We start from the raw sequence: 57,671 nt of genomic DNA, 5'->3' as shown, positions 1-57,671 counted from the left end.
GCGTTCGAGGAGGTGCCACCGGAGGAGGTGGCCAACGCTCTCGTGCACGCGCTGGAGGGCGTACCGGGCATGGACGAGGAGCGGCTGCTGCGCGCCGGCCTGGAGCGGCTCGGCTACCGCCGACGCACCGAAAAGATCGACAAGCTACTCCGGTACGGGTTGCAGGTCGCCGTGACCAGCGGTCGCCTCCGCGTCGACCAGGACGGCCGCCTCACCAGCGCCTGACGGTCCGGCTGACGTCAGCTTGCGAACAGCATCCTTGTCGGGAACTCGCCGCTGGACCGCCAAGCCTTCACGATCTTTGCCGTGATAGCACCGGCGGCGGAATCGACATCGCCATCATCGATCTGGGTGCCGAGGGTGCGTGGATCGATTGTCAGGATCCGGTCGAACTTGCCGCCCAAACCGAACTCGTATCGGATCTCGTCCGCAGCCGCCTCGACACGTCGCGCGGTCACCATCATTCCCATGTCCGCATCCTCCGATGGTTGCCCCACCAACGCGACATCATTGACTGCCGGGGTCACTCGATTCCGGAAAACCGGCTGAGTAGGTCGCGTTGACCAGCTCCTGAAGATGCTGGATGACGGCGATCTTGTGCTCGGTTTCCGGCAGTTGTCGCTCGCCAGCCGTCACGAGTCCGTTGCGCAGGTGGCTGACGATCTCCTGCTGCGCTGCAGCGGGTAACTCGTCGATCCACAATGAGCCGAGATTGTTGTCGACGATCTCCTGCAGGTGGTTGGCGGTCTGCCGGTCCGAGAGGCGGGAGATCACGAACTCGAGCGTCCAGTCGAACAGTCCTCCGGTCGCGGTCCAGTCGACACCGGGTTTCAGCACAATGAGGCCAGCCATTATTTCCCTACGATGAATACTCGTGGACCGAGGTTCCGGTCCGTAATGAACTGCTCGATACGGGCTACCTGTTCCGGGTTGAACTGCACGACGTCCACCGGCACCAGGTCTGCTTTGTCTAGATGTCGCTCAATCTGATACTGCAGTTGCGGCCACTGGCGGTCAAAGAACTGGGCCGGAAAGTTGCCCACCGCATCGTAGGTCCGCCCGGCGTCATCGACCCAGTCGGCAGAGGAGTCCGCCGGAGCGCGCTGCAGCCGCACGCCCACTTCCTGCTCCAACCGGGCCGCCGTCTCCGCCTCGCCCGGACGAAATCTCCCGGTGGCCGGATCCATGCCGAGATCGTGGACTCGTTGCTGCTCCGTAACCGTATGGCCTGGGGTCTCGCGAGGTGGCTCAGGTTCTGGCGCGTGCCGGCTCGGCGGCGACTCACCTTGCTGGAGTCGCCCCAACGCCTGCTTGAGTTTCTCGATGAGGTCGCCGAGCCGGCGCATCTCCGGAATGAGCCGCCGCAGGCTGGCCAGCAGCCCGCGCAGCAGCCGCGCGATCCGCGCCCCCCACGACGCGACCAACGTCGTCACCTGCTCCACCACCAGCGGCGCGGCCAGTCCACCGGTGATGACGAGTTCGCCCGCGTACACGATGAGGCGGGACACGCAGGTGGCGATGGCGTCGCGGACCAGGAGCCGGACGGCGGCCACCAGGCCGGCGGCGCCTTCGGTGATCGCGGCCATGGTGTCGGCGCCCTGGGCGAGGCCGGTGACGGCCTGTTGTTGTTCGGCGGCCCAGCCCCGGTAGGCGGGGCCGGCACTTCCGCCCCAGCCGGCGACGTCGGTGCGGACGGTGCGGGCCAGTTCGGCGGCTTCGTCGCGGAGGGAGGCGGCGACGTTGCGCCAGGTCTGGGCGTGTGCGGTGATCTGCGCGGGGTCGCCGGCGAGCCAGTCCAGTGCCTCGCTGAGGGGCTTGACGTGTTCGATGAGCCAGGCAATCCCGTACTGGAGCAGGGCGCCGACCGGGTCGGAGACGAAGGCGAGGGCGTCCAGGCTCGCGCTCACGATGCCGAGGCTGCCGTCTACCCAACTGCCGTTGCGGACGCCCTGCGCGATGAGTTCGATGTCCTCGCAGATCCACACCCCCGCCCAGGCGCTGGGTGGGGTGTCCGCAGCGGCGGCGACGAGTGGATTGGACGTCACCGCTGCTGCCGCACCCCGTCGAGCAGTTGCCTGGCGTGGGCGTCCGAGTGTCGGTAGCGGTCCGCGCTGGTCCGCAGCCTCCCGGCGGTGTCCCGCACGGACCCGGCGGCGGAGCCGATGCCGTCGACCAGGGTGCGCTGCAGGCCGTCGAGCAGCACCGGCATCATCGCGCAGAGCTGCCCGTAGGCGTCGGTGCCCAACCGGACGTGCTGGCCGGCCTGCTGGGCGGTGTCGAGGCTGCTGGCACAGCGATCGAGACGTGCGGCGTGGGCGGTGAGGTCGTCCGGGTCGACCTCGATGCCGTCACCGGCGGGCATCGTCTGATCCCTGGTCGGGGAGGAGCCGGCTGCGGTACGAGTCGATGATCGCCCGGGTGCTCGCGTCGTCGCCCAGTGACTCCGTGGCTGCGTCGCTGACCTGTCGGAGCAGGTCGGCGCGCGCGGCGGTGGTGGTCTCCAGGATCTGCCGAGCGGTGCGCGCCGCGGGTTGCTGCCGGCTGAGCTCGTCGAGCCGCAGGTCGATGAGCAGGCCGGTCGAGTCGACGGTGACGTGGACAGTGCGATCGGCGTTGCGGGCGGTGCCGGTCAGCTCCCGCATCGTCGCCGACAGGGTCCTGGCTCGTTCCGCCCGCGCGGCGAGCGATGATTCCCACTCGTCAAGTCGGCCTTCGGCCGTGTCGAGCGCGGCGTCGTCCACCCACATGTCGACCCTCCCCAGGAACCGGCGACATCACCGGCACGCTACCAACCGGTGGCGCTGCGTGCGTGCCCCTCAGGGTGGTCGACGAGGACGGGCCGCCCTCCGTGCAAGATCGACGCAACAGGCACGGCGTACGCGAATCCGAACCGCGTGCCGATCAGCTCGACAAGGATTGTCCCCGTGACGAGCAGCAGACCACTGCGGGGGTGGAGCAGCCGGACCGCCTGGGAGGGGAGGTTCAACGCTCCGCTGCGCGCGTTCCTGCGTACCGAGACCGGCGGTGCCCGCGTGGTGCTGGTCGCCGCGGTGGTGGCTCTCGCGTGGGCCAACCTGCACGTCCGGTCGTACGAGTCGGTCTGGGGCACGTCGTTCTCGGTCCAGCTTGGCGACTGGCCGGTGTCGCACGACCTGCGGACCTGGGTCAACAGCGGCCTGATGACCTTCTTCTTCCTGGTGGCCGGGTTGGAGTTGCGCCGCGAGTTCGACATTGGCGAGCTGCGGGAGCGCCGTCGCCTGGCGTTGCCGATGCTGGCCGGCTTCGGCGGCATGCTCCTGCCGATCGCGATCTATCTCGCGATCAACGCCGGACGTGGCACCGCCGCGGGTTGGGGTGTGGTGATGGCCACGGACACGGCGCTCGCGCTCGGTGCGCTGGCCGTCTTCGGGCCGCGTTTCTCCGATCGGCTGCGGGGTTTCCTGCTGACCGTCTCCGTCGTCGACGACCTGCTGGCGATCGCGGTGTTGGCGATCGCCTACCCGAAGCATCCGTCGCCGATGGCGCTGCTGGTCGCGGTGGGAATCTTCGCCCTCGTCCTGCTGGTGCGGGGCTGCGGTGTGCGACTCGGGCCGGTCTACGCGCTGCTGGGGGTGGCGGCCTGGGTCGCCGTCTCGAAATCCGGTGTCGACCCGGTCGCGGTGGGTCTGGTGATGGGGTTGCTGACCTACGCCTACGTCCCCGGTCGCGACGACCTGCAGCGGGCGAGCGACCAGTTCCGTCTCTTCCGGGAACAGCCCACCCCGCAGCTCGCCCGGATGGCCCGGGCCGGGCTCACCTCGGCGGTGTCGCCGAACGATCGGCTGCAAACTCTCTACCATCCGTGGGCGAGTTACGTGGTCGTGCCGCTCTTCGCACTGGCGAACGCCGGAATCGTCGTCGACGGTGAGCTGCTGGCCCGGGCCGTGACCTCGCCGGTCACGCTCGGCGTCGTGGTCGCGTACGTCGTCGGCAAGCCGGCCGGGATCGTGGCCACCTCGTGGCTGGTGGCCCGGCTGACCGGCAACCGGTTCCGGCCGCCGGTGGGCTGGCTCGCCGTCGCGGGGGTCGGCACGGTCTCCGGCATCGGGTTCACCGTTGCCCTCCTGATCGCCACCCACGCCCTCAGCGGCCCCGCCCTGGACGAGGCGAAACTCGGCATCCTCGTCGCGACCCTCGGCGCGTCCCTCGTCACCTGGCTGGTGTTCCGCTCGGCCGGGCGGATGTCGCCGGCACGGCGTACCCGGGCGCTGCTGGGCGTCACCGAGGGGATCGTCGACCTGATGCTGCCGGTCGACGAGCGGCGCGACCACATGCGCGGGCCGGTCGAGGCACCGGTGACGGTCGTGGAGTACGGCGACTTCGAGTGTCCCTACTGCGGTCAGGCCGAGCCGGTGGTCCGGGAACTGCTCGCCGACTTCGCCAACGTCCGGTACGTCTGGCGGCACCTGCCGCTCACCGACGTCCACTCCCATGCCCAACTCGCCGCGGAGGCCGCCGAGGCGGCGGGGGCGCAGGGCGCGTTCTGGGAGATGCACGACCTGCTGCTCGCACACCAGGACGCCCTCGACCCCACCGAGGTGCTCGGCTACGCCGAACAGTTGGGCCTGGACCTCGATGAGTTCCGGGAGCACATGGTGAAGCGGATGGGCGTCGACCGGGTCGCCGAGGACGTGGACTCCGCCGACCTCAGCGGTGTCACCGGCACCCCGACGTTCTTCATCAACGGCCGGCGGCACCACGGCGCGTACGACATGGCGGCGCTCTCGGCGGCGGTCAAGGGGGCGTTCGCCAGTGCGAAGCTCCGTCCCGAATACCACCCTCGGGATCCCGGGCGTCGGGAGAGCGGCCCGGCGACCTGACCGCACGGCCGCGGGGTCGTTGTCGTCTCCGGGTCAGAACACGATGATCGGCCACCGCCAGCGAGCCCGGCGTATATCCCACCCGCCGGTTCAGGAAGCGGACGCCACGACGTCAACGCGGAACGTCTGATCGCCCTCGCCTGTGCACGGCTCCTGCACGAGTTCGGCACCACTGACCGTCTCGCCGCCACGAATGCCGAGACAGAGCTCGCTGTGCACGGGCCGGAGCCGGTAACCCTCCAGCGGAGCGGCGACCGACTCGACCCGGAACAATTGCGTTGGCCCACCGGCTGCGCAGTCATTCCAGGGTTCGAGCATGCCCGCCGCGGAGCCGCTGGCCAGCACGGTCAGGCAACCCACTCCGTGCTGCGGGTGGCTCCACTTGATCTGGAAGCGATCTCCGTCGACCGGCACGAGTAGCGTCCTGGGCGGCTCGGCGTCCTCGCACGATCGTTGCACCGCGACGGCCCCGTCGTAGCGTCCGGTGTGCTCCCGCCCCTCGGTCAGGCAGAGCGCCGGTGTCCGCGCGGGGTGGATGCGGACGACACTGCCACCGGCGGGCAGCGCCAGCCGGCTCTTGGGCGCCGGGCCAGCTTCCCGGGCACGCGGCGACTCTCCGGTGTCGCGGACCAACAGCCAACCGCCCACTGCGAGCAGCGCCGCCACGGTCACACCTGCGGCGGCCCTGACCAAAGTACGCCAGAGGACGGCGCGGGCCCGCTCGGGAGCATGCTGATCGGTGACCTGAGCCGATTGCCCGGGCGGTGCCTCATTCCCGTTCGCCGCGTCGGCTTCGTTGACCAACCGATTGAGGGTGGCCAACCAGGCGGCAACCTGGTTGTCGTCCCCCGTGCACGCACGAACAAAGGCCGCCAGCAATTCCGCGCGAGGCAGGCCCGGCCGACCCAACATGTCCGCTACGGTGCTGCGGGCCAGAACCTCGCCGTGGCTTGCCGCCCGGTGCTCGAGCTGCCGGAACGTGTACCCCGACTGATCTTTCATCAGCCGCAGGAGCTGCACGAACTCGGCCTTGTCACGAACTGCGTCCGGCCGAACACTTTCCGCATCCATGGGTCTCCATACTGCCCGAGGTGACCACCGAGATCAATCTGCGTTAGCGGCACCGTCCGGACGGGCAGGCCGGACAAGCTCCTGGCCTGCCCGGACAGTGCTCCGCCTGTCCGGGACTGGAGCGACCCATTGCCGGACGTGATCGTCCAGGTAAGCCTTGATCGCACAGACAACCTTCCGGAAAGGGCACTGATGAAAGCGACGCGGCGAAGACTTTGGACGGTCCTGACGGAGGAGGGGCGCGGCTCCCACGGGATCGGCGTCTGCCTCAAGGTCCGCACCAGCGATGCCCACACCCACCGCGCATGCGGCTACCGGTTCTGAACCGGCCACCATCACCCGTTGGACACTTCATACAGGAGACATCCGTGAGAAAAGCAATTCGTGCGGCACTGGTTGCCGCAGTCGCGGCGGCGTCCGCCACGTTCATTGGCACGGGCACGGCTTACGCCGCCGGTGACACCCAGCTCGGCATCGACGTGGGCAACATCGCCTGGGAGCAGTACACCTCCACCAGCTCAACGGTTTCGGTCCGCCGATCGGAGGCCGGCAACGCAAACTGCAACTACTACACCGGGTTCTGGACCGACGCGGACAACGACCGCAGGACCAGCCACGCTTCGGCCGCCTGCAGCCCCGCCAAGACCACCTCGGGCACCATGTACAGCGATGGTGTCAAGCAATCAATGCCGGTGAGCTGGCGTTCCCGGGCCTGGTGCGCGGACTTCGCGAAGTACGCCTTCTACTGGGGCACGGCCGAATACTCGGGGATCACGCCGCACTCATCAAGTTTCATCACCTATGGCAACAACAATGGCACCTGGCACTCCAGGGGTAGCGGCTATATCCCCCGCAAGGGCGACGCTGTGGTTATCAACTATGACGGCGGCGAGACGGATCACGTTGCCATCGTCACCTCGTACTACCCAGACACGGTGGACAAGGGCTACTTCTACGTTGTCGGTGGGAACCAATCCGATGGCGTCACCCACGTGAAGTGGTACCCGTCGAACACCAGCATTGTCGGCTACGCCTCGCCGAAGGCGAAGTAGGCAGCAGGTCAGCCGGGGGCGGGCCGTCCGGCTCGCCCCCGGCAGGCTCCCGGCGGATTGCCCCGGCCCTGTTCACGGGGTGTTCCGGCGGGCGTCATGTCGGACAGTTGGGATCAGGAAAGCACGGCAACACCGTCTGCCTTCCGGAAGGTATCCCTCCATGTCGCACTCACCCCGGACGCTGCCGCGTCGTCACTTCCTCGCCCTCGGAGGTGTCGCCGCCGGCGCGACGCTCCTCGCGGCCGAGCCCGCCTCGGCGAGCAGCGGCGCGTCGAGCGACCACGTCAGCCTGCCCGGCTACGCGTTCACCCTCGGTGTCGCGTCCGGCGACCCGTCGCCCGACGGCGTCGTGCTCTGGACCCGTCTGGCACCGGACCCGCTCGCCCTCGACGGGTTCGGCGGCATGCCCGACCGCGCCGTGCAGGTGCGGTGGGAGGTGGCCGAGGACGAGCGGTTCCGCCGGGTGGTGCGCCACGGCGTGGAGCGTGCCACCGGCGACTGGGCGCACTCGGTGCACGCCGAGGTGCACGGCCTGCGGCCGGACCGCGGGTACTGGTACCGGTTCCGCGTCGCGGGCCAGGTCAGCCCGGTCGGGCGCACGCGTACGGCCCCGCGGCCGGGGGCCGGCCTGCAGTCGATGACGTTCGCGTTCGCGAGCTGCCAGGCGTACACGGACGGTTTCTTCACCGCGTACGAGCACCTGGCCCGGGAGGACCTGGACCTGGTGGTCCACCTCGGTGACTACATCTACGAGGGAGCCGGCGCCGGCACGATCGGTCGCCCGCACGTCCCGGCGGCGGAGACGTTCGCGCTGACCGACTACCGGATCCGCTACTCGCAGTACAAACTCGACCCGGCACTCCAGGCGGCGCACCGGGCCGCACCCTGGGTGGTCGCCCCGGACGACCACGACGTGGAGAACAACTGGTCCGGTGACCACTCGCAGCCGGACACCGAGCCGGACCAGGACCCGGCGGTGTTCCGGCTGCGCCGGGCCGCCGCCTACCAGGCGTACTACGAGAATCTGCCGCTGCGCCGCTCGTCCATGCCCAAGGGTCCGGAGATGCAGGTCTACCGCCGCCTGACGTTCGGTGACCTGCTCCAGCTCGACGTGCTCGACACCCGGCGGTTCCGCGACCAGCAGCTCACCGACCAGTCGCTGCGCTGGGACCCGAACCGGCAGATCCTCGGCGCCAAGCAGGAGGCCTGGCTGTTGGCCGGCCTCGGCGCGTCGCGCGCACGCTGGAACGTCCTCGGCAACCAGGTCTTCGCGATGGAGGCCGACCACACCGACGGCCCGACGGAGACGTTCGGTATGGACACCTGGGACGGGTACGCGGCGGCCCGGCAGCGGCTCTTCGACGGTCTGGCGAAGCGCAACGTCGAGAACTTCCTCGTCGTCACCGGCGACGCGCACCGCAGCGTTGCCGCCGACCTCAAGCTGAACTTCGCCGACCCGGCCTCCCGCACGATCGGTACCGAGTTCCTCGGCACCTCGATCAGCTCGGGCGGCAACGGCACGGACACGGACGCGCTCGGGGTGACCTGGCTGGCCGAGAACCCGCACATGAAGTTCCACAACTCCCAGCGTGGATACCAGGTGGTGCACCTCGGCCGTCGCGAGATGCGCACCGACTACCGCGTCGTGCCGTACGTCGACGTGCCCGGCGCCCCGGTCGCGACGCGGGCCAGCGTCTACGTGCAGAGCGGCCGGCCCGGGGTGGCGCACGTGTCGGCGTAGCGGGACGACCGCCTGGCGGTTGGCCACCGGGCCGGGTCTCCGGTGCCGGCGACCAACCGCCGGGCGGGTGCCACCCGATGCGGGCGTTTCGGGCCGTTACCGCACCTGCGCCACGATCACGACCCATGCTGGACGCGGGGACCGGAGCCGCGGCGGGGAGAGTGCGGGACTCGGCGGCCCGCACGCAGGGGTCCGAGCCCGGGGGGACTGATCATGTCCGAGGCCAGCCGCGCCGACGGCGCAGTGGCGCGGTCCGCGTCCGGCGCGGTGCGTGTCGCGTTCGCCTTCTGGATCACGCTCGTGGGCACCACCGTGCCGACTCCGCTCTATCCGCTCTACGAGCTGGAGTTCGGCTTCTCGTCGTTGACCGTGACAGTGGTCTACGCGCTGTACGCGCTGGGCGTGGTCGTCGGGTTGCTGGTTTTCGGTCGGCTCTCCGACCAGATCGGCCGCCGCCCGGTCATCCTCGTCGCGCTGCTGCTCTCTGTCGCCGCGGACGCCGTCTTCCTGGCTGCCGTGGACCTGGCGATGATCATCGTGGGTCGGATCCTCGCCGGCTTCTCCGCCGCGCTGATCATCGGTGCGGCGACCGCGGCGTTGGCAGAGTTGATCAGCCCACGGCATCCGAAGCGGGCCGCCACCGTGTCGATCTTCGCGAACCTGGGCGGCCTCGCCACCGGCACCCTGCTGTCCGGGATCGTGTCGGACGTGGCACCCGACCCGCTCCGGCTGCCCTGGCTGATCGTGCTGGTCCTGGCGGTGGCCGCGATCATCGCCCTGCGCGGCGTACCGGAGACGGTGCGGGAGCGCTCGCCGGTGACGCTGCGGGTGCAACGGTTGCGCATCCCGGCGAACATCCGTGGCGCCTTCGTCCGCTCGGCGATCACCGCTGGGGCCGGCTTCGCCGCGCTCGGCGTACTCACGTCGGTGACCGGGCTGTTCCTCGGCATGGTCCTGCACGAGACCTCGCACACCCTGGCCGCGCTCGTGGTCTTCGTGGCGTTCGCCGGTGCCGCGTTCGGTCAGCTGTTGACCCGTGTGCTGTCCTCGCGCGCCGCGCTGGCCAGCGCCTGCGTCGGTCTGATCGTGGGGTCTGGTCTGCTCGCGGTCAGCATGTGGATGGCCCTGCTGGCGACGCTGCTCGTCAGCTCGGCGATCATCGGGGTGGCGTCCGGGGTGGCGGTCGGCGACGGCATCGCGACGATCACGACGAAGACCGAACCGCAGCATCGGGCCGAGGCGGTGTCCACCTTCTTCGCCATCCTGTTCGCCATGCTCGGCGTGCCCGCCGTCGGGGTCGGTCTGCTGATCCAGGGCATCGGTCTGCGTCCCGCCGGCGAGATCTTCGGCGCGGTGGTGGCGGTGCTCGCCCTGGTCGTCCTGCTCAGTCTCGTCCGAGGCGGCCGGGCCCGGCCCGCGCACTGAGCACCGGCCGGCAGGTCTTGCGTTCGCACCGCGGCTGCGAGTGAGGTGTCCTCATGACGTTCACCACCCGACCCACGTTGCGGGGCACCTTCGGCATGGTCTCCTCCACGCACTGGCTCGCCAGCCAGTCGGCCATGGGCATCCTGGAACGCGGAGGCAACGCCTTCGACGCGGCGGTCACCGCCGGGTTCGTCCTGCACGTCGTCGAGCCGCACCTCAACGGGCCGGGCGGCGAGGTGCCGGCCATCGTGGCCACCGCGGCGGACCCCAGGCCGACGGTGCTGTGCGGGCAGGGGCCCGCACCGGCCGGCGCCACCATCGCGCACTTCCGGTCCCTCGGGATGGATCTCATCCCGGGTGCCGGGCCGCTCGCGGCCGCCGTACCCGGTGCCGTGGACGCCTGGCTCCTGCTGCTGCGCGAGCACGGCACACGCACCCTCGCCGAGGTGCTGGAGCCGGCCATCGGCTACGCCGGCGCCGGCCATCCCGTGGTGGGTCAGGTCGGTGCCACCGTGGCGGCCGTCCGGTCGCTGTTCGAGGACCACTGGCCGACCTCCGCCGCCCTCTGGCTGCGCGGCGGCCGGCCACCGGCGCCGGGGGAGCTGGTCACCAACCCGGCGTACGCGGACACCCTGCGCCGGCTGGTCGAGGCGGGCCGGGCGGCCGGCGCCGACCGGGAGGCGCAGATCGAGGCCGCGCGCCGCGCCTGGAGTACGGGGTTCGTGGCCGAGGCGATCGACACGTTCAGCCGGCAGCCGTTCCAGGACTCCAGCGGACGGCCACATGCCGGGCTGGTCACCGGCGACGACCTGGCGGCGTACTCGGCGACCTGGGAGGCGCCCGCCACCCTCGACTGGCACGGCTACTCGGTGGCGAAGACCGGCTTCTGGGGCCAGGGCCCGGTGCTGCTGGAGTCGTTGGCGACCCTGGACGCGCTCGACGATCCCGGCGCCTACGACCCGGACACCGCGGCCGGAGTGCACGCCCAGGTCGAGGCGCTCAAGCTCGCCTTCGCCGACCGGGAGGCCTGGTACGGCGACGGCCACGACGTGCCGGGCGAAGCGCTGCTCTCCCGGGAGTACGCGCGCCAGCGGGCGGCCCTGATCGGCGATCGCGCGTCGGCGCAGGTGCGGCCGGGGCGCCCCGACGGGCTGCGGCCCCGCCTGCCGGCCCAGGCCCGACCCGACGCCGCGCGACGTACGCACGCGACGGACCCGACGACGGGGGAGCCGACCGTACGCGCGGACGGGGTGACCCGTGGCGACACCTGCCACGTGGACGTGGTCGACCGCTGGGGCAACATGATCTCCGCGACGCCCAGCGGTGGCTGGTTGCAGAGTTCGCCGACCATTGCCGACCTCGGCTTCCCGCTGGGCAGCAGGTTGCAGATGTGCTGGCTTCAGGAGGGGCTCGCCTCGTCGTTGGCGCCGGGCCGTCGGCCGCGTACGACGCTGAGCCCGACGATGGTGCACCGCGACGGGGAGCCGGTGCTGGCCTGCGGGACACCCGGCGGCGACCAGCAGGACCAGTGGCAGCTGCCGTTCCTGCTGCGGCATCTCGTCGCCGGTCAGCCACTGCAGGAGGCGATCGACGCGCCGGCCTGGCACACGCTCAGCCTGCCGGGGTCGTTCTATCCACGCGAGATGGAGCCCGGCGTCCTGGTGGTGGAGGACCGGCTCGACGAGGGCGTGCGGGCGGCCCTGCGGGCGTACGGGCACGAGGTGCGGGTCACCGACGGATGGAGCCTGGGCCGGCTGTGCGCGGTGACCCGTGATCCGTCGACGGGCGTGCTGGCCGCCGGTGCCAACCCCCGGGGCATGCAGGGCTACGCGTGCGGCCGTTAGACGCCGCGCGCGAACAGGGCGAGGCGTACCCGGTTGGGGCTGTCGGTCTTGGTCATCAGGCTGGTGATGTGGGTCTTCACCGTGGTGACACCGATGTGCAGCCGGTCGCCGATCTCGGTGTTGGACAGGCCCTCGGCGACCAGGTCCAGGACGTCGCGTTCGCGGGCGGTCAGACCCTGCACCAGCCGTGGTGTCTCGGGTCGGGCGTGCACCGCGCGCTGGACGAGACGCCGCAGCACCTCCGGGCTGAACGGGCTGTCACCGACGGCGGCCCGGCGGATGCCGTCGAGCAGCTCGGTCGGCGGCGCGTCCTTGAGGAGGAACCCGCAGGCGCCGGCGGTCAGGGCGGGGTAGAGGTGGTCGTCGTCGCCGAACGTGGTCAGCACCAGGATGCGGGTGGTGGGGCGGTCGGCGAGGATCCGGCTGGTCGCGGTGATCCCGTCGACTCCGGGCATGCGCAGGTCCATGACGACGACGTCGGGCAGGAGCCGCCCGGCCAGCGGGATCGCCTCGCGGCCGTTGTCGGCCTCGCCGACGACCTCGATGTCAGGTTGGGCGTCGCAGAGCATGCGCAGCCCGGCTCGGATGAGGTGCTGGTCGTCGACCAGCAGCACCCGGATCACGCCGGCTCCGGCGCGGGCGAACCGGCGGGGGCCGTGCGGTCGCGGGGCACCGGGCGGGCGGGCGGCTCGGCGGGGGCCGGGAGCACGGTGCGCACCCGCCACCCCGTCGGTGTCGGGCCGGCCTCCAGTCGACCGCCGAGAACCTCGACGCGCTCGCGCATCCCGGTGATGCCGTGCCCGCCACCGGTCGGCGCGCCCACCGGCACCCCACCGTGTCCGTTGTCGGCGACCTCCCAGTGCACGGCATCGTCGCGGACGGCGACCACGAGGTGGGCGAACGCGGACGTCCCCGCGTGTTTGGCCACGTTGGTCAGCGCCTCCTGGGTCAGTCGCAGCACCGCCATGCCGCGGACCGCGTCGAGCGAACCGATCGCCGGATCGAGGTCGGCCTCCACTGTGACACCGGCCTGGCGGGCCCGGTCGACGGACGCGCCGATCGCCGCCGGCAGCGCCGAGGGTTCGATCGCGGTCAGCGCCGCGTCACCGCGTACCCCGTCGGGGTCGCGCAGCACCGCGACCAGCCGGCGCAGCTCCGCCAGCGCCGCGGTGCCGGTGCCGTGCACGTCGTCGAACACCTCGCCCACCCGGGGGTCCAGGTCGGTGAGCACGTGCCGGGCCACGCCGACCCGCAGGACCATCGACGCCACGTGGTGCGCGACGACGTCGTGCAGCTCGCGGGCGATGGCGGCGCGTTCGTCGGCGCGCGCCGCGCGGTGCTCCGACTGGTGCTGGCGCTGCTCGGCCACGGCCCGCTCGACGGCCTGCCGACTCAACTCCCGGTTGGTGCGGATGACCAGGCCGAGCAGCACCGGCACGCCGACCTCCAGGGCCAGCCCGACGACCCCGGAGGCGACCTGGTTGGCCGGGGCGCCGATCGAGTCGATCAGGTCGACCACGACCAGCAACGCGGCGGACAGCCAGATGACCCGGGGGCGGTGTGCCCGCATGGTGACCTCGAGCAGCGCCCAACTGGCACCGACCTGGTTGATCGTGAAGTCGTCGACCAGGCCGATCGCGACCACCAGCAGGGCGGCCTGGGTCAGCAGGCTGACCACCGGCCAACGGTGTGTCGCGAGCGCCACCACGAACGCGAGCACCGCGAGGGTCCACTGTGTCCCGTTCGGTGTCCTGGTGGAGTGGGGGACGAAGATCAGGTAGCAGATCCCGCTGAGGTCGAGCAGCACCATCCGCACGAGCGTGTCCCGCATGTCGAACAGTCGCCCCGGCCATCCCACGGTGGTCAGCCTAGGTGCTGCGCGCCGGTGGCGGCAGCCGACGGTCGCCGCCACCGGGGCCGGACCGCGAGGTACGCGGCCAGGCCCAGCGGTCCGAGCAGGATGGTCAGCAGCAGCACCGGGGCCATCACCAGCGCCGGCACCCCCCGTTCCCTGCTGTCCAACCAGGCCCAGCGCCCGACGAACAGATCGAACGCGATCATGTGCGCCCAGCCCGCCGCCGCTCCGGTGGAGGTGCCGAGCAGGTCACGCACCCCGTCCACGGTCGGTGACCGCACGGCCGTCAGCACGTCGCCGAACGCCGGGATCACCAGCAGGGCGTAGATCACCACGACCGGCAGCACGATCAGCGGCGAGGAGATGATCCGGGCGGTCCACGACCAGCGCGGCAGCAGGATCATCAGCGCCCAGAACGGCGCGGCCACCGTGAACGTCAGGGAGAAGAGCGTCTCGGTCACGCGGCCAACGCCAGTTCCGGGCGGCGTCGGCGGGCCAGCACCAGCCCGCTGGCGGCCGCCGTCGCGACCACCAGGGCCGCGACCGCGGCCAGCGTGCCGGCGTCCGGGCGCAGCAGCGGCTGCCCGCGCAGCGCCTGCCAGGTCAACAACACGATGAGTACGCCGTACGCGCTGCCCGCGACGACCAGCAGGCGGACGCGGGTACGCGCGTCCAGCCGGGTGGCGAACCGGGTCAGCAGGATCGCCAGGATCGGCAGCGCCTGGAGGGCGTGCAACCCCACGAAGTGCCCGATCCGCAGGTCACCACCCGTGGTGCTCCAGCCGACGATCGGCAAACCCGGCCCGCCGTCGGGCACACCGACGCTGTGCGCCCCGCTGATCCCCTCGATCCCCGGGTCCTGCGTCGGCAGCACCATCGGCACCGCCGCGAGCATGCCCAGCAGGGACAGGCCGAGGCCCCACCCGACGGCGGTCGCGGCGACCCGGTCGGGAATCCGCTGGATCAGGACCACGATCCCGATGACGAGGTGCGCGAAGAACAGGAACATGATCGCCAGGCCCGTCGACGCGGTCAACACGATGTTCAGGGGGGTGGAGATGTTGTAGTGGCTGGTCTCCCCGCGGAGCATCTGACCGACGATCCACGCGTTCTCGACGACCGCCACCGCGACGATGATAACGACCGCCCTCTCGACGGCCCGGCTGCGGCGGGGCAGCAGGGAGAGCATCCAGGCGAGCGTCGCGCCGTACAGCACGAAGGACACCCCGAACTTGAACGGCTTGAGCCAGATCGGCGCCCCGGTGAGGACGCGCGAGTCGGCGAAGACGCCAACCGCGGCGATGACGGTGAGCACCGCCATCACGGAGACCAGGACCATCAGTGGGCGGTTCCAGTGCGTCGCCCGACGCAGCACGGTAGTCATGCCTGTAGATGCTCGTGGCCGGTCGGTTCGAAAGCGTCCGACCGCGAGCCCCGGTTGCGGCCGGCGGTCGGAGCGGGCCTCCTCCCTGGGTAGGAGGCGAAAGCCGGCCTCGGACCTCCCCGCGCCGCGCCCCAGATCCGCGAAACGGCAGCGATGCCGTCGCCATCCGAGACCGTCAGGGCCGCAGCTTGCCGTGATCGTCGAGAACAACTCTTGCCAGCCGCTCGGGGAACATGCGGCGCACACTGGCGGAGTATTCGCTTCCGTCGCCGGGCTGCGTTACGCGATCGCCGTCCACTCGCACCGGCACGGAGACGCTCCAGCCGCCCTCGGCCCCCGGGGCTGCATCGCAGTGTGCCCACGCAAACGAGGAAGAGCCGTCGCGCCCGAGCAGTCGGACCTTGCAGGTGCCTGGTCCGCCCAGCAACTCGCTGGGCAGGAGCGTCACGAGCCGTTCCTCCTCAGCCTGAACGTCAGCCGAGTTTCGGTCCGGCAGCGGGTACGCCGCCTCGGAGCAGCCGGCGAGTAGCGCGATCGCCAGCCCGAGCCGGACGGCGTGTCGGCGAATCACCGGTGCAGCATCCCATCCGGTGGCCCTTGCGCGCCATCACCGTCCGCTTTGCGATATGCCATCCGGGCGCGTACGTCTGCTCATTCGACACAACGGTACAAAATTACCGCTTTAGGGTAAGAGTACCCATCACGACTACATCCTCCGATAGCTTTCGAAGCAGAGGAAAACTCGTATTCCTCCCTTCGTGGGCGTAAAGGAGTCAGTGATGAAGCGCAGCGTTGCGCTCGCGGCAGCCCTCCTGGCGGGTCTGACCAGCGTCGGTTCGGTCCCCGGAACGGCTCTCGCCGACGGTGGCGGCCCCGGTTACCACGACGACCGCAAGGGGGGTGACAACCACCACGGCGACGACGAGGGCGCGGTCTTCGTCCAGACCAACAAGGCCGAGGGCAACACCATCAAGGTGTACGACCGCGACGAGGACGGCCGTCTCACCAAGGCGGGTGAGTACGAGACGGGCGGGCTGGGCGGCTTCACCATCGGCGCGCCGCTCGACGCGCTCGCCTCGCAGGGCTCCCTGATCTACCACAAGGGGTTGCTCTTCGCCGTCAACGCCGGCAGCAACACCGTGACCGTCTTCGGTGTCGAGGGCACCAAGCTGCACAAGCTCCAGGTCATCTGGTCCGGGGGCCTGCTGCCGGTCAGCATCGCGGCCCGTGGCGATCTCGTCTACGTCCTCAACGCCGGTGGCGAAGGCTCGGTACAGGGCTTCGAGGTGCGCAAGGGCCACCTGTCGCGGATCGAGGACGCCAACCGGTCGCTCGGGCTGCACAACGGCAACCCGCCCGCGTTCGGCACCGCCCCGGCGCAGGTCAAGATCGACCCGGACAGCGAGTTCGTCCTGGTGTCGACAAAGGGCGCCAACGTGATGTTCAGCTACGAGATCGGTCGCCACGGCGAGCTGGCCTCGAACCCCGTCATCAGCGACGCGGGGAACACCCCGTTCGGCTTCACCTTCGACAGCGAGGACTCGCTGCTGGTCACCGAGTCGGGCGCCAACGCGGTCAGCCGGTTCGAGCTGGAGGACGACGGCACGCTCGACCAGGTCGGCGAGTCGGTGCCCAACGGTCAGCTGGCGCCGTGCTGGATCCAACGCGTCGGCGACTACTTCTTCGTCGCCAACGCCGGCAGCTCCACCATCAGCTCCTACCTGGTCAACGACGACGGCAAGCTCGAGATCGTCAAGAACGTCGCCGCCGACACCAACGGCGGGTCGATCGACATGACCACCGAAGACGGCTTCCTGTACGTGCAGAACGCCACCGCCGGCAACGTGCAGGGCTACGAGGTGAACAAGGACGGCTCGCTGAGGCTCGTCACCACCGTGGAGGGCCTGCCGAAGTTCGAGAACGGTATCGGCATGGAGGGCATCGCCGCCTCCTGACAGGCGTCACCCGCTGGTCCCGGTCGCTCGCCGACCGGGACCAGTTCCCTGCCCGCCCCCGAGGGCCGCGCCCTGCCGATGCCCTGATCCCGACGCTAGGAACCGTCGGCCCGTCGGAGCGCGGCAGCCAACTCCGCTGAGCTGTGGTCGGCGTCGACTCCCTCGACGATGATCAACTCGCCCGCGAGGTGCCTCGTCCGCAGGGGCTTGATCTCCTGGTACGCGGGCGAGTGGTACCAGGATCGGGCACTGGCCGAATCGGGAAACTCGACGATGACCAGGTCGCCCGACCAACTACCTTCCAGCGCCTCGACCGGCCCACCGTGGACGATGAACCGGCCACCGAAGGGCACCAGAGTGGCATCGATGAGCTCCAGGTATTCCAGCACCTCGGCATGGACCGGTGCCCGGCGCAGATGAGCGAGCGCGTACGCGGTCATGGTTCTCCTTCGTTGCGGACGGGTCGTGGCCTTGCCGGAAATGATCGCGAGTGCCGGCGCTCGCTGTCGATTACGTCGCAGGTAATAGGGCGTACCCCGTTGTGGTCACTAGGGTCAGGGAGTGACGACCAGGACCAGGCCGGGCCGGGCGGTGGGGGAACTGCTGCGCGACTGGCGTCGAGCCCGTGGGTTGAGTCAGCTCGACCTGTCGATCGGGGCCGGGATGTCGGCCCGGCATCTGAGCTTCGTGGAAACCGGACGGTCCCGGCCGAGCCCGGACCTGATCCTGCGGCTGGCGGAGCAGCTCGACATGCCACTGGCGGAGCGCAACACGGTGCTGCTCGCCGGCGGATACGCCCCCGCCTATCCCAGTCAGGAGCTGAGCGACCCGGAACTCGCCCCGCTACGGACCGCCGTACGGCAGATGCTCGACGGGCACAGCCCGTACCCCGCGGTACTCGTCGACCAGCACTGGCAGCTCGTCGAGGCCAACCCCGCCGTCGCCCTGTTCACCGCCGGCGCGGAACCTCACCTGCTGACCCCACCGATCAACGTGCTGCGGCTCAGCCTGCACCCCGACGGCATGGCGTCGCGAATCATCAACCTGCCCGACTGGCGGGCCCACCTGCTCGCACGCCTGCGTCAGCAGGCCGCGACGACCACCGACCCGGTCCTGTCCGACCTGCTCGAAGAACTTCGCGGCTATCCCAGTGGCGACGACGTCGTGGCGCCCACCAGCGACGACCGGTCGCGTGTCGTCATCCCACTGCGGTACCGCCACGGCGAGCGAGAGCTGTCCTTCATCAGCACCACCACCCTCTTCGGCACCCCGCTGGACGTCACAGTCGCCGGGCTGGCCGTCGAGGCATTCTTCCCCGCCGATCCGGTGACCGCCGCCGCGCTGCACGCCCTCGGCACGCCCGGAGCCGGCACGCGATGACCTCGGCGCCCATCGGGGCGCCCTGTCGGCACACCTCGGCCGAGGCAACTCCTCCCGCGTCCACCGTGCCAGCCGTGCCGCCAGCGTTTCAGAATGAACCTATCGGTCATATTTTCCGTGTTCCCGGTGAGGGCACCCACCAGAGTCGCGGAGGCACGATGTCAACGGTTCGAACCGGTCCGGTCCTCGGACTGCTCGTGCAGATCGCGGTGCTGGCGGTGCTCGCCGGGACCGTCGGTCTCGGCACCGCGGGGTGGCTGGCCGGCCTGGCGTACGGCGTTGGCCTGTGCGTCCTGCTCGGCCGGGGGCTGTCCCGGTCGGGTGCGCGGGGCCTGAGCCCGGCCGACCGGGTGACCCTGAGCCGGGCGATCCTCGTCGGCGGCGTGACGGCCCTGGCCGCGGACGCACTCACCCGGCCGGCGCCGATCGCGGTCATGGTCGCCCTGACCGCCGTGGCGTTGGCCCTCGACGCGGTGGACGGGTACACGGCCCGACGCACCGGGACCACCAGTGAGCTGGGCGCGCGCTTCGACATGGAGATCGACTCCTTCCTGGTGTTGGTGCTCTGCCTGCACGTCGCCCCGGCGGTGGGTGGCTGGGTGCTCGCGATCGGCGCGATGCGCTACGTCTTCGTCGCCGCGAGCTGGGTGCTGGGCTGGATGCGCGGTTCCCTGCCGCCGCGCTACTGGCGCAAGGTCGTCGCGGCGATCCAGGGCGTGGTGCTGATGGTGGCCATGGGAGACGCGCTACCCGGGCCGCTGACGACCCTTGTGCTGGTGGCGTCACTGGCGCTGCTGATCGAGTCGTTCGGCCGCGATGTCACGTGGCTGTGGCAGACCCGGCACCGCCGCCACACCCCGCTCCACGGCACCCCGGCCGTACCGGCCACGATGGTCCACCTGACCAGCCACCGCCCGACGGGCGCCGTGGCCCGCGGCGGGGTCGCCCGTGTCTGAGCCGCCGGTCCGCCGCACGCCGCAGTGACCATGGAAGGATGCCCGGGTTGTCGCTCTTGACGCGAGTACGTGAGCTGCCGAGCCAGAGGCGAGAGGCGATGAGGGACGGACCACCGGGTGGTACCGCCGACGACGGCACCGCAGGCGCGGGCCGCGCGAGGCGCGCCATCGTCGCCCGGCTGACGGCCGTGCTGGCCGCACTACTCGTGTTGTTCGTCCTCACCATGCCGTACGATTTCGGCCGCCTCACCCCGGCGGCGTTCGTGCGGATCCCCCTGGAGGCGCTGCTGGTCGTGGCCCTCCTGCTCGCCCTGCCGTCGCGGTGGAGCCGGCTGGTGGCCACCCTCGCCGGCGTGGCCCTCGGCCTGCTCGGCCTGCTGAAGCTGCTCGACCTGGGGTTCTCCGCCTCGCTCAGCCGGGCGTTCGACCCGGTGCTCGACTGGGCGTTGCTCGACGAGGGGTTCGCCTTCCTCAGCGAGTCCTACGGTCGGCCCGCCGCCATCGGCGCCGCGAGTGCCCTGGCGGTGGTGGTCGTGGGCCTGCCCATCCTGGTCACGTTGTCGGTGCGACGACTGCGGCGGCTGGCGATCCGGCACCGCACCGCGACGAAGCGGCTCGTGGCCGCGCTGGTGGTCCTCTGGGTGGCCTGCGCCGCGTTCAACGTGCGGGTGTCGGGTCTTCCGGTCGCCGACACGTCCGCGACCACCCTGGCCAACGGCCACGGCTTCCAGGTGCGTCTGCGCCTCGACGACCGGGAGACGTTCGGCGCCCTGATCGAGGACGACCGGTTCGGCGACACACCGGGTGACCAGTTGTTGACCGCGCTGCGCGGCAAGAACGTGGTCGTCGCCTTCGTGGAGAGCTACGGCCGGGACGCCGTCGAGGACCCGGAGTTCGCGCCGCAGGTCGGTGCGGTCCTCGACGGCGGCACCAGCCGGCTGGCCGCGGCGGGGTTCGCCGCGCAGAGCGGCTTCCTCACCTCGCCGACGTTCGGTGGTGGCAGTTGGCTCGCGCACGACACCCTGCTCTCCGGCCTCTGGATCGACAACGACCAGCGGCACCGCACCCTGCTGGCGAGTGACCGGATGACCCTCAACGGCGCCTTCCGGCGGGCGAACTGGCAGACCGTGGGTGTCATGCCCGCCGTCACCCGGGCGTGGCCAGAGGGCTCCTTCTTCGGCTACGACCGGTTCTACAACGCCAAGACGCTCGCGTACCGTGGCCCGAAGTTCAGCTTCGGCACCCCGCCCGACCAGTACACCCTGGCCAGCTGGCGGCGGCTGGAGCAGGCCAGGCACGACGGCACCCCGGTGATGACGGAGTTGGCGCTGGTGTCGAGTCACGCGCCCTGGACGCCCGTCCCGCCGTTCGTCGACTGGGCCACGGTGGGCGACGGATCGGTCTTCCGTGCCGCCGGTGGGGCGTCGGACGAGCGGCGACGAAGCACCACCCAGATCCGGGCGGACTACCGGCACTCCATCGAGTACACGATGGGCTCGCTCATCTCCTACGTGCAGACCTACGGCGACGACGATCTCGTGTTCATCGTGCTCGGTGACCACCAGCCCGCCGCGGTCGTCACCGGCGAGAACGCCAGCCGCGACGTCCCGATCTCGATCATCACGCGGGACCGGGCCGTCTTGGACCGGATCTCCGGGTGGGGCTGGCAGGACGGGCTGAAGCCCGGGCCGCAGGCACCGGTCTGGCGGATGGACGCCTTCCGCGACCGCTTCCTGACCGCCTTCGGACCGTAACACCGGCCACCTCTCTCACGGACTGGACCCACACAGATGACGGCTACCACCGACACCAGGATCGCCGCGCTCCGGACCGATCCGGTGATGTCCCCACTGCACCGGTCGCTGGACGTCTACTACGGCGACGCCGACCGCGACGCGCGGATGGACGCCTTCTACGCCCGGTTCGTCACGAGTGGGGATCTCGTCTTCGACATCGGCTCCCATGTGGGCGACCACATTGGCAGTTTCCGTCGCCTCGGAGCCCGGGTCGTCGCCGTGGAGCCGCAGCCGCTGTGTCTGCGCGCCCTGCGGGCGATCTACGCCGACGACGACCAGGTCACTCTCGTCGAAGCGGCGTGTGGCGCGCGCACCGGGCGCACCCGGTTGCACGTCAACTCCACGAACCCCACCGTGTCGACCGCCTCGCCCGACTTCGTGCGGGCGGCGAAGGGTGCCGGCGGGTGGGAGGGCGAGGTGTGGGATGCCGACATCGAGGTGCCGGTGGTCACCGTCGACGCGCTGATCGACGAGTACGGCGTGCCGACCTTCGCCAAGATCGACGTGGAGGGCTTCGAGGACGAGGTGCTGGCCGGCCTGAGCCGGTCGCTGCCGGCGCTCTCCTTCGAGTTCACCACCATCGCGCGCCCGGTTGCCGGTCGGTGTCTCGATCGGCTGACCACGCTCGGTTTCGACGGCTTCGACGTCGCGCTGGGCGACGACAAGTCGATGACTTTCGAGCGGTGGCTGCCCGCCAGTGACATGGCGGCACACCTGCGCGACCTGCCGCACCGGGCGAATTCCGGCGACGTGTACTGCGTGACCGGTCGGCACCAGCCGGGAGCCGTGGCGAGCACCGCCGCCGTCTGAGCATCCAACCCGGCGGGATCCGACGGGGGGACTACCGCGCCAGCGGCGAGTTGCCCGGTCAGCGACGGCAGCAGGTGCTGGGCTGACCCCCTCGTACCGCATCCTTATCCTTTGCTCTGCACCCGCCGGTGCACCACGCACGGTCCGTAACTGGTGCGTCGGCGGGTGCAGAGCAAAGGATGTGTGGGCACCCCGGGCACCCGGAGCAGCGGCACCCTTCGGCGCACCGGATCGCACACCCTCCGTGGGCCACACTCGATGCTCGGCGCCTGCTGGTGTCGTGGCGGCACTCGCTATCTTGTAGCCATGAGAATGGATCCGGCTTCGGCGTACGTGGTCCGGCGGAGCCGGCTCCGGACCGGGCTGACGTTGGCGCTGTACAGCCTGTTACCGGTCACGGCCATCGTGATCGGCCTACAGGACCTGTCCGTCCGCTATCTGTTCTTCATCCTCGGGGTGCTGTTCGAGGTCATCTTCCTCGCCAGCGGACGTCGTCGCGTGCTGAGCGCGATGCGGCGGGAGGTGCTCTTCGCGATTGACGAGCAGGGCGTCTACCTGGGCCCGGATGACTTTGGTCGGCCGGCGAAGCGCGAACCCTGGTCCAATATCGACGCCATCGTCTACTTCCACGGTCGAGTGTGGACGACGAGCAACATCCCCGCTACCAACCGTAACGTGGGTATCGTCCAAGGCAACCGGATCGTTCACTCCCGGGGGATGGGCGGCTGGTGGTTGAACGTCCGGCGAGCCTCCGCGGCCGCCGCCCGGTTCGGTGGGGGAACGCCGGTGCTCAAGGCGCCATTTTACGGCCAGATTTCGCGCGAGTGGTTCCACACCATCCCCTTGCCGCCGAACTGGCTCGCTGAGCGCGCCAGACCCGGGACAAGGCACTGACCAGCGGACGACCGGCGCCCGCGCGACGTTGTCAGGACCTCAGTCGAGCACTCCGGCCTGGTGGGCGAGGATCGCCGCCTGGACCCGGTTGGTCAGGCCCAGCTTGGCCAGGATCCGGCTGATGTGGGTCTTCACCGTCGCCTCGCTCAGGTAGAGCGAGGCCGCGATCGCGGTGTTGGACAGGCCGCCGCCGACGGCGACCAGGACTTCCCGTTCCCTCTCGGTGAGCACCGCGAGGCGCTGTTCGGCGTTGCTGCGCCGATCGGAGGTCGGACCGGAGAACTGCCGAAGCAGTCTGCGGGTGACCCGCGGGGAGATCATCGCGTCGCCGCGCGCCGCGCTTCGCACCGCGTTGAGCATGTCCTCGGCGGGGGCGTCCTTCAGCAGGAAGCCGACGGCGCCGTACCGCAGCGCCGTGTGCACGTACTCGTCGAGGTCGAAGGTGGTGAGCACGACGACGTGTGGCGGACGGTCCAGCCGGGCGATCCGCTCGGTCGCCGTCAGCCCGTCGATCCGTGGCATGCGGATGTCCATGAGGACGACATCGGGTCGGAGCGTCCGCGCGAGGTCGACCGCCTCGGCGCCGTCGGACGCCTCTCCGACCACCGTGATGTCCGGGGCCGCATCGAGGATGGTGCGCAGCGTCGAGCGCACCAGCCACTCGTCGTCGACGATCAACGTCCTAGTCGGTGCCGTCATTGTCCTTCCCGGGTGCGATCGGTACCTCGACGAGCAGGCGGAATCCCCCGTCCTCGGTCGGGCCAGAGGTGAGCTCCCCGCCGATCAGGTGGACGCGTTCGGCGAGGCCGAGGAGCCCGTGGCCGCCGACCGGCAGCGGCGGGGCCGTGGCGGGCCGTCCGCGACCGTTGCTGATTGTCACCCGAAGCGACTGCCGCGTCTGCCGGACGCGTATCCGGGTCCGGGCGCCCGGCGCGTGCTTGTGCACGTTGGTCAGGGACTCCTGCACGATGCGGTAGACCGCGTGCTCGACGAGCAGCGGTAGGCGTACCCCGGTGTCGTTCTCCACGTCCAGGGTGACCGGGACGCCGAGCCGACGGGAATCCTCGACCAGCGCGTCCAGCTCCGCCAGGCCGGGCTGCGGGGCGAGCGGCACGTCGTCATCGCCGCGCAGGATTCCGACCAGGGCGCGCAGTTCGGCGAGTGCCTCACGCCCGATCGCTGCGATCTGCCGCCCCCGGCTCACCGCGTCCCCGCCCCTGGCCGACTCCAGGGCGGTGGCCTGCAGCACGATCAGCGCCACCCGGTGGGCGACGACGTCGTGCATGTCGCGGGCGATGTGGGCCCGTTCGTCGCTGCGGGCCTGGGCCACCCGCTGGTGCTGTTCGCGTTCGAGCCGCTCGGCCCGCTCCCGCATCCGTTCGACCAGCTCGCGCCGGGTGCCGACGTAGAGGCCGAGGAGCGCCGGGGCAACGCACACCGCGACGGTGACCGGGATCGCTCCGTCGGCGCCGGCGTACCACCAGATCGGCGTGCCGACCAGGACCACCGAGACCAGGAGGCTGACGGTGACCTTCGGCCACGCCGTGCTGCGCTCGGCCAGCGTGTAGAGCGCGAGCATGACCGTCAGCTGGGCCGACACGAGAACGCTTGCCGCCAGCGACCCGGCCAGCAGGACGGCCGGGGCCCGTCGCCGCCGCCAGGTCAGCAGCCCGACCGCGAGGCCGAGGGGGATGCCGAGCCAGAGCGGGGGAATACGGGGGCCGAAGCCGGCGAGGGTGGGGCCGAAGAAGTCCACCCCGAACTCCCCGGTCGCCACGCACAGTGCCATGGCGGCCGCCGCCACCGCGTCGATCACCGGGCGGCGGCGGAACCAGCGCACCACCTGGGCCAGGAGACGCGACGTCATGATGGTGCCAGCGTAGGGCCGACCGGCAGGCGCAGACGTCGGTCGAAAGTTGTACGACACCCCCGTTGATCATCGCCGATAGACTGATTCGTTGTATCGGATCCGCCGACGCCCCGGGCTACCCGCCCCGGCGAGGGTTGGCGCATGGCCAGTCCACGTCTCAATCCGCGAACAACGCAGCTCGTCTTCGGTGTCTTCGCCGTCGCCGCGGGTGCCCTGATCGCGCTGCGCCCCGACCCGCCGCACCCGTTCTTCACGACCGCCGGGACGTACGGCTACGCGCTTGCCGCGGTGCTGTCGATCGGCGGCTGGCTCGCGCTCGGGCACCCCGTGCCCGCCGCCCGCATCCGGCCGGTGCTGATCGTCTTCCACCTGCTCTTCGTACCGGCGCAGTTCCTGTTCCTGCTCGCCCACGACATGCCGTGGCTCGGCATGGCGCTGTCCTCGGCGGTCGTGGTCGGCCTGAAGCCGCGTTTCCCCCGGTTGGGGCGGATGGCGCGCAAGGTCTGGCTGACGCTGCACGTCGGCATCGGGGTCGGCTGGCTGGGCATCTCGATGGGGATGCTGTTGCTGGCGGTCACCGGGGCGACGGCCGACAGCCACGAGTTGCAGCACGGGGCCTACCTGATGCTGAGCAGGTTCGACATCTTCCTGGCGATTCCGAGCGCCTTCCTGGCGATCGTCACCGGTGTCGTGGTTTCGCTCGGCACCCCCTGGGGTCTGCTCCGGCACAGGTGGGTGTTGGCCAAGCTGGTCATCGCGCTCGCCCTCCCGTTCCTCGCGGGCTTCGAGGGCCCCTGGATCGAGGAGCTGGAGGCCCGGAGCGCACCCGGCCTGATCGAGACCGGCACCACCGGGATGCTGCTGATCGGCGCCATGGGGCTGTTCGCCACCCTGCTGTGGACCGCGACGATCCTCTCCGTCTTCAAGCCCGGTGGGCGTACCCGATGGGGTCGTCGCAGGGACGAACGCCCGCCCGTTTCGAAAGGAGAAGAAAAGCCATGACCAGTGCGTACGCCATCGAGGTAGCGGCGCTGACGAAGAGGTTCGGCAAGCTCAGAGCCGTCGACGGCCTGAGCTTCACCGCCGAGTACGGCAGCGTGGTCGGCTTCATCGGCCCCAACGGTGCGGGCAAGACCACCACCATGCGCTCGCTCGTCGGGCACATCCGGCCGGACAGCGGCCGGGCGCACGTCGCCGGACGCCCCTACCGGGAGTTGGCCGACCCGTTGGGCACCGTCGGCACCGTGTTGGAGGCCAGCGCCGTGCACCCGGGCCGCACCGGTCGCAACCACCTACGGATCCTGGCCCGCCAGGCGAGGCTCCCCAAGCGGCGGGTCCAGGAGGTCATCGACAACGTCGGGCTGGAACGTGCCGCCGGTCGCCGGGTGGGCGGCTACTCGCTCGGTATGCGCCAGCGGCTCGCCCTGGCCGCGGCACTGCTCGGCGACCCCGCGATCCTGATCATCGACGAGCCCGCCAACGGGCTGGACCCCGAGGGTGTCCGCTGGCTGCGCGAGTTCCTCCGCGGCCTCGCCGCCGAGGGGCGTGCCGTGCTGGTGTCCAGCCACGGGCTGGCCGAGCTCGCGCTGATGGTCGACAAGGCGGTCGTGGTCGGGCACGGCCAGCTCATCGCCCAGGAGACGCTCGCCGGGCTCAGAAAGCTCGCCGGCGATCCGACGGTGCAGATCAGTGTCCCCGAGCCGGACCGTCTCGCCGTCCTGCTGGCCGAACGGGGCCACCAGGTCCTCGAACGCACCGGAGTCACCCTCACCGTCGCCGGAAACGACAGCCGCGCCGTCGGCCGAGTCGCCTTCGACCACGGCATCGGGGTGGACCGTCTTCTCGTTGACGAACCCTCACTGGAAGAGGCGTACTTCCGCCTCACCAGCGGAAAGGAATCGATCCGATGATCGCACTGACCCGCGCCGAGCTGATGAAACTGCGTACCGTGCGGTCGACCTGGGCGGTGCTTCTCGTCCTCCCGGTCGTGGCCTTCGTCAGCCTGCTGGATGCCGCACTGGACCCGGTCGAGGACAACACGAGCGTCGTCGACTTCATGGACGTCTCGCTCGTCGTGGTGGGCGTGGTCGTGGCCGCCCTGGCCGCGGCCGTGGTCGGCAGTGAGTTCGTCCGCCGGACGGTGGGCCTCGACTACCTGGCGGTGCCGCGGCGGTTCCCCGTGCTCGGCGCCAAGGTGTCGGCGTTCGCCTGCGTCGGCGCCGTCCTCGGGCTGCTGTCCGCGCTGCTGGCGACAGCGGTGGTCACACCCATCGCCATCGGACGAGAAGTCGTGCTCGACGGGCCCGGCGATGCTGTCCTTCGTATCCTGGCCGTCACGGCGGCGATCGCCGTGCTCGGCGCGCTCGGCGCCGCCATCGGGGTACTGATGCCCCATCCGGCCGTCGCCGTGGGGGCCATCATCGGGTGGCAGTTCGTCGAGATGCTCCTCGGTTTTGCCTTCGGGATCGGCGACTACCTGCCCATCGGCCTCATCACGACAGTCGCCCAGCTGGGCGGCACGGTGGCGTTGCCGGTGGCGTTCGGAGTCCTGTTCCTGTACGCCGGGAGCGCCGGGGGCGTCGCCCTGCTCGTCGCTTGGCGTCGCGACCTGACCTGAACCGAGCGCGGAGCTAGTGTTCGTAACCGGGATCCGCCAGACTGCGCGGTATGCGTGATCATTGGCGCCGGTGGGCGTGGGTCGGGGTGCTCGTCGTCGGGCTGATCCTCTACATGGCGGTGCTGCGTACCCTGGTCAGCACCAAGAATCCGAACTTCGTTCCGGCGCTGATCCTGCTCGGGGCGACGCTGGTGCCGCTGACGTTCCTGACGTTCGCGCAGGCCCGCACCGGGCGGTGGCAGGTGCCGGCGTCGGTGCTGGTGACGTCGGCGTTCTTCGGCGGGGTGATCGGCACGGTGGTCGCCGGCACACTGGAGTACGACACCCTGCGCGGCCTCGGCACCCTGCCCATGCTGTTCGTGGCGCTGATCGAGGAGTCGGCGAAGCTGATCGTCCCGGTGGTGCTGCTGTTCACGGTGGTGGCCCAGCATCGTCGTCGGGTGCCCTCCGACGGGCTGATCATCGGCATCGCCGCCGGCATGGGTTTCGCCGCACTGGAGACGATGGGTTACGCCTTCAGCGCGCTGTTGAGTTCGCAGGGCAACATCGGCGCGGTGGAGCAGACGCTCTTCATCCGGGGTCTGACGGCGCCCGCCGGTCACACCGCCTGGACCGGGCTGACCGCCGGTGCGCTGTGGGCGTTGCTGGCGAGCCCGAGCGTCGGTCGGCTGTTCGGGTTCCTCGGCACGTTCCTGGGTGTCGTCGTCCTGCACACCCTCTGGGACACGTTCTCCGGCTCCCTGGTCTTCGTCGTGCTGGCGATCATCAGCATCGGCTGGCTGCTCTGGGAGCTGCGCCGCTACCGGACCTTCGGCGACCAGCACGTGGGCCGGCTGCAACCGAGCTGACCTGCGCCGTCCTCCATGCCTTCCCCGGCCCGTACGAAGGGCCGGGGGAGGCATGACTTCGTGATCCCGCTGCGACCGGGCCGGCACCTCATCTAACGTCAGAGTGTTCATATTTGGCGGGATTGGTCGGGAAGGTGCGGCGATGGGGGTGCGGACCTGGATCGAGGGCTGGCCGGTCTACCGCCAGCTCACCGGCACCGACCCGCTCGGGCGGGGTACGGCGGCGGAGTCCGACGGGTCCCGGGCGCTCACCGCCCGCACCGACACCGCCGACTCGATGGCCCGGTCCGTCTGCCCGTACTGCGCCGTCGGTTGCGGGCAGCGGGTGTACGTCAAGGACGGCCAGGTCAGCCAGATCGAGGGCGATCCGGACAGCCCGATCTCGCGGGGTCGGCTCTGCCCGAAGGGCTCGGCCAGCAGGAGCCTGGTGACCAGCCCGCTGCGGCAGACCACGGTCCGCTACCGGCGGCCGTACGGCACCGAGTGGGAGGACCTCGACCTCGACACGGCGATGCACATGATCGCCGATCGGGTCCTGGCCGCCCGGGACGAGACCTGGGAGGACGTCGACGCCGAGGGTCGACCGCTGAACCGGACGCTTGGCTTTTCCAGTCTGGGTGGGGCGACGCTGGACAACGAGGAGAACTACCTCATCAAGAAGTTGTTCACCGCGATGGGGGCGCTCCAGATCGAGAACCAGGCCCGTATTTGACACTCCGCCACCGTCCCCGGTCTGGGGACCAGCTTCGGTCGTGGCGGTGCCACCCAGTTCCAGCAGGATCTGTCGAACTCCGACGTGATCGTCATCCAGGGCTCGAACATGGCTGAGGCGCACCCGGTGGGCTTCCAGTGGGTGATGGAGGCCAAGCGCAAGGGCGCGAAGGTCTTCCACGTCGACCCCCGCTTCACCCGCACCAGCGCGCTTGCCGACTCGTACCTGCCGATCCGGGCCGGCACCGACATCGCGCTGCTCGGCGGGGTGATCCGCTACATCCTGGACAACGAGCTGGACTTCCGGGAGTACGTCGTGGCCTACACCAACGCGGCGACGATCGTGACCGAGGAGTACGCCGACACCGAGGACCTGCACGGCCTGTTCTCCGGCTTCAACGACGACAACGCCACCTACGACCAGGCCAGTTGGCGGTACCAGGGCCACTCGCAGAACCAGACGACCCGCGACAGCGAGACGCAGCGGGAGACCGCGGCCGGGCTGGAGAACGAGTCGCACGGCGCACCGGTCGGCGGGCAGACCGAACGCGACGAGACGTTGCAGGACCCGCGCTGCGTCTACCAGATCCTCAAGCGGCACTACTCCCGCTACACGCCGGAGATGGTGGAACGGGTCTGCGGCATCCCGCAGGACAAGTTCCTCGAACTGGCCCGGGCGTGGACGGAGAACTCCGGCCGGGACCGCACCGGCATGCTCGTCTACTCCGTCGGGTGGACCCAGCACAGCGTGGGTGTGCAGTACATCCGCACCGGCGCGATCATCCAACTGCTGCTGGGTAACGTGGGCCGCCCGGGTGGCGGGGTGATGGCCCTGCGGGGACACGCCAGCATCCAGGGCTCCACCGACATTCCGACGTTGTTCAACCTGCTGCCCGGCTACCTGCCGATGCCGCACCACGCCAACCACCCGACCCTGGCCAAGTGGGTGGACAGCATCGCGCACCCGGGGCAGAAGGGCTTCTGGGGCAACGCCCGCACCTACGGGGTCAACCTGCTCAAGGCGTACTGGGGTGACGCCGCCACCGCCGAGAACGACTACTGCTACGGCTACCTGCCGCGAATGACCGGTGATCACGGCACGTACCAGCAGGTGCTCGACATGATCGACGGGAAGATCAAGGGGTACTTCCTGCTGGGTCAGAACCCGGCGGTCGGTTCGGCGCACGGCCGCGCGCAGCGGCTCGGCATGGCCAACCTGGACTGGCTGGTGGTCCGGGACCTGTTCGAGATCGAGAGCGCCACGTTCTGGAAGAACGCCCCGGAGATCGAGACCGGCGAGATCGTGACGGGGGAGTGCCGCACGGAGGTGTTCTTCCTGCCGGCCGCCTCGCACGTGGAGAAGGAGGGCACGTTCACCCAGACGCAGCGGCTGTTGCAGTGGCGGGAGAAGGCCGTTGAGCCGCCGGGCGACGCCCGCTCCGAGCTGTGGTTCTTCTACCATCTCGGGCGGATCGTCCGGGAACGGCTGGCGTCGTCGACCCGGCCGCGCGACCGTGCCCTGCTCGACCTCAACTGGCACTACCCCACGCACGGTCCGCACGCGGAGCCGAGCGCCGAGTCGGTGCTCTACGAGATCAACGGGTACGACGTGGCGACCGGCCGGCCGCTGTCGTCGTTCACCGAGATGAAGGCCGACGGCTCGACTGCCGGCGGTTGCTGGATCTACACCGGGGTGTACGCCGACGGCGTGAACCAGGCCGCCCGCCGCAAAGCCGGCGCCGAACAGTCCCTGGTGGCCCCGGAGTGGGGTTGGGCGTGGCCGGCGAACCGGCGGATCCTCTACAACCGTGCCTCCGCCGACCCGGACGGCAACCCGTGGAGTGAGCGCAAACGCTACGTGTGGTGGGACGCGGAGAAGTCCGAGTGGACCGGCTACGACGTGCCGGACTTCGAGAAGACCAAACCGCCGTCGTACCGGCCGGAGCGCGACGCGTCGGGCGTGGCGGGCATCGCGGGCGACGACCCGTTCATCCTCCAGGGCGACGGGAAGGGCTGGCTGTACGCGCCGACCGGCGTGCTCGACGGGCCGCTGCCGACGCACTACGAGCCGGTGGAGTCGCCGGTGCGCAACCCGCTCTACCGGCAGCAGGCCAACCCGACCCGCAAGGTCTACACGCACCCGATCAACACGCTCAACCCGAGCCCACCAGAACCACACAGTCAGGTCTTCCCGTACGTGTTCACGGTCAGCCGGCTCACCGAGCACCACACCGCCGGCGGGATGAGCCGGACCGTGCGGACGCTTGCCGAACTGCAACCGGAGATGTTCGTCGAGGTGTCGCCGGAGTTGGCGGTCGAACGCGGGCTCACCCACCTGGGCTGGGCGCACCTGGTGACCGCCCGTGCGGCCATCGAGGCGAAGGTGCTGGTGACCGACCGGCTCACGCCGCTGCGGGTGGACGGTCGGATCATCCACCAGGTGTGGTTGCCGTACCACTTCGGTTTCGAGGGTCTGGTGACCGGCGACTCGGCCAACGACCTGTTCGGCATCAGCCTGGACCCGAACGTCCTGATCCAGGAGAGCAAGGTCGGCACCTGCGACATCCGGCCGGGGCGCCGCCCCCGAGGGCTGAAGCTGCAGGAACTCGTCATCGACTACCGCCGGCGGTCCGGGGATCTCAGCCCGCACTACCCACCGCAGGTCACGACCGACTCCGCCGACGGCGGCCCGGACCAGGAGGTCTGACCCATGCCCCACGCCAACGCCCTGTACGGGCCACTGGATCCGGCGCCGGACGCCGGTTACGAGGACGCGCCGCCGCGGATGGGGTTCTTCACCGACACCAGCGTGTGCATCGGCTGCAAGGCCTGCGAGGTCGCCTGCAAGGAGTGGAACCTCGTCCCGGAGAGCGGCCTGGACCTGCTCGGCATGTCCTACGACAACACCGGCGCGTTGACCGCGAACTCGTGGCGGCACGTCGCGTTCGTCGAGCAGCCCCGCCGGGCCGGCCTGGCGACCCCGGCGTTCGCGCACACCCCGGACGGGCCGGCGGTCAGCCCGGCGACGGCGACGCTCGGTGCGCTGACAAGCGTCGACACCGGGACGAACCCGGGTCTGCCCACCGGCTCGCCCGCGGCGGCGGCCCGCATGTCGGCCGGCACCGCACCGGAGTTCCTGGGGATGCCGGGTGCGCAGCCGCCGGGTCGGGGCACGGGCGTCGAGGAGCGCACCGACTTCCGGTGGTTGATGATGTCGGACGTCTGTAAGCACTGCACGCATGCGGCGTGTCTGGATGTGTGTCCGACGGGTTCGTTGTTCCGCACGGAGTTCGGCACGGTGGTGGTGCAGGAGGACATCTGCAACGGGTGCGGTTACTGCATTTCGGCGTGTCCGTACGGGGTGATCGACCAGCGTAAGGATGATGGTCGGGCGTGGAAGTGCACGTTGTGCTACGACCGGTTGGGTGCGGGGATGACGCCGGCGTGTGCGCAGGCGTGTCCGACCGAGTCGATCCAGTACGGGCCCCTCGACGAGCTGCGGGAGCGGGCCGCCGCCCGGGTCGAGACGCTGCACAATCGGGGGGTCCCCGAGGCCCGGTTGTACGGGCATGATCCGCACGATGGCGTGGGCGGTGACGGGGCGTTCTTCCTGCTGTTGGACGAGCCCGAGGTGTACGGACTGCCACCCGACCCGGTGGTGACCACCCGCGACCTGCCGGCCATGTGGAAACGCGCCGGCCTCGCCGCCCTCACCATGGCAGCCGCCACCGTGTTCGCCTTCGCCGGTGGTCGGCCATGACCGACACGCCCCCGAACGAGCCGGCCGGCGCCCGGTTCCGCGAGTTCCAGGACCGTCTCGACCAGGCCGTCGGGCAGCGCCAGCGCGGCCGGGGGCGCGGTCACGACGGTGAGCAACTGACCGTGCCGGTGGCCGACTTCGCCTCCTACTACGGCCGACCGATCCTCAAACCGCCGGTGTGGAAGCACGACATCGCCGGTTACCTGTTCACCGGGGGCCTGGCCGCCGGCGGCGCGCTGATCGGCGCGGGCGCCCAACTGACCGGGCGGCCCGCCCTGCGTCGGGTGGGGCGGTGGACGGCCCTCGGCGGCGTCACCGCCAGCGCGTATCTGCTGGTGCACGACCTCGGCCGGCCGGAGCGGTTCCACCACATGCTCCGGGTCGCCAAGCTGACCTCGCCGATGTCCGTCGGCACCTGGATCCTCACCGCGTTCGGCCCGGCCGCCGGTGTGGCCGCGATCGCCGAGCTGGCACCCCGGCTCCCCGAGCATGGTCTTCTCGGACTCGCCCGCCGGCTGGCGCCGACCGTCGGCGACGTCGCCGGACTGGCCTCGGCGGTCACCGCCCCGGCGCTCGCCACGTACACCGGCGTGCTGCTGTCCGACACCGCCGTGCCTGCCTGGCACGAGGCGTACCCCTTCATGCCGTTCGTCTTCGGTGGCAGCGCGCTCGCCGCCGCCACCGGGGTCGGACTTATCGCGGTACCCACGGCCCAGACCGCTCCGCTGCGACGACTCGCCGTCGTGGCGGCGACCATCAAGTATCTCGGCGGTCGCCGGATGGAGCGGATGGGCCTGGTCGGTGAGCCCTACCGGCAGGGTCGCAGCGGCCGTCTGGTCCGGGCGGGAGACGTGCTGCTGGGCGTGGGCACCGTCGCCGCGTTGTTCAGCCGGCGGAGCCGGGTCCTGTCCGCGCTCTCCGGCGCCGCACTTGTCGCGTCGTCGGTCGCCACCCGCTTCGGCGTCTTCGAGGCGGGCATGGCGTCGGCGCGCGACCCGAAGTACACGGTCGTGCCGCAACGGGAGCGACGCGACCGCAGGGAGGGCCGGTCGCCGGCCGAGAAGGGGACGTAGCTCGACCAGCAGGCGCCAGCCAATGAGCCAGCAGACGGGGGACTCAGCTCATGGCACACACCGCAACCGACAAGGGAAGATCCGCGCCGACGCGGGGCCGCTGGGGTCTCGTTGTCGCCGCGGTGCTCGTCCAACTCGCGCTCGGCGCGGTGTACGCGTGGAGCGTGTTCAACAAGCCGCTACAGGACGAGTTCGGCTGGGCCAAGTGGGAGGCCGTGCTGCCGTTCGAGGTGGCGATCGGCACGATCTTCATCGGCAGCCTGATCGGCGGACGCATCCAGGACCGGCGCGGCCCGCGACCTGTCGCGCTCGGCGGTGGGGTGCTCTACGCGGTCGGCAACATGCTCGCCTCGCTCACGTCGTCGGAGGACGACCTGTGGTTGCTGGTGCTCACCTACGGCGTGCTGGGCGGCATCGGTTTGGGGGCCGCCTACATCACCCCCATCGCGATGCTCGCCAAGTGGTTCCCGGACCGGCGTGGCCTGATCACCGGCATCGCGGTCGCCGGGTTCGGCTTCGGCGCGGTGATCGTCGCACCGGTGGCGAAGGGGCTGCTCAACGGCACCGACGACCCCACCCACGTGTTCTTCCCACTGGGCGTCGCGTACCTGATCGCGATCCTGCTCGGGGCGTCGTTCTTCCGTAACCCGCCGGCGGGCTACCAGGTGCCCGGGTTCACGCCGAAGACCGCTGGTCGAGCCCTCGCCGGTACCCGGGTCTACACCCTGCGCGAGGCCCTGCGCACCCGGCAGTGGTACCTGCTCACCGGCATCCTCGCGCTCAACGTCACCTGTGGCATCGCGCTGATCTCGCAGGCGTCCGACGCCGCCCAGGTGATCACCGGGGCCAGTGCGGCGGCCGCCGCCACCCTGGTCGGCGTGCTCGGTCTGTTCAACGGGGCCGGGCGGGTGGCCTGGGCGTGGTTGTCCGACCGCACCGGGCGGATGCCGGCGTTCCTCGGGATGCTCCTGCTCCAGGCGATCTGCTTCTTCATCCTGCCGTACGCCGCGTCGCTGGCGCTCTTCGCGGTCCTGGCCGCACTCGTCTACCTGGCGTACGGCGGCGGTTTCGGGACGATGCCCGCCACCGCGGCCGACTACTTCGGCACCCCCAACGGCGGTGCCATCTACGGCGCGATGATCGTGGCCTGGAGCATCGGAGGGGTGGTCGGCCCGCTTGTCACGTCGCTGCTCTACGAGGCGAGCGGCAAGAGCTACACCCTGCCGTTCACGGTCATCGCGATCGTCGCACTGATCGCCCTGGTCCTGCCGCCGATCACCCGGATGCCCTCCGACCCAGAACCGTCCCGGTCGCGCTGACGCGGCGCCCGCCCGACGTCGTCGATCATGGAGTTGTGGTGGGGGACAAACTCCTCGTTGTCCGCCAAGTCAGGCACCACAACTCCATGATCGACCCCGCTGGGGGCCTGGGGCCGGGGTCAGCTGTTGCGGGCGAAGCCTCCCTTGGGGGCGATGATCTCCAGGTTCGTGCCGTCGGGGTCGTTGAAGTACGCGACCTCGGTGCCGACGGCGGCCGGCGGGTTCACCTCGCCCGCCGCGAAGGTGTACGGCTGCCCGAGGAACTCGAACCCGGCCTCGCTCATCCGGTCGAACACCGCGCGCACGTCGTCGACCTGGAAGCACAGGTGCATCGAGCCGGGCCGGTTGGCCGCGACCTGGGCGACGTCACCGACCGGCTCCTGGAACTGGATCAGGTCGATGCCGAGGTTGTCGAGGTTGAACGTGGCGTACCGCAGCTTCGTCGTCGGCAGCCCCTGCGACTGCGCGAACCCGGCGCCGTGCATGCTCTCGTCCCGGACGACCGGTTCTGCGCCGAGGAGCGCCTGGTAGAACGCGACCGAGCGGTCGAGGTCACGCACCGCGATCCCGACGTGCGCGGCCGACCTGAGGCCGATGGACACCGACGAGGGGTTCGGGACTGCCATGGTGACTCGCTCCTTACCAGCGTTCTTCGTCGCCGTTGCCGTTGCTGATCTTCGTGTCGTACCCCTCAGGAGACCGGTTCATGCGGCCGGACCGGCGCCGGAAGGACCGACATCCGCGCCCGGAGCAGCGCGGCCTCCTCGGTGCGACGTTGCACGTGCAGCAGATCCACCGCCTCCTGCCACGCCTGTTGTGCTTCGGCCCGCTTGTCCATGCTCGTGTACAGCTCGCCCAGACTGGTCAGGCAGTCGACCTCGCCCCTCGTGCTGCCCACGTCGGCGTACACCTGGCGGGCCTGCTGGTAGTGGGCCAGCGACTCGGCGTGGCGCTTCGTCTGGTGGTCGATGTAGCCGAGGCTGTGCAGGGCGTCCGCCGCGGCGTCCGGATGCCGGTGGCGACGGTACAACTCGACGGCCTCCTCGCAGGCGGTGCGGGCCTCGTCGTACCGCCCGAGGTGGGCCAGGGCCCAGCCGACACCGTTCAGGCTCCGCGCCTCCTCCACCGGATCACCCAGGGACCGGAACGTTTCGAGAGCGAGCCGGTTGTGGGCCAACGACAGGTGGTGGTCACCCTCCACCGACCAGGTGACGCCCAGTGCGAAGTCGATGCGGCCGCCCTCGGCGAGGTCGCCCGCCTGCTCGGCGTACGCCATGGCGACCTGGAAGCGTGCGACGGTCGCCCCGATGTCGCCCAGCCAGTGGATGGCCTGCCCGAGGAACCGGTGGGCCATGGCCTGGACGGCCGGGTCACCCTCGGCGTCGGCGGCCGCGACCCCGGCCTGCCAGACCGTCAGCTGGTCGCGCAGGCGACCTCGCCGCGCGTGGAAGGTCGCCAGCGCGCGGGCCACCTGCCACACCTGCCGGTGCCACCCGTGGCGCACGCTGACCTTCAGGACGCTGAGCAGGTGCGGATGTTCCCGGTCGAACCAGGCCATCGAGTCGGGCACGTCGCACAGCCGCTCCGGGGTGCAGCCCGGCGCCGGACGGCCGATCGTGATCGGCGGTCGCCACGGGTCCAACAGGCGGTCGGCGGCGCAGGCGGTGTGCAGGTAGAAGTCGACCAGACGACGCAGCGCCCCGTCGCACGTCGCGGCCTCCAGTGTCTCGGTGGCCTGCTCGGCGGCGTGCAGTCGGACGAGGTCGTGCATCCGGAAGCGGCCCGGCACGTGCTGGTGCACCAGGTAGGTGGCCTCCAACTGCCGCAGCAGCTCCCTGGCCCGGCTCGCCGGCCCGCCGACCAGGCTCGCCACGGCGGCGAGGCTGATGTCGTCGGTCGGCACCAGGCCGAGGAGGGCGAACACCGTCGCCGCCTCGCGTGGCAGCGCGGCGCAGGACGAGGAGAACACCGCCCGCAGATTCACGTTCAGCTCACCGGCGTCGAGGGCGTCGAGGCGGGCGGAGGCATCCTGCAGCTCGCGGGCCAGGGTGGCCAGCGGCAGCTGAGGGCGGGCGGCGGCGCGGGCGGCGACGATGCCCAGCGCGAGCGGCAACCCGGCGCACTGGTCGACGAGCGTCGAGATGGCCGGGGCCTCCGCGCCGACCCGCTCGGGGCCGAGGTGCCCGATCAGCAGTTCGCGGCTCTCGTCCGGCGACAGCACGTCGAGGGCGATCGGGCGGGCCCGGTGGGTGGCGGTCAGGGCGGCGAGCTCGCGCCGGCTGGTGACCAGCACCGTGCACGTCGGGCTGCCGGGCAGCAGCGGTACGACCTGGTTGGCGTCCCGGGCGTTGTCCAGCACGATCAGCATCCGTCGTCCCGCCACGAGGCTGCGGTACAGGGCGGCCTGCGTGTCCGGGTCAACGGGTATCGCGTTCGGTGCGACGCCGAGGGCTTCCAGGAAGCCGCGGATCACGGTGCTCGGCGAGACCGGGCCGAACCCCGGACCGAAACCGCGCAGGTCCGCGTAGAGCTGGCCGTCGGTGAACCGGGCGATGTGCGTGTGCGCCCAGCGCAGCGCCAGCGACGTCTTGCCGATCCCGCCCGATCCGCCGATCGCCGAGATCACCACTGTCGTCTCGGACCGTTCGCCCGCGGCGGCGGCCGCGGTGAGGTACGCCAGCTCCTCGGCTCGGGCGGTGAACAGGCCCGGTGGCGCCGGCAGTTGACGGGGGACCACCGACGGTGCCTGGCGGTGCGCCTGCTCCGGCGCGGCCAGGGTGGGGTCGGCGGCCAGGATCCGCTGGTGCAGGTGCCGCAGCGGGGGACTGGGGTCCGCGCCCAGCTCGTCGGCCAGCCGCAGCCGGATCCGCTCGTAGTGCTCCAGCGCCTCGGCCGGCCGGCCGCGTCGGTAAAGGCTGAGCATGAACTGACCGGCGATGCGCTCGTCGAGCGGGCGCGCGGCGGCCCGCGCCGGCAGGTCGGCCAGCAACTCGTGGTGCCGGCCCAGCAGCAACATCAGATCCGCGTGGTCCGACTCGGCCTCCAGCCGTTGCCGGTCCAGCCCGTCCCGTACGCCGTTGAACCAGGGGCTGTCCAGTCGGGCGAACGCCTCGCCCCGCCACAGACCGAGCGCCCGCGCGAACAGCGTCAGCGCCCGATCCTGGTCGCCTGTCGACCGGGCCTGGTCGACGAGGCAGTGGAAGCGGTGCAGGTCCACCGACTGCTCGTCCACGGCGAGCACGTATCCGCCGGACCGGCGGGCGATCTCCGCCCCGGGGGCGGCCGTCAGCGCCTGACGTAGCCGGGACAGGTAGCTGTAGAGCGTGTCCCGTACGCCGTCGGGGGGCTCTTCCCCCCACACCCGCACGACGAGGCTCTCGACGGAGACAAGCTGGTTGGCGTCGGTGAGCAGGGCGGCGAGCACGGCTCGCTGGCGCAGGGCGCCGAGCGGCAGTGCTCGGCCGTCGAGGTGGGCCTGGATCTCACCGAGCAGACCAAACTCGACGGCCACAGCGGACTCTCCTCGGCTCGATGCTTCTCGTCTGGTGCTCCATCTGACTGACGCGGGGGCGGGTGGCGCCCGTTGACACGCAGGCCCGTCGAAATGGCCGCGGCGCCTGACCACATCAGGCAGGCGTCAGGCTCTTTCGACGCGTGGATGCCGACGATCGGTCAACCGCAGCCCGACGCCTCGGACCGCTTCGATGCTGGCCCCGGTGTCGAGCTCGTGCAGCTTGCGCCGCAGCCGCTTCACCAGGGACTGCACGTCCGCCCTGCGTTCTCGCCCCTCGTCGCGCCAGACCGACCGGTGCAGGTCGGCGTAGCTCCAGACCCGCACCGGCTCGGTGGTCAGGCAGATGAGCAGGTCGTGCTCCAGCCGGGTGAGGTCGACCTCGCGATCGCGGTAGCGGGCGACGGATCGGGTCGAGTCGATCACCAGGGCGGAGCTGGTCGTGGCGGGCGTCGGCACGGACGACGCGGTGCCCGGTTGCCGCGGCACGGACGACGTGGTGCCCGGCTGCCGCGGCACGGCGATCAGTCGGCGTAGCTCGTCGAGGTCGGCCACCAGCAGCAGCGGTGCGATGCCGGCGAGGCGTTCGGCGAGCCGGATCCGCTCGGCCGGCGACGAGGTCACCGCGATCAGCAGCGGGAACGGCTCGTCGGCCGAATCGCCACTGTTCCACGTCGCCTCGTCGTCCTCGGCCACCGCACCGCCCGGGATCGAAGGGCATCCCTGCCCAGCTCTCGTCATGCTCCTGACAATGATGGGCAAGCGCGCCGCCAGCAGGGAAGCTCTTAGCGACAAGTTGCTCACGGCAAGTTCTTGATCGTCCGATCTTCTCGATCATAGTGTCCAGTCGGGCAACCAGCGTGACCCGCGCGGTGCATGGGGAGGCATGGAGGGTTCGATCGCTCGGTCCGCCGAGATGATTCTCCCGCACCCTCACCATGGCCCATTGACACCCTGGGTCGTTCTGAGGGAGGCAGCACCGATGTTCAGACGTCCACAATGGCGGCGCGCAGCCAGATCACTGGTGAGCGCCGGGGCGGCGACGATCCTCGCCGCGACCTGCTTGGCCACCATCGGTTCCGGCGCACAGGCCGCGCCGGGCACGACGGCGGCAGGGGACAAGATCCGACCGGAGCTCGCCAAGCAACTACAGGCCAAGAGTGAAGGGGACTTCTGGATCCGGTTCAAGGACCGGGCGGACCTGAGCAAGGCCAGCGCCATCAAGGACTGGTCCAAGCGCGGCACGGCTGTCGCGGACGCGCTGCGGCAGACCGCCGCGGCGAGCCAGGGCAAGATCCGGGCCGACCTCGACAGCTCCGGCGCGAAGTACCAGACCTTCTGGGCCACCAACGCGATCAAGGTGAGCAGCGGCTCGCTGGCGATGGCGCAGAAGTTCGCCGGTCACGCGGAGGTCGAGGGCCTCTACCCACCGGTTGCCTACAAGCTGCCTGAGACGATCAAGGGCACCGACGAGAAGACCGTGAACGCCCTGGAGTGGGGCGTCGCCAACATCAACGCCGACGACGTCTGGTCCGGGTACGGCGTCAAGGGCGAGGGCATCACCGTCGCGAGCATCGACAGTGGGGTGCAGTTCGACCACCCGGCGCTGGTGAACTCCTACCGGGGCAACAACGGCGACGGGACGTTCGACCACAACTACAACTGGTTCAACGCCGCCGAATCCACCGGCGCCTGCGCGACCGCGCCCTGCGACGACGACGGCCACGGTACGCACACGATGGGCACGATGGCCGGCTCCGACGGTGCGAACCAGATCGGTGTCGCCCCCGGGGCCAAGTGGATCTCGGCGAACGGTTGCTGCCCCACCGACGCGGCCCTTGTCGAGTCCGGTCAGTGGATGCTCGAACCGCTGGACCTCAACGGCCAGAACCCGGACGCGAGCAAGCGACCGAACGTCATCAACAACTCGTGGGGCACCCGGAACCCGTCCAACGAGCCGTTCATGGAGGACGTGACGGACGCCTGGACCGCGTCCGGGATCTTCGGCGTCTTCTCCAACGGCAACAGCGGACCGGCCTGCCAGACCAGCGGCTCGCCGGGCAGCCTCGCCAGCAACTACTCGGCCGGCGCATACGACGTCAACAACAACATCGCCGGCTTCTCCGCCCGGGGCGCCGGGCAGAACGGCGAGATCAAGCCCAACATCTCGGCCCCCGGCGTGAACGTCCGGTCCAGCATTCCCGGCAACGCCTACGGCAGCGCCAGTGGCACGTCGATGGCCGCACCGCACCTCGCGGGCGCGATCGCGCTGCTCTACTCGGCGGCCCCGTCGCTCGTCGGTGACGTCGACGCGACACGTGCGCTGCTCAACGGTGCCGCGATCGACAAGGCCGACAGCCAGTGCGGTGGCACCGCCGCCGACAACAACGTCTACGGCGAGGGCCGGCTGGATGCCCTCGCGTTGCTCGACGCCGCTCCGACCGGCGACATCGGCACCCTGGCCGGCACGGTCACCGACGCGGCCACCGGCGCGCCGATCGCCGGGGCGACCCTGACGCTTACCGGCCCGACCGACCGTGCGGTGACCACCGGTGCCGACGGGAAGTACTCGACGCAGCTCCCCACCGGTGACTACCAGGTCGCCGTGTCGGCGTTCGGTTACGCCAGCACCACCAAGCCGGCGACGGTCACCAAGGCCGCGACCACGACGCTCGACGTCGCGTTGGCGCCGGTGCCGAGCGTGAACATCACCGGAGCGGTCACCGACGGCTCCGGCCACGGCTGGCCGTTGTACGCGAAGGTGACTGTGACGGGCGTGTCCGGCGTCTACGACTACACCACTCCGTCGAACGGCCGCTACAGCCTCAAGCTGCCGGCCGGGCAGACGTACACCCTGAAGTACGAGGTGCAGTACCCCGGTTACCAGACCGTCACCAAGCAGGTCGTGGTCGGCTCGGGCAACGCCACCGCCAACGTCGCCGTGCCGGTGGACACCACCACCTGCACCACCGCGCCCGGCTACACGACCGGCTCCGACGGTGAGTACGAGACCTTCGACGGCACCACCACGCCGGCCGGCTGGACGGTCGTGGACAACGCGGGCAGCGGTCAGGTCTGGAAGTTCACCGACGACGGCGCCCGGGGCAACCTGACCGGCGGCAGCGGCAACTTCGCGATGATCGACAGCGACGACTACGGCGCGGGCAGCAGCCAGGACACCTCCCTGGTCAGCCCGGTGGTCGACCTGGCCGACGTCACCGCCCCGGTCATCCGGTTCAACCAGGACTTCAACCAGCTCAACGACGACACCGCAGACGTCGATCTGAGCATCGACGGTGGCGCCACCTGGACTAACGTGCTCCGCCAGGAGACCGACGTCCGGGGCCCGAAGGTGACCGAGATCCCGATCCCGCAGGCCGCCGGCCAGGCGCAGGTGCAGGTCCGGTTCCACTACTACGACGCCTCGTACGAGTGGTGGTGGGAGGTCGACAACGTCCTGATCGGCAGCCAGATCACCTGCGTGCCGGTCGACGGCGGTCTGGTCGTCGGCAACGTCCGCGACAAGAACGACAACAGCTACGTCAACGGCGCGACAGTCACCAGCAAGGACCGGCCCGCCGAGAAGGCCGTCACCGTGGCGACCCCGGACGACCCGGAGTTGGCCGACGGGTTCTACTGGATCTACTCGACCTTGACCGGCACGCACCCGTTCACCGCGACCGCCGGCAACTACGTCAGCCAGACCAAGCAGGTCGACGTCGAGGCCGACTGGGCGACAGTCGCGAACTTCCAGCTCGCGGCCGGCCGGTTGGCGGTGACGCCGACGCAGCTGAGCGCCACGCTCCAGATGCCCAGCGGCAAGGCCAGCAAGACGTTCACGGTGACCAACACCGGTGGCGCGCCGGTCGAGGTCAAGTTCAGTGAGCGGGACAACGGATTCGAACTCCTCCGGGCGGACGGATCCACTGTCACCAGGCAGCAGGTGCTCGGTGGCGCCGGCGCGCCGGCGCAGCGGCTCACCGCCGCGACGTCCTTCGCCGCGAAGGCGTCCGGCAAGGAGGCCAAGGCGACCACCGCCGCGGACGGCCCGCAGGCCGCGCCGTGGACCGACATCGCCGACTTCCCGTCCAACATCATGGACAACCGGGTGGTGACCCTGGACGGCAAGGTCTACTCGCTCGGCGGTGGCGACGGCAACGCCTCCACCGCGAAGAACTACGCCTACGACCCGGTCGCCCAGACCTGGGGGGCGATCGCCGACCTTCCCGGTGCCCGCAACGCCGTGACGGCGGGCGTCGTGGAGGGCAAGATCATCGTCAGCGGTGGCTGGGGTGACGCCGGTCCGGACTCCGCCACCTGGTCGTACGACCCGGGGGCCAACACCTGGACCGAGCTGGCCGACAACCCGGCGCCGCGGTCGGCGGCCGGTCAGGCCGTCGTCGACGGCAAGCTGTACGCCATCGGCGGCTGCACCACCGCCGGCTGCACGCCGATGTCGAACAGTGTCGTCCGGTACGACCCGGCCAGCGACACCTGGGCGACGCTGGCCAACTACCCGAAGTCGGTGGCCTTCGCCTCCTGTGGCGGAATCGACGGCACCGTCTACTGCACCGGCGGCAACGACGGGGCAGCCGCGCAGAAGTCCAGCTACGCCTACGACCCGGGTGCCAACACCTGGACGGCCGTCGCCGACGCGCCGGCCGACAGCTGGGCCAGCTCGTACGCCGTCGCCAACGGCAAGCTTCTCGTCGTCGGTGGCGCCCAGGGTGGGGCCATCAGCAACGCGGGCTTCGCCTTCGACCCGGCCACCGCCTCCTGGTCCAACCTGCCGAACGCCAACACGCCGCGTTACCGCGGCGGGGCGGCGTGCGGCTTCTACAAGATCGGTGGCTCGTCCGGCAACTTCAACGCCGCTCCGGACAGCGAGGTGCTGCCGGGCTTCGAGGGCTGCGCCGAGTCGGCCGCCGACGTCAGCTGGCTGAGCATCGACAAGACGGCGGCCACCCTGGCGCCGGGTGCGAAGGTCACGGTCACCGTCACGATGACGGCGAACGTGGACCAGCCGGGCACCTACTCCGGCGCTGTCGCGATCGCGGAGAACACGCCGTACACGGTCGCGCCGGTCGCGGTGACCATGACCGTGAACCCTCCGAAGACGTGGGGCAAGCTCATGGGTACGGTCACCGGCACCAGTTGCCAGGGTGCGACCTCGCCGCTCAGCGGCGCGGTCGTCCAGGTCGACTCGTGGGCGTCGTCGTTGACCTTCGCCACCGACGCGCAGGGCAAGTACGCCTACTGGGTGGACCGCCGCAACAACCCGCTCACGTTGATCGTCGCCAAGGACGGCTGGAAGCCGCAGACCCGTCAGACGAAGATCAACTCCACCACTCCCACCGTGGAGAACTTCGCGTTGGCGCCGATCAAGTGCTGACACCTCAGCGGTAGCGAGGACGTCCGGCCCGCCTGGTCACCGACCAGGCGGGCCGGACCGTGTCCGCCGGCTCAGACCGGGACGAGCCGGAAGCCGACCCCGCGGACCGAGTGGATCGTCGCCGCGGCGTTCAACCGGGCCAGCTTGCCGCGCACCCGGCGGACCACCGAGTGCATGTCGGAGTTGCGGCCGAGGTGCCGGTTGCCCCAGACCTCCAGGTGCAGGCGCTCGTAGGTCCAGATCTGGCCGGGCGCGTGCACCAGGCAGAGCAGGACGTCGTGTTCCAGACGGGTCAGGTCGATCTCCTGGTCGCGCCACCGCAGCACCCGGCGGTCGGAGTCGACGGCCAGGTCCGGTGGCGGCGGCTGTGGGCTCGGTGCGACCTCGGCGCGGCTGGCGGTGGCCGGGGGAGCCGCCCCGGGAGGCGTGTCGACCAGCCCGAGAAACTCCCGCGCCTGGTCGACTGTCGAGACGATCAGGAAGGCGTCGCTTCCGCCGAGCAGTCGGGCCAGCTGTCGGCGTTCGGCCGGTGACGACGCGATGCCGATGACCAGGCTGGCGACTGGAATTCCCTGCATTCCCCCCACCCCTTCCGGTTCCCCAATTCACTCCGGATGGATTTCTCGCACCGTCGAGGACCACATCGATCGGCGTTCTGACCCTAGTGGCGACTCGTCTCGGCCAGGTAAAACATCGTCGCATGCAAGCAAATGAATTTGACCACGTCGCAGCGCAGGTCCGGCGGCGTGCGGCAGTCCGAAGTCGGTTGTGACAGAACCAAGACAATCCGTGTACGTGGTGCGGACCTGGCGGGGCGAGCATGGGCGCCATGTCCATCGGATCGTCGTACCCCGTCGGGCGGTCGACGCCCGGCCCGCACCCGGCGCGACCGCTGCCACCCGCCCGCGCGGCCGTGCCGCTGAGCCTCCGGCTGCTCGCGGCGTCGCTGTGCGGCCTGCTCGCCCTGGCTCTCACCGCGGTCGTCTTCGTGCGGACGTACCCCGGTCAGTGGTGGGACGGCGCGCTCCTGCCGCGCGCCGAGCGGGGCGGGGGGTACGAGCAGCGGACCGCTCTGGTGGGCCCGGCCAAGACCGTGCTGGCCGCGTTCGGCAGCCCGACACTCCTCGCCGCCCTGCTCGGCGCGGTGCTGCTGGTGGGTGTGCTCCGCCGGCGGCTGGTGGCGGGCGTCGTCGGCGTGGGCCTGGTCCTGTGCGCGGTGGTGCTGGCCGGCGCCGTGAAGTCCGCGCTGCCCCGCCCGGATCTTGAGATCGAGAGTTCGACCACCCACAACAGTTTCCCCAGCGGCCACGTCGCGGCGGCGACGGCGCTGCTGCTGGCGTTCATGCTGGTCCTGCCCGGGTGGGCCCGGCGGTGGCTGGCGGTGCCGGGCGCGGCGGGTGTCTCGGTGATCGCCTCAGCCACGATGATCGCGGGCTGGCACCGGTTCAGTGACGCGCTCGGTGGCGTACTGCTGGGCGTGACGGTGTTCTGCCTGGCCGCGGCGGCGCTGGCGGCCCGGGGCGACCGGGACGCGGACGGCCGACCGGACGGCCGACCGGACGGCGGCAGCCGGTGGCGCGGCCTGGCCGGGGCGGCGCTCGGCCTGGCCGTGCTGGCCTGGGCGCTGGTGGTGGTCGTGCCCGAGCTGGCCACGTCGGTGCGGCGCGGGGCGCTCGTCGCCATCGTGGTGGCCGGCGCGTCGACGATGTTCCTGGTGGGTTCGGTGGTGTTCCTGGTGCGGTCGACGGATTTCGCTGGTCCGCTTCCCGCTGGTCGCCGCACGTGGCCACGGTCATCGACCGGACCACAAAAGATCTCATGATGGGATACTTGACGACATGTCGCAGGTGCTGCTGATCGAAGACCACCAGACCGTGCGCGACGGGCTGCAACTGGCGCTCACCCGGCAGGGGCACACCGTGCACGCGGTGGAGACGGGTGAGCAGGGGTTGGAGCGGCTGCGCACGACCCCGTCCGACGTGGTGGTCCTCGACCTCATGCTGCCCGGGATGGACGGGTTCGAGGTCTGCCGCCGGATTCGGCAGCTCGGCGACCTGCCGATCATCATGCTCACCGCCCGCAACGACGACATGGACGTGGTGGCGGGCCTGGAGGCCGGCGCCGACGACTACGTGGTCAAGCCCGTGCAGGCCCGGGTGCTTGAGGCGCGCATCCGCGCGGTGCTCCGACGCACCGCCGGCGAGTCGCGGCGCACCGGTGGTGAGCGGGCCGGCCCGGAACAGCACGGCCCGCTGGCCATCGACCGGGCCGCGCTGGTGGTCAGCAAGGACGGGACACCGGTCAGCCTGGCACCGACGGAGCTGCGCCTGCTGCTGGAGCTCTCGCACACGCCGGGCCAGGTGCTCAGCCGCCAGCAACTGCTGGAGGCGGTGTGGGAGCACGGTTATCTCGGCGACTCGCGACTCGTGGACGCGTGCGTCCAGCGGCTGCGCGCCAAGATCGAGGCCGACTCGGCGGCGCCGGTCTTCATCCAGACCGTGCGCGGTTTCGGATACCGGTTCGGCCCGCTGTGACCCGCTGGGCCGGCGCCCGGTTCCTGGGCCTGCGGGTCCGGCTGCTGCTGACGTTCGCGTTGCTGGGCGTGACCACCACGGCCGCCGTGGCCAGCGGCAGCTACATCCAGGCCCGAACCGTCATCCTGCAACAGGCGCAGGACGCCGCCGTGATGGCGCTGACCGAGCAACTCACCAAGGTCTACCCGATCGCCCAGCTCCCGCCGACGCAGGATGACCTCACTCTGCTGGCCCAGCGCCTCTCCGACCGGGAGGGCTACGCGGTGGTCATCTACCGGGACCTGCGGGCGCAGGGCTCCGAGGGCCCCGACCTGCTCACCCCCGAGCTGCGCCAGGACGTCGGCGAGGGCCGGATCGCCTGGCAACGTATCTCACGCGACGAGCAGCCGTGGCTGCTCGTCGGCACCCAGCTGAGGTTCGCGCGACTCGACGGCACGTCCCGACCGTCCGGGCTGGAGGTCTACTCGGTACGCACCCTCGCGCCTGAGCAGCAGAGCATCGACCGGCTCGCCAACCTGGCCTGGCTGACCGGCGGGCTGTCCCTGGTCCTCGCCGTCCTGCTGGCTCTGCTGGCCGCCCGGGGGGTGCTGCGACCCGTCCGCGACCTGGGCCGGGCAGCCCGCCGCCTCGGTGAGGGCGACCTGAGCACCCGGCTGACGGTCCGGGGCACCGACGAGCTGGCCGATGTGGCGCGGACCTTCAACGACACCGCCGGGACGCTGGAGCGGCAGGTCGGTGAGCTGCGGCGGATGGAGTCCGACGCCCGCCGCTTCGTCGCCGACGTCTCGCACGAACTCCGGACGCCGTTGGCGGCGATGACGGCGGTCACCGACGTCCTCGACGAGGAGGCGGAGCACCTGCCCGGGGACGCGGGCCGAGCCGCCCGGCTGGTCAGCAGGGAGACGCAGAACCTCACCCAACTGGTCAACGACCTCATCGAGGTCAGCAGGTTCGACTCCGGCACCGCGCGGCTCGCCCTGGACGACGTGGACGTGGCCGCGGCGGTGACCGCGAGCCTGCGGATCCGGGGGTGGCTTGACCGGGTGCGGGCGGACCTGCCGCCCGGAGTCGTGGCCCGCCTCGATCCGCGTCGGCTCGACGTCATCGTCGCCAACCTGGTCGGCAACGCCTTCCGGCACGGTGCCGAGCCGGTGTCCGTACGCCTGCGCGCCGACCCGGACTGGGTCACCGTCGAGGTGGCCGACCAGGGGCCTGGACTGGACCCGCAGGTGCTGCCGCACGTCTTCGACCGCTTCTACAAGGCCGACACCGCCCGCACCCGCTCCGAGGGCAGTGGCCTCGGCCTCGCCATCTCCTGGGAGAACGCACGCCTGCACCGCCACGGCGACCGGCGGGGGAGTCTCGTCGCCGACAACGCTCCCGGTGGCGGCGCGGTGTTCACGCTCCGACTGCCGCGCGACACGGCGGCCGCCGGAGGTGCCCGGTGACCAGACGTGCCCTCCTCGCCGGTGGCCTCCTGCTCACCCTGCTCGCGACCGGCTGCGGGGTACGACCCAGCGAGGTCATCAGGGGCCGGCAGGCGGTCAGCGGCCCGTCCCAGGGCACCGGGCTCTACCTGCTCGCGCAGGGCGAACTCGTGCTGGTCCTGCGCCCGGCGACGGCGGACGCCGCACCCGCCGACGCGCTCGCCCTGCTCGCGGCCGGCCCCCAGGAGAACGAACGCGCGCAGGGTCTCACCAGTGCGGTGCCGGCCGGGTTCGACCCGGTCACGGTGACGTCGGAGGCCGACCGCTCCGCCGGCCTCCGGGTGCGGACGACGATCGCGGCGCGGTCGTTGTCGTCGACAGCGGCCGACCAGATCATCTGTACGACGGCCGACGCCGCGGCCCAGTTCGGCCTGGCGGAGAATTCCGCCCCGGTCACCATCGTCGGGTCCGACGGTGCCCGGCCGCCCCGGCCGTGTCCGCTCAGCTGACCGAGCGCCGACCACCACTGCCCGCCAGGTCGGCCGTCGGTGCCGGCCGGGGCAGCCCGCCGTGGCGTACCCCGTCCTGGTCGACGAGCGCGCCGGCGATCAGGATGTCGATCAGCTCGGCGAACCCGAGACCGGCCTTCTCCCAGATCTGCGGGAACTGCGACGCGGCGGTGAAACCGGGGAACGTGTTGACCTCGTTCACGATGGGCTCGGGTGACCCCTCGGCGGGCAGGAAGAAGTCGACCCGGAGCAGCCCACGGCAGTCGAGGGCGCGGAAGGCACGGATCGCCCGGTCCTGGAGCACCTCGGTGGTCGCCGCGTCGAGCGGGGCGGGGATCTGGAAGGCGGCCCCGCCGTCGTACTTCGCGTCGTAGTCGAAGAAGCCGGCACCGGTCACCCGGATCTCCAGCGGCGGGCCGGCCTGCACCCGCCCGTCCGGGTGCTGCAGAACGGCCACGTCGATCTCCCGCCCGCGCGCCCCCTGCTCGACGAGCACCTTCGGATCGACCTGACGGGCCTGCTCCAGCGCGGCGGGCACCCCCGCCCAGTCGTCCACCTTGACCACGCCCAGGCTGGACCCGGCCCGAGCCGGCTTGACGAAGATCGGCAGGTCCAACCGTTGCCGGTCGGTGGGCGACAACTCCTCGCCGGGACGCAGGGTCACCCCCGGGCTGACCCGCAGGCCCTCCGCGGCGAGAAGCCGCTTGGTGACACCCTTGTCCATGCCGGCGGCGCTGGCGAAGACACCGTTGCCGACGTACGGCACGCCGAGCCATTCCAGCAGCGACGCCACGGTGCCGTCCTCGCCGTACGGGCCGTGCAGGGCCGGAAAGACCACGTCCTGGGCGCGCAGGACACGCAGCGCCTGGGGCAGCGTCGTCGGGCGACCGCCGACGTGCCACCCGCCGTCGCGGTCGATGAGCACCTCGGTGACCTGGTACCGCTCCCGGTCCAGGTTGGCGAGGATGCTCGCCGCCGAGCGGCGGGACACCTCGTGTTCGCCGCTCTGTCCGCCAAACAGCACTGCCAGTCGAGTCGTCATGAAGTCCGTGCCCTTTCGTGGAGGTGGTCGCGGGCCACCCGGGGCCCGATCCCGGTCAGGATCTCGTGCGGGTTGGTGCCGGCCCAGCGGGCCCACTCGACGACGGTCGGTGGGCTCTGGTCACCCTCGGCCGGGCCGAACACCACGACCGGGTCGCCGATCGCCACCGGAAGGTCCCCGGCGTCGACCACGCACTGGTCCATGGCGACGCGCCCAACGATCGGGCACCGCCGACCGCCGAGCCACACCTCGGCGCGGCCGCCGGTGGCACGGGGCAGCCCGTCGGCGTAGCCGAGCGGCAGCAGCGCCAGCGTGGTCGGCGCGGCGGTGACGTGTTCGGGGCCGTAGGAGACGCTCGTACCGGCGGGCACCCGCTTGACGTTGACCACACTCGTGCGCAACGTCATCGCGGCCCGCAGCCCGAATTCGCCCGGACCGCGCGCCCCGAACGGGTCCACCCCGTACAGCGCGATCCCGATCCGGCAGAGGTCGAAGCGTGTCCGGGGTGCGGCCAGCGCGGCCGCCGAGTTGGCCAGGTGAACCAGGTCCGGGTCGAGGCCGGCGGTGCGCGCGACCCGCAACGCCTCCTCGAAGGCCGCCACCTGCCGGTGCAGCTCGGGGGCGCCCGGCAGGTCCGCGTCGATGAGGTGGGACCACACCCCGCGTACCCGGATCGCGCCCTCCCGCTCGTACTTGCGGGCCCAACCGACCAACTCCGGCCAGTCGTCCCCGGCCGCCCCGTTGCGGGACAGACCGGTGTCCGCCTTCACCTGCACCATCGCCGGTACGCCGAGCAGGTGGGCCGCGTCGACGACGGAGTGCAGGTGCGTGGTCGTCGACACGCCGACGTCGACGCCGGCGGTGACCAACCCGCTGAAGTCGTCGTCCGGCCGGTGCAGCCAGCTCAACGTGGGTGCGGTCACCCCCGCGTCGCGGAGGGCCAGCGCCTCGGCCGCCGAGGTCACCCCCAGCCAGCGGGCGCCGGCGCCCAGGGCGGCACGGGCCACCTGCACCGCGCCGTGGCCGAACCCGTCCGCCTTCACCACGGCCATCAGGTCGGTGCCGGTGACCGACGCGATGGCCCGCACGTTGTCGGCGATCGCCCCGAGGTCGACCATCGCCTCGGCCAGGGCGCTCATCGGGACGCCCCCGCCCGGCGTGGGCCGGGGAGCGCGAACAGCCAGCCGGCGCGAACCGCCAGCAGCCCGCGATGCACGGCCAGGCTCAGCCCGATCACCGAGCCGGTGAGCAGAATCGGATAACCGAGCACGATCAGGCCCTGAGCGGACCGATCCAGCCCGGAAACGCCTACGAGCAACGGCCGGTGCAGCAGGGCCAGGACCGGCATGTGGATGACGTAGATCGGCAGCGTGATGCGGCCGAGCCTAGCCAGCGGTTCGCTGAGTGCCGACCAGCGGGCCAGCCGGGCAGCGGCGGTTATGCCGAAGATCACTGCCACGACCGAGACCAGCGTCCACACACCGAACCACTGCTGGGCGCCGGCCGCCGCCATCGCGGCGAGCGCGAGCACGTAGGCGCCCGAGGTCACCACGAGGCGGCGTGGGCTGGCGGTGGCCGTCCAGCGCTCGATCCGCGGCCGCAGGTACAGGCCGGCGAGGAAGAAGACCAGGTTCTGGTAGAGGCCGGCACGGTTGCCCGGTGTGGCGAGCAGGCCGGCGGCGGCGATCGCGGACAGCGCCGCGGCGGGTACCAGGACCAGCGCCCGGGGCACCCGACGGGTCGCCTTGGCGATGGTGAAGTACAGCGCGAGCGCGTACAGGTACCAGAGGTTCGACGGTGTGATGGTGAGCTGCTCCAGCAGGCCGCGGGCGGTGGTGGCGCGGTCGGTCGGCAACTGCGGAACGGCGGCGAGGATCGCGGTGTGGATCAGCAGCCAGACGGCGTACAGGTAGAGGAAGCCGGCGATCCGGCCGCGGGCGACGACCCGCCAGGGCCGCTGCACGGCGTTCGCCGCGAAGACGCCGGAGATGGTGAAGAACAACGGCATCCGCAGCGGCAGGAACTGCTCACCCAGCGTTCCCCACAGGCCGGGCACCGGCACACCGACGTGCCAGTCGATCTGCAGGTAGTCCTTCACGACGACGTGCCACAGCACGACGAGGATGATGCAGACGCCCTTCGCCGCGTCGGCCCACTGCGCCCGGTGTGACTGCCGGTCGGCGGGGACCGTCCGGGTCCAGTACCGGTGGCGAAACCGGACGCGCGTCGTTTCGGGCCGCGTGTCGACGGGCCGGGACTCGGTGGGAGACAACTGTTGGATCACTCAGCAGAAGCTGCCAGCCGGATATCCGCGCGTGATCCACGAATTGTCATGATCTGGTAATGGACGCGGCCAGCCCTCGACACGTCCCTAGTACGGCAGCATGCCCACGCGTACCAGCGTTGTCCCTTCGAGCCGGCCCCGGCGGAGCGGACCTGCCACCGGCGTTCGTCGGTGGCGAGCAGGGCGATGGCCTTCGCGCAGGTCATGGCCTGTCCGCGATCTGGTCGCCGAAGCCGAGTTGGTCGCGGGCTTGGTCGTCCAGATCGTGGAGCCAGTCGGTGATCGCGGCGAACGACGATGCGCCAGCCAGGACCGCGCACACCGCGACCGTGAGGAGACCTGTCAGCGGGTACCGCACCCCGCGAGGGTCGCGGGGATCCGGTACGCGCGACAAGACGCGTAGCAGTCCTGACGTCTCACCCTCGGTGACGGTGGGTGGTGACGCGTCGGGGTAGCCGGCGACCACGGACGGTGCGGTGATCGGGCTTGATGGCGTCGGCGGGTGAGATCCTCGGGGCGTCGTGAAGCGTAGAGAACTCCATGATCACCGGTGCGGTCCGAATCCCCGCCACAGAGAACGACCGCACCTCGCTTTGCGAGTAGCTCGTCCGACACGCCGCGGGCCGGCTCCAATGGCGACCAGTCGCTCGATCACTTGCCATTGGAGCCGGCCCGCTCAGGTCAAGGGCGCATTACCGGGACGAGACATCCGTCACCGGACATCGGTCAGTGAGTGGCGGTGAAGTCGTACAACTCCGACGCGGTGTCGTCGAAATAGGGTGACCACCACAAGGTCGGTGCCGCGTACGAGTTGAGCGTGCTGTTGACTCCGTTGAGGTAGCCCCAGTTCCCATCCCAGTTGATCAACCACGGGCCGCCGCTGGCGCCTGCGGTCAGGTCGCAGTTGATGCGGATCCGCGCCCCGGACTGGGTCGAGTTGCCGCTGCACCTCAACAGGTTGCCGCCGTCGAACGGCGCGCCGCTCGGGTAGCCGAAGTTGTTGATGCCGACCGTGAAGCCCTGGTGCGTACGGAAGCCGTGGCCCCCGAACTGGTTCACGATGTGGACGCCGTTGCGGGTGTTCATGATGGCCACGGCCATGTCGGCCTCCCAGTTGGAGTTGTCGATCCAACTGCTCCAGGTCCACAGCTCGCGGGCCGTCCAGGTGCCGTGCGGCCGAGGGTTGGCCAGGTCATCGTCGTACGCCGGGACGAACGACCAGTTGGTGGCGAGACTGCTGCCGGGGCCGCCGTGGATGCAGTGGCCAGCCGTCCACACGGTGTTGAAGCCAACCGAGTTGATGACCGCGCCGGAGCAGACCCACGATCCGCCGTCCATGTTGAAGAAGACCTTGCCGTTGGACCGGGCGGTCGGGTGGTTGGAGCCGAGGTTCGGGTTGATGGCCTGCGTGGACATGCCCGGGGTACCCATCAGGCCCGCCACCGGAGGCACATCCACCGGCCTGGACCGGCTGGTCGGCGCGGCAGACGAGGTCCCTCCACTCTGGGCAAGACGCCGTGCCGCGGCCTTGTACGAGGGAGACTCCTCGACGGGCCTGGCATTGCGCATCCGCTCGGGCGTCCAGTACGCCTCGATCGCCGCGTCGGCAGTCACCTGCGCGCCGTACCGCTGCCTGCCGGCCGCCCACGCCTCGGCGCTGACGGCCGTACCCACCTGACGGATGCTGTCACCGTCGGCGTGCGGAGCCGCCTGCGCCGGCTGGCCGACGGTCAGCAGCGGCAGGGCCAAGGCCAAGGCCAGGATGAGGTACCTTAGGCGCCGCCCGATATTCCTGGGTTGCATGTGGACCACTCCCTTGTCGGGGTCGAGTTGCCGGACCTGAATTCGAGTGGAGCCCCCGATTCCGATCCGGCGATTTGCTTCACAATGAGCGCGGCACCTACGTTTTTCAATGGGAATCGGTCAGTAACTGTTGTGGACGATCCCACACCGCAGCGAGGTATCTGCTGAGGTCCGCACCGTTCAGAGGCGACTCGTCGCTGTTTGATACAAACCGGTTTCTGGGCTCATCATCGGCCCGTAGGCCTGCCGTTCAATTAGCGCGCACGGGTGCTTATCCGGCGCCAAGGCACACGAAAGCGGCAGCCGTGGCGAGGTCCACCGGGTCGCCGGTGGCGCGCAACACCTGCTGTGCCTCGGCGAGGGCGGGCGCGGCAGGTGTGCCCGCCCGCAGTCGACGGTGCAGCTCGGTCATCAGTGCCACGGTGCGGTCCGCGGGCACCGGCAGCAGCGCCGCGACGAGCGTGCGGGTGCCGCTCGCCAGCAGTGCCGAGACGAAGCCCATGAGTTCATCACCAAGGGTGGCTTCGGCCCGTCCGCTCTCGCAGGCGGAGGCGATCACGCATCCCGGAGCCGTGCTCAACCGCTCCAGTTCGTACGCGAACAGCGGGCCGTCGGCGAGCTCCAGGGTCGAGAAGAGCGGGTTGTCGGCACGGAACGTTCCGTGCGTCGCGATGTGAGCCAGGCGCGCACCGGACAGGGCTGCGGTGACGGTGTCCACCGTAGCCTGCTCCCCTACCAGCGCAGTCGCCTCGGGCCACAGCGCCGCGAGTGCCGCGACCTCACTGAGCGCATCCGGCAGGCGCGGACCGGCGACCAGGACCGGCCGCCCGCCGGGTGCGGACCGTTGGGTGGCGGCGAGCCAGGTCGCGGCCGATGGTGCGATCGTGACCGGACGCCCCACGCAGGACGGCAGTGCTGCCCATGGCAGCGCGTACAACGCCTGGCCGGGCACGATGACCAATGGCAGGTCGCCGAGCCTGCGCCGGATCGGGCCGAACAGGTCTGCGTCGACCAGGCCGGCGGAGTGCTCGAGTGCCGCCGACGCCCCGGCCGAGGCGCCCAGCGTGACCAGTCGCCGCAGGGCGAACCGGATGCGCCCCTGGTGCTTGAGCACGGCAGGCAGCGCGCAGAGATCGTGCAGGCTGGCCCGCCCGTCACGTACCAGGACCGCCCAGATCCGGTCGCCGTGGCTAAGCAGCTCGACGAGAACGGCCGGACCGAGCTGAGCGGTGATCGCCGCGATGTCAGGCACGCAGACCGGCGTCCCGTCTCTGGTGCCGGCGCCCTGGCTCCGTCGGGCCAGGTCGCGTACGTTGGCCTCGAGTGCGGACTGCTGGCGCAGCATCGCCGCGAGCTGCGAGCCGCCGGCCAGCGCGGCGTCCTCGGCGTCGCGGGCCGCGGCCCGCAGGCGGGCCAGTGCCGCGGTCAGCTCCGGGTCGGTCGACGGACTCACGGGCTGGATCCGCAGGGTGCTCGCGCGCCACCGTTCCGCCCAGGCCAGGACCCGTGCGGGTGCTCCGGTGGCGATGGCGAGTTCCAGACCTTCCCGGGCCAGCTCCTGCCCGTGAGCGCTGCTGCGCGCCCGGAGCTCGGACGTGCCCAGGGTCACGCGATATTCGTCGAGAACGGACAGTCCGCGTTGAAGCGTGGACATGGCGGCTCGGTCGTCGCCGTCCAGACGGTGCAGTCGCGCCTGGGCGTGCCAGCCCTGGGCCCGTTCTGCCGCCAGTCCGCCGCGCCTGTGTCTGGCCGCCAGCGCCAGCAGTGCTCGGGCCTGGCTTGGCCGGTTCACCGCGAAGGCGACCGTCGCCGCCTCGTGCCAGGCCGTCAGAGCGAGACCGGTCAGGCCGGCCGAGGCCAGCGTGGCGGCGCTGTCGCTCAGGGCGCGCAGCTGGGCCGGGGTCCTTGTACCCTGTGCGAACCGGGCACGCAGCTCGATGTGGCGGGCGAATGCGTACCACACTGGGCGATGCTGTCGCCGGAACCTCCGGTATGCCGCCGCCGCGGAGCCTGCGGCCCGCTGCGGGTCACCGGCGAGCAGTTCAGCACGCGCCCTGGCCAGCAACGCCTCGGCGAGATCGGAGTCAAGCCCTCGGCGGTGCAGTTCCGCCACGGCGAACTCCGCCATCGCCGCCGCCTCCCCGATCAGCGGTACGGCGGCGAGCAGCTCGAACCGGTCGAGCAGCAGGCCGGGGCGCGGCACGTCGAGGCGGCGGTACTGGCGTTCGGTGTCGGCGAAGATCTCCAGCGCCCGGGCCAGGTCGCCGCAGCGAGCCGCGAGATGCCCGACGTTCCAACGGCAGTCGGCTGCAGCAAGATCCAGGCCGAGTTCGCCGAAGAGTTCGGCGGCCCGTTCCAGATCTGCTTCACCCGACAGGACGTGATCGCCGATCGGCAGCACCGCCCGATTGTTGCGGGCCCGGGCCTCCACCAGCCGATCGCCTTCCCTTCGGGCGACATCGATGGCTGCGCCGTAGTCGACGGCCGCCTCTGCGTACCGGCCGCGGAAATGTTGCACGACGCCGCGCTGCATCAGCGCCTGCCCGGCCTCGGCGCCGCCGAGCTGCGGCAGCGCGGCACTGACGGCGTGGTACGCGGCGGCGGTTCTCCCCGCGGCTGCGAGCACATAGCCGAGGCTCATCTGGGCCATGGCCAAGATCTGCGACGACCCGCTGCGGCGACCCGCGGCCACCGCACGACGTAGGTGCCGCTCTGCCGCCACGAGGTCGTTCATCTCCTTGTGAGCCAGGCCGAGGGCCCGCTCGGCGACGGATCGCTCCTGAGCGAAGCCAGTACGCCCGCAGCCGACAAGGACCTCTTCAGCCAGGACGATCGCCTCGCGCGGCTGGTGCTGCCGTAACGCCAGCGCACGCGCGGCGAGGTCGGCCAGCTCCTGCCGGCCGGCAGCCGACGAGGCGGCTGAGCCCGCCTTGATACGGTCGGCTTTGTGGATGACCATCGCGAATAGACATCCTAGCCTTGGCAACGATGCATCGGCATCCACAAGGATGGGAGTCGCGCCATGCGTATCGAGCCTGGAGGGCTGCGTCGGCGGACCGTGTTTGCGGCGGGAGGGGCCGCCGCACTGGGAGCACTGCTGCGCCCCGGGCGGGCGATCGCCGCTCCCGGATGGTACGAGCAGGCATTCCAGTCTGTCGTGGCCGCCGACCCGAACATCCGCGCCCACCTGACGCCCGGCCAGGAGTTCTGGTATCGGCCCCGGCAGCTCCTGGTCGCTCCCGCCGACCTTGGCCGCGTCATGGCGCGCTTGACCAACCTCGGGTACGTCGTCGCGACCGGCGCCCCGTTCGCAGGTGTCGCCCGGGTCATGTTCATGGTGGATGTCGACATCAAGGCGATCGTGGATGACCTGCGCAATCGGGCGAACTGGGCCGCGTCCGTCCCGGTGGTGCAGCCGCACCACGTCGTTGTCGGGTACCCCAACATCATGGGCAACCCGGGCGATGCGCCCGCGTCGCTCGCGGTGTCCGTCGCACCGGCGACGGGCTCTACGGGCTCCGGCCAGCTCGTAGGTATCTGCGACACCGGGATCTGGGCCGACGCGACCAAGAGGCACCCGCTCTGGTTCGCCGGCAGCTACGCTGCCGCACCGGCCGACATCGATGAGCTTTACCAGGGGAACTCCACGCTGGCGTTGCAGGCAGGCCACGGGACCTTCATCGCCGGAGTCCTGCGCCGGACGGCTCCGTCGATCATGTTCGATCCGGCCGTCGCGCTCACACCCCACGGGATCGGCGACGAGGCCTCGGTCGCGGCAGCCCTGGCGTCGCTGAACCCGACCGTGTCGTATGTCAACCTCTCGCTGGGCTGCTACACCATGGGCAACGTGCCCTCGTTGCCGCTGGCCAACGCGATCGCCAGCCTCGCCCCCACGCCGAGCGCGGCGCCGGTGGTGGTGGCCGCGGCGGGCAATGCCGGATCGGCCCGG

Annotated in this window: 48 protein-coding genes and 2 pseudogenes (2 of these 50 cut by a window edge); 26 read left to right on the top strand and 24 right to left on the bottom strand. The window is 70.8% G+C overall.

Features of this window, described 5'->3' with window-relative positions:
* Window positions 1-225, top strand: partial view of a DUF4011 domain-containing protein gene (locus tag AB0B57_RS01845; protein WP_357064080.1) — the final stretch only. The gene continues 5,796 nt to the left of window position 1, outside the view; only the last 225 of its 6,021 coding nucleotides appear in the window; the start codon falls outside the window, past its left edge; its stop codon occupies window positions 223-225.
* Between the two features lie 14 nt (window positions 226-239).
* On the opposite strand, the gene AB0B57_RS01840 is transcribed toward AB0B57_RS01845, so the two are convergent.
* The 5 genes from AB0B57_RS01840 to AB0B57_RS01820 are packed head-to-tail and all read right to left on the bottom strand — an operon-like array spanning window position 240 to window position 2,747.
* A complete protein-coding gene (locus AB0B57_RS01840) occupies window positions 240-470 on the bottom strand; it encodes a hypothetical protein (RefSeq protein ID WP_357064077.1) in 231 nt (76 codons plus the stop codon).
* A gap of 37 nt (window positions 471-507) precedes the next feature.
* Window positions 508-852 (bottom strand): hypothetical protein, encoded by a 345-nt coding sequence (locus AB0B57_RS01835; RefSeq protein ID WP_357064075.1) that lies wholly within the window; start codon window positions 850-852, stop codon window positions 508-510.
* On the bottom strand, window positions 852-2,045 hold the full coding sequence (locus AB0B57_RS01830; RefSeq protein ID WP_357064072.1) for a WXG100 family type VII secretion target: 1,194 nt from the start codon (window positions 2,043-2,045) through the stop codon (window positions 852-854). Before AB0B57_RS01830 ends, AB0B57_RS01835 begins: the two co-directional genes overlap by 1 nt.
* Window positions 2,042-2,362 (bottom strand): type VII secretion target, encoded by a 321-nt coding sequence (locus AB0B57_RS01825; RefSeq protein ID WP_357064069.1) that lies wholly within the window; start codon window positions 2,360-2,362, stop codon window positions 2,042-2,044. The genes AB0B57_RS01830 and AB0B57_RS01825 overlap by 4 nt, the downstream gene beginning before the upstream one ends.
* The gene (locus tag AB0B57_RS01820) at window positions 2,349-2,747 is read right to left on the bottom strand and encodes a YbaB/EbfC family DNA-binding protein (RefSeq protein ID WP_357064065.1); all 399 of its coding nucleotides are present in this window, start codon (window positions 2,745-2,747) and stop codon (window positions 2,349-2,351) included. The genes AB0B57_RS01825 and AB0B57_RS01820 overlap by 14 nt, the downstream gene beginning before the upstream one ends.
* Before the next feature lie 177 nt (window positions 2,748-2,924).
* On the opposite strand from AB0B57_RS01820, the gene nhaA reads away from it, so the two are divergent.
* Window positions 2,925-4,859, top strand: coding sequence for a Na+/H+ antiporter NhaA (nhaA, locus tag AB0B57_RS01815; protein WP_357064063.1), 1,935 nt, complete (start codon window positions 2,925-2,927; stop codon window positions 4,857-4,859).
* Window positions 4,860-4,949: 90 nt separating this feature from the next.
* Here the strand turns inward: nhaA and AB0B57_RS01810 are convergent, their stop codons facing one another.
* Window positions 4,950-5,930 carry an RICIN domain-containing protein gene (locus AB0B57_RS01810; RefSeq protein WP_357064060.1) on the bottom strand — a complete coding sequence of 327 codons (981 nt, stop codon included), beginning with the start codon at window positions 5,928-5,930 and terminating at the stop codon, window positions 4,950-4,952.
* A gap of 368 nt (window positions 5,931-6,298) precedes the next feature.
* On the opposite strand from AB0B57_RS01810, the gene AB0B57_RS01805 reads away from it, so the two are divergent.
* The 4 genes from AB0B57_RS01805 to AB0B57_RS01790 all read left to right on the top strand — a co-directional run bounded on the left by AB0B57_RS01805 (window position 6,299) and on the right by AB0B57_RS01790 (window position 11,992).
* The gene (locus AB0B57_RS01805) at window positions 6,299-6,982 is read left to right on the top strand and encodes a CHAP domain-containing protein (protein WP_357064056.1); all 684 of its coding nucleotides are present in this window, start codon (window positions 6,299-6,301) and stop codon (window positions 6,980-6,982) included.
* A gap of 160 nt (window positions 6,983-7,142) precedes the next feature.
* The gene (locus AB0B57_RS01800; protein ID WP_357064054.1) at window positions 7,143-8,723 is read left to right on the top strand and encodes an alkaline phosphatase D family protein; all 1,581 of its coding nucleotides are present in this window, start codon (window positions 7,143-7,145) and stop codon (window positions 8,721-8,723) included.
* A 213-nt stretch (window positions 8,724-8,936) separates the two neighbouring features.
* Window positions 8,937-10,148 (top strand): MFS transporter, encoded by a 1,212-nt coding sequence (locus AB0B57_RS01795; RefSeq protein ID WP_357064052.1) that lies wholly within the window; start codon window positions 8,937-8,939, stop codon window positions 10,146-10,148.
* A 53-nt stretch (window positions 10,149-10,201) separates the two neighbouring features.
* Window positions 10,202-11,992, top strand: coding sequence for a gamma-glutamyltransferase family protein (locus tag AB0B57_RS01790; protein WP_357064049.1), 1,791 nt, complete (start codon window positions 10,202-10,204; stop codon window positions 11,990-11,992).
* Here the strand turns inward: AB0B57_RS01790 and AB0B57_RS01785 are convergent.
* From AB0B57_RS01785 to AB0B57_RS01765, 5 genes are all read right to left on the bottom strand, one after another.
* Window positions 11,989-12,615: a response regulator transcription factor gene (locus AB0B57_RS01785; protein WP_357064046.1), complete on the bottom strand. Its 627-nt coding sequence runs from the start codon at window positions 12,613-12,615 to the stop codon at window positions 11,989-11,991. The genes AB0B57_RS01790 and AB0B57_RS01785 overlap by 4 nt on opposite strands.
* Window positions 12,612-13,850 (bottom strand): histidine kinase, encoded by a 1,239-nt coding sequence (locus tag AB0B57_RS01780; protein WP_357064043.1) that lies wholly within the window; start codon window positions 13,848-13,850, stop codon window positions 12,612-12,614. Before AB0B57_RS01780 ends, AB0B57_RS01785 begins: the two co-directional genes overlap by 4 nt.
* Window positions 13,851-13,855: 5 nt before the next feature.
* Window positions 13,856-14,308 carry an ABA4-like family protein gene (locus tag AB0B57_RS01775; RefSeq protein ID WP_357064039.1) on the bottom strand — a complete coding sequence of 151 codons (453 nt, stop codon included), beginning with the start codon at window positions 14,306-14,308 and terminating at the stop codon, window positions 13,856-13,858.
* Entirely contained in the window at window positions 14,305-15,231 is a 927-nt protein-coding gene (locus AB0B57_RS01770; protein ID WP_357064036.1) for a hypothetical protein, read from the bottom strand. Before AB0B57_RS01770 ends, AB0B57_RS01775 begins: the two co-directional genes overlap by 4 nt.
* 175 nt (window positions 15,232-15,406) lie before the next feature.
* Window positions 15,407-15,802, bottom strand: coding sequence for a hypothetical protein (locus AB0B57_RS01765; RefSeq protein ID WP_357064033.1), 396 nt, complete (start codon window positions 15,800-15,802; stop codon window positions 15,407-15,409).
* A 208-nt stretch (window positions 15,803-16,010) separates the two neighbouring features.
* Between AB0B57_RS01765 and AB0B57_RS01760 the strand changes: the two genes are divergently transcribed.
* Complete coding sequence (locus AB0B57_RS01760; protein WP_357064030.1) at window positions 16,011-17,186, top strand: beta-propeller fold lactonase family protein; 1,176 nt, start codon at window positions 16,011-16,013, stop codon at window positions 17,184-17,186.
* A gap of 95 nt (window positions 17,187-17,281) precedes the next feature.
* On the opposite strand, the gene AB0B57_RS01755 is transcribed toward AB0B57_RS01760, so the two are convergent.
* Window positions 17,282-17,626 carry a DUF1330 domain-containing protein gene (locus AB0B57_RS01755; RefSeq protein WP_357064027.1) on the bottom strand — a complete coding sequence of 115 codons (345 nt, stop codon included), beginning with the start codon at window positions 17,624-17,626 and terminating at the stop codon, window positions 17,282-17,284.
* A 121-nt stretch (window positions 17,627-17,747) separates the two neighbouring features.
* Between AB0B57_RS01755 and AB0B57_RS01750 the strand changes: the two genes are divergently transcribed.
* From AB0B57_RS01750 to AB0B57_RS01730, 5 genes and pseudogenes are all read left to right on the top strand, one after another.
* Window positions 17,748-18,566 (top strand): helix-turn-helix transcriptional regulator, encoded by an 819-nt coding sequence (locus AB0B57_RS01750; protein ID WP_357064025.1) that lies wholly within the window; start codon window positions 17,748-17,750, stop codon window positions 18,564-18,566.
* A 158-nt stretch (window positions 18,567-18,724) separates the two neighbouring features.
* Window positions 18,725-19,433 (top strand): annotated as a pseudogene (locus AB0B57_RS01745) (CDP-alcohol phosphatidyltransferase family protein); the annotation flags it as partial.
* 187 nt (window positions 19,434-19,620) lie between these two features.
* Window positions 19,621-21,276 carry a sulfatase gene (locus AB0B57_RS01740; RefSeq protein WP_357064022.1) on the top strand — a complete coding sequence of 552 codons (1,656 nt, stop codon included), beginning with the start codon at window positions 19,621-19,623 and terminating at the stop codon, window positions 21,274-21,276.
* A gap of 36 nt (window positions 21,277-21,312) precedes the next feature.
* A complete protein-coding gene (locus AB0B57_RS01735) occupies window positions 21,313-22,128 on the top strand; it encodes an FkbM family methyltransferase (RefSeq protein WP_357064019.1) in 816 nt (271 codons plus the stop codon).
* Between the two features lie 369 nt (window positions 22,129-22,497).
* Window positions 22,498-23,022 (top strand): hypothetical protein, encoded by a 525-nt coding sequence (locus AB0B57_RS01730; RefSeq protein ID WP_357064017.1) that lies wholly within the window; start codon window positions 22,498-22,500, stop codon window positions 23,020-23,022.
* A gap of 39 nt (window positions 23,023-23,061) precedes the next feature.
* Here the strand turns inward: AB0B57_RS01730 and AB0B57_RS01725 are convergent, their stop codons facing one another.
* Both AB0B57_RS01725 and AB0B57_RS01720 read right to left on the bottom strand, forming a co-directional pair.
* Complete coding sequence (locus AB0B57_RS01725; RefSeq protein ID WP_357064014.1) at window positions 23,062-23,721, bottom strand: response regulator transcription factor; 660 nt, start codon at window positions 23,719-23,721, stop codon at window positions 23,062-23,064.
* On the bottom strand, window positions 23,705-24,889 hold the full coding sequence (locus AB0B57_RS01720) for a histidine kinase (RefSeq protein ID WP_357064011.1): 1,185 nt from the start codon (window positions 24,887-24,889) through the stop codon (window positions 23,705-23,707). The genes AB0B57_RS01725 and AB0B57_RS01720 overlap by 17 nt, the downstream gene beginning before the upstream one ends.
* Before the next feature lie 144 nt (window positions 24,890-25,033).
* On the opposite strand from AB0B57_RS01720, the gene AB0B57_RS01715 reads away from it, so the two are divergent.
* From AB0B57_RS01715 to AB0B57_RS01680, 8 genes are all read left to right on the top strand, one after another.
* Window positions 25,034-25,894 (top strand): hypothetical protein, encoded by an 861-nt coding sequence (locus tag AB0B57_RS01715; protein ID WP_357064008.1) that lies wholly within the window; start codon window positions 25,034-25,036, stop codon window positions 25,892-25,894.
* The gene (locus AB0B57_RS01710; RefSeq protein WP_357064005.1) at window positions 25,891-26,802 is read left to right on the top strand and encodes an ATP-binding cassette domain-containing protein; all 912 of its coding nucleotides are present in this window, start codon (window positions 25,891-25,893) and stop codon (window positions 26,800-26,802) included. Before AB0B57_RS01715 ends, AB0B57_RS01710 begins: the two co-directional genes overlap by 4 nt.
* Window positions 26,799-27,509: a hypothetical protein gene (locus AB0B57_RS01705; RefSeq protein ID WP_357064002.1), complete on the top strand. Its 711-nt coding sequence runs from the start codon at window positions 26,799-26,801 to the stop codon at window positions 27,507-27,509. Before AB0B57_RS01710 ends, AB0B57_RS01705 begins: the two co-directional genes overlap by 4 nt.
* A gap of 50 nt (window positions 27,510-27,559) precedes the next feature.
* Window positions 27,560-28,357 carry a PrsW family intramembrane metalloprotease gene (locus AB0B57_RS01700; RefSeq protein WP_357063999.1) on the top strand — a complete coding sequence of 266 codons (798 nt, stop codon included), beginning with the start codon at window positions 27,560-27,562 and terminating at the stop codon, window positions 28,355-28,357.
* Between the two features lie 142 nt (window positions 28,358-28,499).
* Entirely contained in the window at window positions 28,500-31,775 is a 3,276-nt protein-coding gene (gene fdh / locus AB0B57_RS01695) for a formate dehydrogenase (RefSeq protein ID WP_357063995.1), read from the top strand.
* Window positions 31,776-31,778: 3 nt separating this feature from the next.
* Complete coding sequence (locus AB0B57_RS01690; protein ID WP_357063992.1) at window positions 31,779-32,828, top strand: 4Fe-4S dicluster domain-containing protein; 1,050 nt, start codon at window positions 31,779-31,781, stop codon at window positions 32,826-32,828.
* Entirely contained in the window at window positions 32,825-33,901 is a 1,077-nt protein-coding gene (gene nrfD / locus AB0B57_RS01685; RefSeq protein ID WP_357063989.1) for an NrfD/PsrC family molybdoenzyme membrane anchor subunit, read from the top strand. The genes AB0B57_RS01690 and nrfD overlap by 4 nt, the downstream gene beginning before the upstream one ends.
* A 50-nt stretch (window positions 33,902-33,951) precedes the next feature.
* The gene (locus AB0B57_RS01680; protein WP_357063987.1) at window positions 33,952-35,220 is read left to right on the top strand and encodes an OFA family MFS transporter; all 1,269 of its coding nucleotides are present in this window, start codon (window positions 33,952-33,954) and stop codon (window positions 35,218-35,220) included.
* Between the two features lie 119 nt (window positions 35,221-35,339).
* Here AB0B57_RS01680 and AB0B57_RS01675 read toward each other — a convergent pair whose 3' ends face one another.
* From AB0B57_RS01675 to AB0B57_RS01665, 3 genes are all read right to left on the bottom strand, one after another.
* Window positions 35,340-35,846 carry a VOC family protein gene (locus AB0B57_RS01675; protein WP_357063985.1) on the bottom strand — a complete coding sequence of 169 codons (507 nt, stop codon included), beginning with the start codon at window positions 35,844-35,846 and terminating at the stop codon, window positions 35,340-35,342.
* 65 nt (window positions 35,847-35,911) lie between these two features.
* Window positions 35,912-38,731 (bottom strand): BTAD domain-containing putative transcriptional regulator, encoded by a 2,820-nt coding sequence (locus AB0B57_RS01670; protein WP_357063982.1) that lies wholly within the window; start codon window positions 38,729-38,731, stop codon window positions 35,912-35,914.
* 126 nt (window positions 38,732-38,857) lie between these two features.
* Complete coding sequence (locus AB0B57_RS01665) at window positions 38,858-39,472, bottom strand: winged helix-turn-helix domain-containing protein (protein WP_357063979.1); 615 nt, start codon at window positions 39,470-39,472, stop codon at window positions 38,858-38,860.
* A gap of 283 nt (window positions 39,473-39,755) precedes the next feature.
* Between AB0B57_RS01665 and AB0B57_RS01660 the strand changes: the two genes are divergently transcribed.
* Entirely contained in the window at window positions 39,756-44,123 is a 4,368-nt protein-coding gene (locus AB0B57_RS01660; RefSeq protein ID WP_357063976.1) for a S8 family serine peptidase, read from the top strand.
* Window positions 44,124-44,194: 71 nt separating this feature from the next.
* Here AB0B57_RS01660 and AB0B57_RS01655 read toward each other — a convergent pair whose 3' ends face one another.
* On the bottom strand, window positions 44,195-44,701 hold the full coding sequence (locus tag AB0B57_RS01655) for a winged helix-turn-helix domain-containing protein (protein WP_357063973.1): 507 nt from the start codon (window positions 44,699-44,701) through the stop codon (window positions 44,195-44,197).
* A gap of 251 nt (window positions 44,702-44,952) precedes the next feature.
* Here AB0B57_RS01655 and AB0B57_RS01650 point away from each other — a divergent pair, with 251 nt between their 5' ends.
* The 4 genes from AB0B57_RS01650 to AB0B57_RS01635 are packed head-to-tail and all read left to right on the top strand — an operon-like array spanning window position 44,953 to window position 48,593.
* Window positions 44,953-45,945, top strand: coding sequence for a phosphatase PAP2 family protein (locus AB0B57_RS01650; protein WP_357063971.1), 993 nt, complete (start codon window positions 44,953-44,955; stop codon window positions 45,943-45,945).
* A 16-nt stretch (window positions 45,946-45,961) separates the two neighbouring features.
* Window positions 45,962-46,657, top strand: a complete 696-nt coding sequence (locus tag AB0B57_RS01645; protein ID WP_357063969.1) for a response regulator transcription factor — start codon at window positions 45,962-45,964, stop codon at window positions 46,655-46,657.
* Window positions 46,654-48,105, top strand: a complete 1,452-nt coding sequence (locus AB0B57_RS01640) for a HAMP domain-containing sensor histidine kinase (RefSeq protein ID WP_357063966.1) — start codon at window positions 46,654-46,656, stop codon at window positions 48,103-48,105. The genes AB0B57_RS01645 and AB0B57_RS01640 overlap by 4 nt, the downstream gene beginning before the upstream one ends.
* Entirely contained in the window at window positions 48,102-48,593 is a 492-nt protein-coding gene (locus AB0B57_RS01635; protein WP_357063964.1) for a hypothetical protein, read from the top strand. Before AB0B57_RS01640 ends, AB0B57_RS01635 begins: the two co-directional genes overlap by 4 nt.
* Here AB0B57_RS01635 and AB0B57_RS01630 read toward each other — a convergent pair.
* The 6 genes and pseudogenes from AB0B57_RS01630 to AB0B57_RS01605 all read right to left on the bottom strand — a co-directional run bounded on the left by AB0B57_RS01630 (window position 48,586) and on the right by AB0B57_RS01605 (window position 56,909).
* Window positions 48,586-49,635, bottom strand: coding sequence for a D-alanine--D-alanine ligase family protein (locus tag AB0B57_RS01630; RefSeq protein ID WP_357063962.1), 1,050 nt, complete (start codon window positions 49,633-49,635; stop codon window positions 48,586-48,588). The genes AB0B57_RS01635 and AB0B57_RS01630 overlap by 8 nt on opposite strands.
* Window positions 49,632-50,774: an alanine racemase gene (gene alr / locus AB0B57_RS01625; RefSeq protein ID WP_357063959.1), complete on the bottom strand. Its 1,143-nt coding sequence runs from the start codon at window positions 50,772-50,774 to the stop codon at window positions 49,632-49,634. The genes AB0B57_RS01630 and alr overlap by 4 nt, the downstream gene beginning before the upstream one ends.
* Complete coding sequence (locus tag AB0B57_RS01620; protein ID WP_357063955.1) at window positions 50,771-51,919, bottom strand: acyltransferase; 1,149 nt, start codon at window positions 51,917-51,919, stop codon at window positions 50,771-50,773. Before AB0B57_RS01620 ends, alr begins: the two co-directional genes overlap by 4 nt.
* Before the next feature lie 229 nt (window positions 51,920-52,148).
* Window positions 52,149-52,325, bottom strand: a pseudogene (locus AB0B57_RS01615) (transposase family protein); the annotation flags it as partial.
* 320 nt (window positions 52,326-52,645) lie between these two features.
* Window positions 52,646-53,674 (bottom strand): hypothetical protein, encoded by a 1,029-nt coding sequence (locus tag AB0B57_RS01610; protein WP_357063953.1) that lies wholly within the window; start codon window positions 53,672-53,674, stop codon window positions 52,646-52,648.
* A 319-nt stretch (window positions 53,675-53,993) separates the two neighbouring features.
* A complete protein-coding gene (locus AB0B57_RS01605; protein ID WP_357063951.1) occupies window positions 53,994-56,909 on the bottom strand; it encodes a CHAT domain-containing protein in 2,916 nt (971 codons plus the stop codon).
* On the opposite strand from AB0B57_RS01605, the gene AB0B57_RS01600 reads away from it, so the two are divergent.
* On the top strand, window positions 56,880-57,671 hold the 5' portion of the coding sequence (locus AB0B57_RS01600; protein ID WP_357063948.1) for a S8 family serine peptidase. 351 nt of this gene lie beyond the right edge of the window; only the first 792 of its 1,143 coding nucleotides appear in the window; it begins with the start codon at window positions 56,880-56,882; its stop codon lies beyond the right edge, outside the window. The genes AB0B57_RS01605 and AB0B57_RS01600 overlap by 30 nt on opposite strands.

This window comes from Micromonospora sp. NPDC049101, from assembly GCF_040648675.1.
Classification (GTDB): Bacteria; Actinomycetota; Actinomycetes; order Mycobacteriales; family Micromonosporaceae; genus Micromonospora.
Note: the sequence above shows the minus strand (reverse complement) of the source record. Positions and strands in the feature narration are given on the sequence as shown.

What these genes read in the sequence shown, in the direction of transcription:
- AB0B57_RS01825 (WP_357064069.1), bottom strand. Translation starts at nt 2,362, where the DNA reads ATGCCCGCCGGTGACGGCATCGAGGTCGACCCGGACGACCTCACCGCC.
- AB0B57_RS01630 (WP_357063962.1), bottom strand. Translation starts at nt 49,635, where the DNA reads ATGACGACTCGACTGGCAGTGCTGTTTGGCGGACAGAGCGGCGAACAC.
- AB0B57_RS01725 (WP_357064014.1), bottom strand. Translation starts at nt 23,721, where the DNA reads ATGACGGCACCGACTAGGACGTTGATCGTCGACGACGAGTGGCTGGTG.
- AB0B57_RS01810 (WP_357064060.1), bottom strand. Translation starts at nt 5,930, where the DNA reads ATGGATGCGGAAAGTGTTCGGCCGGACGCAGTTCGTGACAAGGCCGAG.
- AB0B57_RS01655 (WP_357063973.1), bottom strand. Translation starts at nt 44,701, where the DNA reads ATGCAGGGAATTCCAGTCGCCAGCCTGGTCATCGGCATCGCGTCGTCA.
- AB0B57_RS01740 (WP_357064022.1), top strand. Translation starts at nt 19,621, where the DNA reads ATGAGGGACGGACCACCGGGTGGTACCGCCGACGACGGCACCGCAGGC.
- AB0B57_RS01770 (WP_357064036.1), bottom strand. Translation starts at nt 15,231, where the DNA reads ATGACTACCGTGCTGCGTCGGGCGACGCACTGGAACCGCCCACTGATG.
- AB0B57_RS01675 (WP_357063985.1), bottom strand. Translation starts at nt 35,846, where the DNA reads ATGGCAGTCCCGAACCCCTCGTCGGTGTCCATCGGCCTCAGGTCGGCC.
- alr (WP_357063959.1), bottom strand. Translation starts at nt 50,774, where the DNA reads ATGAGCGCCCTGGCCGAGGCGATGGTCGACCTCGGGGCGATCGCCGAC.
- AB0B57_RS01735 (WP_357064019.1), top strand. Translation starts at nt 21,313, where the DNA reads ATGACGGCTACCACCGACACCAGGATCGCCGCGCTCCGGACCGATCCG.
- AB0B57_RS01715 (WP_357064008.1), top strand. Translation starts at nt 25,034, where the DNA reads ATGGCCAGTCCACGTCTCAATCCGCGAACAACGCAGCTCGTCTTCGGT.
- AB0B57_RS01645 (WP_357063969.1), top strand. Translation starts at nt 45,962, where the DNA reads ATGTCGCAGGTGCTGCTGATCGAAGACCACCAGACCGTGCGCGACGGG.
- AB0B57_RS01840 (WP_357064077.1), bottom strand. Translation starts at nt 470, where the DNA reads ATGGGAATGATGGTGACCGCGCGACGTGTCGAGGCGGCTGCGGACGAG.
- AB0B57_RS01650 (WP_357063971.1), top strand. Translation starts at nt 44,953, where the DNA reads ATGTCCATCGGATCGTCGTACCCCGTCGGGCGGTCGACGCCCGGCCCG.
- nrfD (WP_357063989.1), top strand. Translation starts at nt 32,825, where the DNA reads ATGACCGACACGCCCCCGAACGAGCCGGCCGGCGCCCGGTTCCGCGAG.
- AB0B57_RS01710 (WP_357064005.1), top strand. Translation starts at nt 25,891, where the DNA reads ATGACCAGTGCGTACGCCATCGAGGTAGCGGCGCTGACGAAGAGGTTC.
- AB0B57_RS01820 (WP_357064065.1), bottom strand. Translation starts at nt 2,747, where the DNA reads ATGTGGGTGGACGACGCCGCGCTCGACACGGCCGAAGGCCGACTTGAC.
- AB0B57_RS01835 (WP_357064075.1), bottom strand. Translation starts at nt 852, where the DNA reads ATGGCTGGCCTCATTGTGCTGAAACCCGGTGTCGACTGGACCGCGACC.
- AB0B57_RS01680 (WP_357063987.1), top strand. Translation starts at nt 33,952, where the DNA reads ATGGCACACACCGCAACCGACAAGGGAAGATCCGCGCCGACGCGGGGC.
- AB0B57_RS01705 (WP_357064002.1), top strand. Translation starts at nt 26,799, where the DNA reads ATGATCGCACTGACCCGCGCCGAGCTGATGAAACTGCGTACCGTGCGG.
- AB0B57_RS01700 (WP_357063999.1), top strand. Translation starts at nt 27,560, where the DNA reads ATGCGTGATCATTGGCGCCGGTGGGCGTGGGTCGGGGTGCTCGTCGTC.
- AB0B57_RS01760 (WP_357064030.1), top strand. Translation starts at nt 16,011, where the DNA reads ATGAAGCGCAGCGTTGCGCTCGCGGCAGCCCTCCTGGCGGGTCTGACC.
- AB0B57_RS01720 (WP_357064011.1), bottom strand. Translation starts at nt 24,889, where the DNA reads ATGACGTCGCGTCTCCTGGCCCAGGTGGTGCGCTGGTTCCGCCGCCGC.
- AB0B57_RS01795 (WP_357064052.1), top strand. Translation starts at nt 8,937, where the DNA reads ATGTCCGAGGCCAGCCGCGCCGACGGCGCAGTGGCGCGGTCCGCGTCC.
- AB0B57_RS01665 (WP_357063979.1), bottom strand. Translation starts at nt 39,472, where the DNA reads ATGACGAGAGCTGGGCAGGGATGCCCTTCGATCCCGGGCGGTGCGGTG.
- AB0B57_RS01800 (WP_357064054.1), top strand. Translation starts at nt 7,143, where the DNA reads ATGTCGCACTCACCCCGGACGCTGCCGCGTCGTCACTTCCTCGCCCTC.
- AB0B57_RS01790 (WP_357064049.1), top strand. Translation starts at nt 10,202, where the DNA reads ATGACGTTCACCACCCGACCCACGTTGCGGGGCACCTTCGGCATGGTC.
- AB0B57_RS01755 (WP_357064027.1), bottom strand. Translation starts at nt 17,626, where the DNA reads ATGACCGCGTACGCGCTCGCTCATCTGCGCCGGGCACCGGTCCATGCC.
- AB0B57_RS01690 (WP_357063992.1), top strand. Translation starts at nt 31,779, where the DNA reads ATGCCCCACGCCAACGCCCTGTACGGGCCACTGGATCCGGCGCCGGAC.